Source organism: Paenibacillus graminis, assembly GCF_000758705.1.
GTDB classification, from domain to species: Bacteria; Bacillota; Bacilli; order Paenibacillales; family Paenibacillaceae; genus Paenibacillus_AQ; species Paenibacillus_AQ graminis.
On record NZ_CP009287.1, the window covers coordinates 6,849,979 to 6,907,649 of the forward strand.

Annotated in this window: 53 protein-coding genes and 1 riboswitch (2 of these 54 only partly in view); of the genes, 15 read left to right on the forward strand and 38 right to left on the reverse strand. The window is 51.9% G+C overall.

Features of this window, described 5'->3' with window-relative positions:
- Both hxlB and hxlA read right to left on the reverse strand, forming a co-directional pair.
- Positions 1-521, reverse strand: the 5' portion of a protein-coding gene (hxlB, locus tag PGRAT_RS29635; RefSeq protein ID WP_042267630.1) for a 6-phospho-3-hexuloisomerase. Its footprint begins 37 nt before the window's first position; 521 of the gene's 558 nt are visible here — the first part of the coding sequence; its start codon is at positions 519-521; the stop codon falls past the left edge of the window.
- 7 nt (positions 522-528) lie between these two features.
- On the reverse strand, positions 529-1,161 hold the full coding sequence (hxlA, locus tag PGRAT_RS29640) for a 3-hexulose-6-phosphate synthase (protein WP_020425935.1): 633 nt from the start codon (positions 1,159-1,161) through the stop codon (positions 529-531).
- 271 nt (positions 1,162-1,432) lie between these two features.
- Between hxlA and PGRAT_RS29645 the strand changes: the two genes are divergently transcribed.
- Together PGRAT_RS29645 and PGRAT_RS33590 are read left to right on the forward strand one after the other, a co-directional pair.
- Complete coding sequence (locus tag PGRAT_RS29645) at positions 1,433-2,818, forward strand: MATE family efflux transporter (RefSeq protein WP_025704291.1); 1,386 nt, start codon at positions 1,433-1,435, stop codon at positions 2,816-2,818.
- A gap of 107 nt (positions 2,819-2,925) precedes the next feature.
- The gene (locus tag PGRAT_RS33590) at positions 2,926-3,102 is read left to right on the forward strand and encodes a class I SAM-dependent methyltransferase (RefSeq protein ID WP_155990324.1); all 177 of its coding nucleotides are present in this window, start codon (positions 2,926-2,928) and stop codon (positions 3,100-3,102) included.
- A 123-nt stretch (positions 3,103-3,225) separates the two neighbouring features.
- On the opposite strand, the gene PGRAT_RS35030 is transcribed toward PGRAT_RS33590, so the two are convergent.
- Positions 3,226-3,384, reverse strand: coding sequence for a stalk domain-containing protein (locus PGRAT_RS35030; RefSeq protein ID WP_425311856.1), 159 nt, complete (start codon positions 3,382-3,384; stop codon positions 3,226-3,228).
- 450 nt (positions 3,385-3,834) lie between these two features.
- On the opposite strand from PGRAT_RS35030, the gene PGRAT_RS29650 reads away from it, so the two are divergent.
- Positions 3,835-5,232 carry a helix-turn-helix domain-containing protein gene (locus tag PGRAT_RS29650; protein ID WP_025704290.1) on the forward strand — a complete coding sequence of 466 codons (1,398 nt, stop codon included), beginning with the start codon at positions 3,835-3,837 and terminating at the stop codon, positions 5,230-5,232.
- Between the two features lie 448 nt (positions 5,233-5,680).
- Here the strand turns inward: PGRAT_RS29650 and PGRAT_RS29655 are convergent, their stop codons facing one another.
- The 8 genes from PGRAT_RS29655 to PGRAT_RS29690 form a co-directional block, all read right to left on the reverse strand.
- Positions 5,681-7,018, reverse strand: coding sequence for an extracellular solute-binding protein (locus PGRAT_RS29655; protein ID WP_025704289.1), 1,338 nt, complete (start codon positions 7,016-7,018; stop codon positions 5,681-5,683).
- 113 nt (positions 7,019-7,131) lie between these two features.
- Complete coding sequence (locus PGRAT_RS29660; RefSeq protein WP_025704288.1) at positions 7,132-7,929, reverse strand: response regulator transcription factor; 798 nt, start codon at positions 7,927-7,929, stop codon at positions 7,132-7,134.
- Positions 7,913-9,619, reverse strand: a complete 1,707-nt coding sequence (locus PGRAT_RS29665; protein WP_244884103.1) for a cache domain-containing sensor histidine kinase — start codon at positions 9,617-9,619, stop codon at positions 7,913-7,915. Before PGRAT_RS29665 ends, PGRAT_RS29660 begins: the two co-directional genes overlap by 17 nt.
- A gap of 437 nt (positions 9,620-10,056) precedes the next feature.
- Positions 10,057-10,287, reverse strand: a complete 231-nt coding sequence (locus PGRAT_RS29670) for a cold-shock protein (RefSeq protein ID WP_025708458.1) — start codon at positions 10,285-10,287, stop codon at positions 10,057-10,059.
- Positions 10,288-10,414: 127 nt separating this feature from the next.
- Positions 10,415-10,615, reverse strand: coding sequence for a cold-shock protein (locus PGRAT_RS29675; RefSeq protein WP_019914790.1), 201 nt, complete (start codon positions 10,613-10,615; stop codon positions 10,415-10,417).
- A gap of 258 nt (positions 10,616-10,873) precedes the next feature.
- On the reverse strand, positions 10,874-11,152 hold the full coding sequence (locus PGRAT_RS29680) for a hypothetical protein (RefSeq protein WP_025708457.1): 279 nt from the start codon (positions 11,150-11,152) through the stop codon (positions 10,874-10,876).
- A 196-nt stretch (positions 11,153-11,348) separates the two neighbouring features.
- Entirely contained in the window at positions 11,349-12,452 is a 1,104-nt protein-coding gene (locus PGRAT_RS29685; protein WP_025708456.1) for an MBL fold metallo-hydrolase, read from the reverse strand.
- A gap of 96 nt (positions 12,453-12,548) precedes the next feature.
- Entirely contained in the window at positions 12,549-13,262 is a 714-nt protein-coding gene (locus PGRAT_RS29690; RefSeq protein WP_025708455.1) for an HAD family hydrolase, read from the reverse strand.
- A gap of 143 nt (positions 13,263-13,405) precedes the next feature.
- On the opposite strand from PGRAT_RS29690, the gene PGRAT_RS29695 reads away from it, so the two are divergent.
- On the forward strand, positions 13,406-14,440 hold the full coding sequence (locus PGRAT_RS29695) for a copper amine oxidase N-terminal domain-containing protein (RefSeq protein WP_025708454.1): 1,035 nt from the start codon (positions 13,406-13,408) through the stop codon (positions 14,438-14,440).
- Between the two features lie 432 nt (positions 14,441-14,872).
- On the opposite strand, the gene PGRAT_RS29700 is transcribed toward PGRAT_RS29695, so the two are convergent.
- The 3 genes from PGRAT_RS29700 to PGRAT_RS29710 form a co-directional block, all read right to left on the reverse strand.
- Complete coding sequence (locus PGRAT_RS29700; protein ID WP_020425948.1) at positions 14,873-15,121, reverse strand: type B 50S ribosomal protein L31; 249 nt, start codon at positions 15,119-15,121, stop codon at positions 14,873-14,875.
- A 133-nt stretch (positions 15,122-15,254) separates the two neighbouring features.
- Positions 15,255-16,151 carry a GNAT family N-acetyltransferase gene (locus PGRAT_RS29705; RefSeq protein WP_025708453.1) on the reverse strand — a complete coding sequence of 299 codons (897 nt, stop codon included), beginning with the start codon at positions 16,149-16,151 and terminating at the stop codon, positions 15,255-15,257.
- Positions 16,151-16,939 (reverse strand): SDR family oxidoreductase, encoded by a 789-nt coding sequence (locus PGRAT_RS29710; RefSeq protein WP_025708452.1) that lies wholly within the window; start codon positions 16,937-16,939, stop codon positions 16,151-16,153. Before PGRAT_RS29710 ends, PGRAT_RS29705 begins: the two co-directional genes overlap by 1 nt.
- 253 nt (positions 16,940-17,192) lie before the next feature.
- On the opposite strand from PGRAT_RS29710, the gene PGRAT_RS29715 reads away from it, so the two are divergent.
- Complete coding sequence (locus PGRAT_RS29715; protein WP_156124087.1) at positions 17,193-17,513, forward strand: hypothetical protein; 321 nt, start codon at positions 17,193-17,195, stop codon at positions 17,511-17,513.
- 61 nt (positions 17,514-17,574) lie between these two features.
- Complete coding sequence (locus tag PGRAT_RS33600; RefSeq protein ID WP_156124088.1) at positions 17,575-17,745, forward strand: hypothetical protein; 171 nt, start codon at positions 17,575-17,577, stop codon at positions 17,743-17,745.
- Between the two features lie 89 nt (positions 17,746-17,834).
- Here the strand turns inward: PGRAT_RS33600 and PGRAT_RS33605 are convergent, their stop codons facing one another.
- The 7 genes from PGRAT_RS33605 to PGRAT_RS29745 form a co-directional block, all read right to left on the reverse strand.
- Positions 17,835-18,164, reverse strand: coding sequence for a hypothetical protein (locus PGRAT_RS33605; protein WP_156124089.1), 330 nt, complete (start codon positions 18,162-18,164; stop codon positions 17,835-17,837).
- A 51-nt stretch (positions 18,165-18,215) separates the two neighbouring features.
- Positions 18,216-19,070, reverse strand: coding sequence for a diguanylate cyclase domain-containing protein (locus PGRAT_RS29720; protein ID WP_025709466.1), 855 nt, complete (start codon positions 19,068-19,070; stop codon positions 18,216-18,218).
- Positions 19,060-21,156: a cellulose biosynthesis cyclic di-GMP-binding regulatory protein BcsB gene (locus tag PGRAT_RS29725; RefSeq protein WP_052415747.1), complete on the reverse strand. Its 2,097-nt coding sequence runs from the start codon at positions 21,154-21,156 to the stop codon at positions 19,060-19,062. The genes PGRAT_RS29720 and PGRAT_RS29725 overlap by 11 nt, the downstream gene beginning before the upstream one ends.
- Positions 21,157-21,199: 43 nt before the next feature.
- The gene (locus tag PGRAT_RS29730; RefSeq protein WP_025707822.1) at positions 21,200-22,450 is read right to left on the reverse strand and encodes a glycosyltransferase family 2 protein; all 1,251 of its coding nucleotides are present in this window, start codon (positions 22,448-22,450) and stop codon (positions 21,200-21,202) included.
- Positions 22,451-22,569: 119 nt separating this feature from the next.
- Positions 22,570-24,138 carry a hypothetical protein gene (locus PGRAT_RS29735; protein ID WP_025707823.1) on the reverse strand — a complete coding sequence of 523 codons (1,569 nt, stop codon included), beginning with the start codon at positions 24,136-24,138 and terminating at the stop codon, positions 22,570-22,572.
- The gene (gene wsfD / locus PGRAT_RS29740; RefSeq protein WP_042267639.1) at positions 24,135-25,673 is read right to left on the reverse strand and encodes a glycan biosynthesis hexose transferase WsfD; all 1,539 of its coding nucleotides are present in this window, start codon (positions 25,671-25,673) and stop codon (positions 24,135-24,137) included. Before wsfD ends, PGRAT_RS29735 begins: the two co-directional genes overlap by 4 nt.
- Positions 25,674-25,697: 24 nt before the next feature.
- The gene (locus PGRAT_RS29745; protein ID WP_025707825.1) at positions 25,698-26,849 is read right to left on the reverse strand and encodes a glycosyl hydrolase family 8; all 1,152 of its coding nucleotides are present in this window, start codon (positions 26,847-26,849) and stop codon (positions 25,698-25,700) included.
- Between the two features lie 570 nt (positions 26,850-27,419).
- Between PGRAT_RS29745 and PGRAT_RS29750 the strand changes: the two genes are divergently transcribed.
- Both PGRAT_RS29750 and PGRAT_RS29755 read left to right on the forward strand, forming a co-directional pair.
- Positions 27,420-28,586 carry a hypothetical protein gene (locus PGRAT_RS29750; RefSeq protein ID WP_025707826.1) on the forward strand — a complete coding sequence of 389 codons (1,167 nt, stop codon included), beginning with the start codon at positions 27,420-27,422 and terminating at the stop codon, positions 28,584-28,586.
- A gap of 114 nt (positions 28,587-28,700) precedes the next feature.
- Entirely contained in the window at positions 28,701-29,768 is a 1,068-nt protein-coding gene (locus PGRAT_RS29755; protein WP_025707827.1) for a hypothetical protein, read from the forward strand.
- A 116-nt stretch (positions 29,769-29,884) separates the two neighbouring features.
- Here PGRAT_RS29755 and PGRAT_RS29760 read toward each other — a convergent pair whose 3' ends face one another.
- From PGRAT_RS29760 to PGRAT_RS29810, 11 genes are all read right to left on the reverse strand, one after another.
- Positions 29,885-30,898 carry a potassium channel family protein gene (locus PGRAT_RS29760; RefSeq protein WP_025707828.1) on the reverse strand — a complete coding sequence of 338 codons (1,014 nt, stop codon included), beginning with the start codon at positions 30,896-30,898 and terminating at the stop codon, positions 29,885-29,887.
- 4 nt (positions 30,899-30,902) lie between these two features.
- Positions 30,903-31,295: a DUF350 domain-containing protein gene (locus tag PGRAT_RS29765; protein WP_025707829.1), complete on the reverse strand. Its 393-nt coding sequence runs from the start codon at positions 31,293-31,295 to the stop codon at positions 30,903-30,905.
- Complete coding sequence (locus tag PGRAT_RS29770; RefSeq protein ID WP_025707830.1) at positions 31,292-31,948, reverse strand: hypothetical protein; 657 nt, start codon at positions 31,946-31,948, stop codon at positions 31,292-31,294. Before PGRAT_RS29770 ends, PGRAT_RS29765 begins: the two co-directional genes overlap by 4 nt.
- Entirely contained in the window at positions 31,935-33,158 is a 1,224-nt protein-coding gene (locus PGRAT_RS29775) for a glutathionylspermidine synthase family protein (protein WP_025707831.1), read from the reverse strand. The genes PGRAT_RS29770 and PGRAT_RS29775 overlap by 14 nt, the downstream gene beginning before the upstream one ends.
- The gene (locus PGRAT_RS29780) at positions 33,155-33,880 is read right to left on the reverse strand and encodes a hypothetical protein (RefSeq protein WP_081954782.1); all 726 of its coding nucleotides are present in this window, start codon (positions 33,878-33,880) and stop codon (positions 33,155-33,157) included. The genes PGRAT_RS29775 and PGRAT_RS29780 overlap by 4 nt, the downstream gene beginning before the upstream one ends.
- 23 nt (positions 33,881-33,903) lie before the next feature.
- Complete coding sequence (locus tag PGRAT_RS29785; protein ID WP_036703581.1) at positions 33,904-34,110, reverse strand: hypothetical protein; 207 nt, start codon at positions 34,108-34,110, stop codon at positions 33,904-33,906.
- A gap of 38 nt (positions 34,111-34,148) precedes the next feature.
- Entirely contained in the window at positions 34,149-35,498 is a 1,350-nt protein-coding gene (locus PGRAT_RS29790; protein ID WP_052415748.1) for an MFS transporter, read from the reverse strand.
- A 79-nt stretch (positions 35,499-35,577) separates the two neighbouring features.
- On the reverse strand, positions 35,578-36,702 hold the full coding sequence (locus PGRAT_RS29795) for a response regulator (protein ID WP_025705266.1): 1,125 nt from the start codon (positions 36,700-36,702) through the stop codon (positions 35,578-35,580).
- A gap of 23 nt (positions 36,703-36,725) precedes the next feature.
- Positions 36,726-39,809 (reverse strand): ATP-binding protein, encoded by a 3,084-nt coding sequence (locus PGRAT_RS29800; RefSeq protein WP_042267645.1) that lies wholly within the window; start codon positions 39,807-39,809, stop codon positions 36,726-36,728.
- Between the two features lie 133 nt (positions 39,810-39,942).
- On the reverse strand, positions 39,943-41,247 hold the full coding sequence (locus PGRAT_RS29805; RefSeq protein ID WP_025703217.1) for a nucleobase:cation symporter-2 family protein: 1,305 nt from the start codon (positions 41,245-41,247) through the stop codon (positions 39,943-39,945).
- Entirely contained in the window at positions 41,241-41,855 is a 615-nt protein-coding gene (locus PGRAT_RS29810; protein WP_025703218.1) for a xanthine phosphoribosyltransferase, read from the reverse strand. Before PGRAT_RS29810 ends, PGRAT_RS29805 begins: the two co-directional genes overlap by 7 nt.
- A gap of 166 nt (positions 41,856-42,021) precedes the next feature.
- A riboswitch (purine riboswitch) is annotated at positions 42,022-42,125 on the reverse strand.
- Positions 42,126-42,348: 223 nt separating this feature from the next.
- Between PGRAT_RS29810 and PGRAT_RS29815 the strand changes: the two genes are divergently transcribed.
- A complete protein-coding gene (locus PGRAT_RS29815; RefSeq protein ID WP_042267647.1) occupies positions 42,349-45,711 on the forward strand; it encodes a response regulator in 3,363 nt (1,120 codons plus the stop codon).
- 53 nt (positions 45,712-45,764) lie between these two features.
- Positions 45,765-46,955: an ATP-binding response regulator gene (locus PGRAT_RS29820; protein WP_025705093.1), complete on the forward strand. Its 1,191-nt coding sequence runs from the start codon at positions 45,765-45,767 to the stop codon at positions 46,953-46,955.
- Positions 46,956-47,047: 92 nt separating this feature from the next.
- Here PGRAT_RS29820 and PGRAT_RS29825 read toward each other — a convergent pair whose 3' ends face one another.
- Positions 47,048-47,707 carry an S-layer homology domain-containing protein gene (locus PGRAT_RS29825; RefSeq protein WP_036704453.1) on the reverse strand — a complete coding sequence of 220 codons (660 nt, stop codon included), beginning with the start codon at positions 47,705-47,707 and terminating at the stop codon, positions 47,048-47,050.
- Between the two features lie 107 nt (positions 47,708-47,814).
- Positions 47,815-48,177: a winged helix-turn-helix transcriptional regulator gene (locus PGRAT_RS29830; protein WP_025705095.1), complete on the reverse strand. Its 363-nt coding sequence runs from the start codon at positions 48,175-48,177 to the stop codon at positions 47,815-47,817.
- Positions 48,178-48,310: 133 nt separating this feature from the next.
- Here PGRAT_RS29830 and PGRAT_RS29835 point away from each other — a divergent pair, with 133 nt between their 5' ends.
- Positions 48,311-49,516: an MFS transporter gene (locus tag PGRAT_RS29835; protein ID WP_025705096.1), complete on the forward strand. Its 1,206-nt coding sequence runs from the start codon at positions 48,311-48,313 to the stop codon at positions 49,514-49,516.
- Positions 49,517-50,196: 680 nt separating this feature from the next.
- On the opposite strand, the gene PGRAT_RS33910 is transcribed toward PGRAT_RS29835, so the two are convergent.
- Together PGRAT_RS33910 and PGRAT_RS29845 are read right to left on the reverse strand one after the other, a co-directional pair.
- Positions 50,197-50,988 (reverse strand): hypothetical protein, encoded by a 792-nt coding sequence (locus PGRAT_RS33910; protein WP_174469041.1) that lies wholly within the window; start codon positions 50,986-50,988, stop codon positions 50,197-50,199.
- A 275-nt stretch (positions 50,989-51,263) separates the two neighbouring features.
- Entirely contained in the window at positions 51,264-52,193 is a 930-nt protein-coding gene (locus tag PGRAT_RS29845) for an AEC family transporter (RefSeq protein WP_025707472.1), read from the reverse strand.
- A 177-nt stretch (positions 52,194-52,370) separates the two neighbouring features.
- Here PGRAT_RS29845 and PGRAT_RS29850 point away from each other — a divergent pair, with 177 nt between their 5' ends.
- Positions 52,371-52,709: a winged helix-turn-helix transcriptional regulator gene (locus tag PGRAT_RS29850; RefSeq protein WP_025707473.1), complete on the forward strand. Its 339-nt coding sequence runs from the start codon at positions 52,371-52,373 to the stop codon at positions 52,707-52,709.
- 156 nt (positions 52,710-52,865) lie between these two features.
- Positions 52,866-53,585, forward strand: coding sequence for an SDR family oxidoreductase (locus PGRAT_RS29855; protein ID WP_025707474.1), 720 nt, complete (start codon positions 52,866-52,868; stop codon positions 53,583-53,585).
- Between the two features lie 100 nt (positions 53,586-53,685).
- Here the strand turns inward: PGRAT_RS29855 and greA are convergent, their stop codons facing one another.
- Positions 53,686-54,165 (reverse strand): transcription elongation factor GreA, encoded by a 480-nt coding sequence (gene greA / locus PGRAT_RS29860; RefSeq protein ID WP_025707475.1) that lies wholly within the window; start codon positions 54,163-54,165, stop codon positions 53,686-53,688.
- A 210-nt stretch (positions 54,166-54,375) separates the two neighbouring features.
- Here greA and PGRAT_RS29865 point away from each other — a divergent pair, with 210 nt between their 5' ends.
- Positions 54,376-55,812, forward strand: a complete 1,437-nt coding sequence (locus tag PGRAT_RS29865; RefSeq protein WP_042267655.1) for an FAD-dependent oxidoreductase — start codon at positions 54,376-54,378, stop codon at positions 55,810-55,812.
- Positions 55,813-55,950: 138 nt separating this feature from the next.
- On the opposite strand, the gene PGRAT_RS29870 is transcribed toward PGRAT_RS29865, so the two are convergent.
- Positions 55,951-57,432, reverse strand: coding sequence for an MDR family MFS transporter (locus tag PGRAT_RS29870; protein ID WP_025706678.1), 1,482 nt, complete (start codon positions 57,430-57,432; stop codon positions 55,951-55,953).
- Positions 57,433-57,656: 224 nt separating this feature from the next.
- Here PGRAT_RS29870 and PGRAT_RS29875 point away from each other — a divergent pair, with 224 nt between their 5' ends.
- A protein-coding gene (locus PGRAT_RS29875) for a MarR family winged helix-turn-helix transcriptional regulator (RefSeq protein WP_025706679.1) crosses the window boundary here: on the forward strand, positions 57,657-57,671 show its 5' portion. The gene runs 468 nt beyond the window's last position; only the first 15 of its 483 coding nucleotides appear in the window; the start codon lies at positions 57,657-57,659; its stop codon lies beyond the right edge, outside the window.

Consider the following 57,671-nt stretch of genomic DNA (forward strand, 5'->3'; position numbering starts at 1 on the left):
GAGGTCTGGCCGGTCTCTTCCATCATCCGCAGAATCACGGCATCATAGAAGAGCAGCAGAGTCTGCTCAAACAGCGAGGCCATTGGCTGGATGGTAATCCGGCCTCCATCCGCCTGCTCCTTGGGCGCACCCGGCAGCTTGACGACATGATCGGCCAGCAGTCCGATGGACGACTCCGGGGAGAGGGTCACCGCCACTACGGCGGCTCCCACAGCCCGGGCCTTCACTGCCATAGACAGCAGGCTTGCCGTCTCGCCGGACCCGGTGCCCAGCACAAGCACATCGCCCGGCCCAATCCCCGGCGTTACCGTTTCGCCGACTACATAGGCATCCTTTCCGGCATGCATCAGCCGCATGGCGAAGGCCCGGCCCATGAGCCCGGAGCGGCCGGCGCCGGCGACAAAAACCCGGCCGGAGCGCAGCAGCAGCTCCGCCATCTGCTCAGCCTCCCCTGCTCCGAGCTGCGCAACCGACCGCTGCAGCTCATTCACAATTTCCTGCGCATAGCTGAATGTATTCATAAGCGGCTCAGGCTTGGCTGACCAGGCGCTTCATTTCCGCCGCCGCTGCCTTCTGATCGCTTTCGCCGGTAATCCCGCCGCCAACGATGACCAGATCAGGACCGGCTGCAATCACTTCAGGCAATGTGTTCAGCTTGATGCCGCCGGCAATCGCTGTTTTGGCCTGTTTCACTACACTTTTGATTGCCTGCAAATCAGCAAAAGAGTTTTTCCCCTCCGCCTGATGGTCATAACCGGAATGCACGCAGACATAATCCACACCGAGGGCGTCTACTTCGGCAGCTCTGGCCGCAATGTCCTTGACGTTGATCAGGTCCACCAGAATCTCCCGCCCGCTTTTCTTCGCTTCCTCAACGGCCCCTTTAATCGTCGAGTCATCGGACACACCGAGTACGGTTACGATGTCTGCGCCTGCTTCAGCCGCCTTCATCACCTCGTACCCGCCGGCATCCATTATTTTCAGGTCAGCCAGCACGGTCAGGGCCGGAAAGGCTTCCTTAATTGCCTTCACAGCATGCAGGCCTTCATTAATGACAATCGGTGTGCCGATCTCCACGATATCAATAAATCCGGCGACTTCCGAGACAATTTCCTTGGCTCCATCAATATTTACAAGGTCCAGCGCTAATTGCAGCTTCATCTATTCAAGCCCCTTTTCAATAGTTTTAAGTAAGTGCTTCACCTATTGTAGGTTCATAACTTTAGCAAGGGAAGTAGGCACTTTGCCGTATTGTAGTTACCTGAAGGATACTATTGTGCGGGTACAGGACTGCCTAAGGGGAAGGCATTCAGAAAATCATGTCGGTTTTTTTCGCAATTTTCGTAAAAATACTGCATTTTCATTAAAGCTATGCTAACATACACCTTGTTTACAGATTGGAACAACATGAAATCACTAAAAGAGGTGTGCAATGAACCAAACGGAACACCAGGAGTTTAATTTGGTTAGGCTGACCTGGCCTATTTTTCTAGAGCTGTTTCTGTTCATGCTAATGGGAAGTGTCGATACGTTCATGATCAGCTCCGTGTCTGATGATGCGGTGTCCGGCGTGGGGGCGGCCAATCAGATTATAACTATGGCTATACTCGTGCTCAGCGTGATCGGCAACGGGGCGGCCATTGTCGTTTCGCAATATCTCGGATCCAAGAAGCCCAAGGAGGCGGCGGAGGTCACGGGCAATGCCGTTACACTCAATCTGGCCGTAGGCATTATTCTTAGTACAGCCATGCTGATCTTCGGGGGAGCGCTGCTGGGGGCGCTGAATGTGACAGGGGATATTCTTGTACATGCCAAAATTTATATTCATATTGTCGGAGGCGGGATTTTCCTGCAGGCGCTGATCAATGCCTTGGCGACGACCATACGAACCTACGGTTTCACCAAACAGACCATGATGGTTTCCCTGCTGATGAACCTTATTCACGTAGCCGGCAACTATCTGCTGATTTTCGGACATTTCGGTTTGCCTGCGCTGGGTGTGCAGGGAGCGGCGATTTCTACTGTAGCCAGCCGTTTGATCTGCCTCGTTATTTTTTTCCTGCTGCTCTATAGAATTATGGAGGTGCGGGTGAAACTGACTTATTACATTCATCTTTCCAAAAAATATGTGCTGCAAATTCTCAAGATCGGCATCCCGTCGGCTTTTGAATCGGTGATCTATCAATCCTGCCAGCTGATTTTTACCTTATATATTACGTATCTGGGCGCAGAGGCCATGGCTACCCGCCAATACGCCCTGAATATCTCCAGCTATATTTTTTTGTTCAGCGTAGCCGTGTCGATGGGCACCTCGATTATTGTCGGACATCTCGTGGGTGCGAGACGGCCGGAGGAAGCCTACAAGCGGGTGTTCAGCAGTGTGAAATGGGCACTGCTTGTCACGGTCATCATTGATGCTGCCGTCATTTTCTTCCGCGTGCCGCTAATGGGACTATTCACGGATAACCTGGATATCGTCGCGATGGGCGCCCAGGTGATTCTGCTCAGTATTTTCCTGGAAACCGGGCGAACCTGCAACCTGGTCATTATCAACTCGCTGCGGGCCTCGGGCGATGCCAAGTTCCCTGTCTATATGGGCCTCATTTCGATGGTCTGCATCAGTCTTCCGCTTGGCTATGTCCTGGTATTCCAGCTTCATCTGGGCCTGGCCGGCGTCTGGCTGGCTACTGCTTTTGACGAATGGCTCAGGGCAGTAATTATGTATTTCCGCTGGAAGAGCCGGGCCTGGGAGAAGCATAGCCTGATTGAACACGAGACGGCTGAGCCTGCTGTCCCAGCCGCCGCAACGGCACATTGATCTGCGGGAACGAAAAAGCGGTTCAACCTGATCTCTTCAGATCCGGTGAACCGCTCTTCTTTTACATAGCAAGTTCCAATTGATAACAGAGAAGGGTGAAGGTCACGATGAGAATGGATGAATCGAAAGAAACACAGTCTGAGCGGTTCAATACCCTTGCTTCCGGCTGGAGCAACAGTGATGAAGCGATACGGCAGGCCGAAAAGGCAGTCAACGTCCTTGGTATACAAAGCGGACAGAGCCTCCTGGACGTAGCCTCCGGCACCGGTGTGATTCTCCACTAAGGCTCTTCCTCCAATACAGCTCCCAATAACGCAAGGGAACCATAACACGGCCTTGTTTTAGGGCCGAGACCACTCTCCAATTTTCTTCTTTATTTCCTACCTGTGCCGTTTTTTGACCAGCAACTAAGGTGATAGTTTCGCTTCCCGGGTAATGGTGACGGTTTTGGACAAGTTATTCCATTGTACCGAGATGCCAGGTATTTTTTGGACCACCTGCAAAGGAACCATGGTTACTCTATTGGTAAATATACGGGGCCATATACGTATCCATTGAATGGTTATTCATCCTAACTTCAATATTGAAGGGGCCGCTGAAGCTGTTCCGATGGTCAGGGCGCTTCCAGCGATCAGCAGGGATGCGGTGAGCCATCCAATGACGCCCGTTTTCAAACACTTTTCCATGTTCTATTACCCTCTTTTCTTATTCCATTTTTAGTCATTCACTCCTATAATTCAGACACACGAGAATCCAAAAAGTTATAAAATCAAACCGGGCGATCCTGGATTCCTGACCAGCATTCAGGAGAACCTAGCTACCGTAGTTCAGGTGCAGATTGGCCAGGGAACGACAGCTGTTTGATTTCTTCAATCAGCACAAGGAACAAGTTGCAATCCTTGCCCCAGTTCACTGTTTCTACTAATCTGAAATATTGACCATTGGAATATTATAGAATATTATTACATCAATATAACAAAATTATAGTTCTGGGAATACAGTTAGGTGGTTTTTACATGATTCCTACTACAGCCACGATTCGCGATGCCCTAGCGACGTATCTGTCGCAGCAGGGGATGTCCATTCATCAATTTGCCGGACAAGCCGGAATAAATTCAGGTACGCTCAGCCGGGTGCTTAAAGGTCAGCAGCCGATTGCCATGAGTCACCTGGAGCGGATTACCAAGGGGATGGAGCTTCCGGAGGACCATTTCTACACCTTATACGTGGACGAATGCTTCTATTATTCGTCACCAACTTGGCGGCGTCTGCGGCCATTTCTTTTACGTTCAGCAGAGTTGGGACGTCTCGATTGCATCGAACAGGTCGTTCAGAATTTGCTAGAGAATCTAACTTATGCCCCTATGCTGTTCGAAGTGGCGGAAGGGCTGTTTCTGGAGGGGCTGTGGCAGGCTGCAGAGTTATTATATAAGAATGTGAGCGCCAGCGAGAAATATCAGAATTCCGAACGGCTGGCGGTGTGTCAATTCCGTTTGTTTCGGATTGCCCTTGGCGACGATCAGACCCAGAATTTGCAGGCGGCTCTCCTCTTCGAATGTTACCTGGACCGGCTGGATGAAGCGGATCAATTGGATGGTTTGAAACATTTGGGCCATGTCTATGGTTCAATGCGTCGGTGGCATAAGGTGGATGAACTAGCGAAGGAGATGCTGCGATTAGCAACTATCCGTTATAATCTCCAGCGCCGGTCGGACCGTAGAGAGATTAACGAGAAAACCCCCGAGAAACCCCTCTACTTCTATATTCTGTACGCGCAGCTTATCCGTTCAACTGTATGTGAGGAATTTGGAGACTACAAATCAGCATTAGATTGGGTGTCCCTCTATATGGATGGAAGCTGGATACAAGAAGACAATGAAGAAGTGAAGCGAACTATAGCTCAGTTTCAGGAGTGGGGCACCGCGAACAGCCTGCTCTATCGAGTGTTGGCAGGACAATATGAGGCGCTCTCTGAATATGTCGAATATATCTCCCTCCGTACAGATGAGATATTTATTGCTTTATACAACATTATCTTATCGGCTAACCGCTATGATTGGAATGTTGATTACATTCTGGAGCGGTTTGCTGCCTATATCCCCTATCAGACATATTCTACAGAATTTGGCGAATACAATCAGCAGGTTATGTCAGATCAACACAACCGATTCCTCGTTGAACTGGCAGTTTATTATTTACATAATAAGTGCAAAGAAGGGATTAACTTCATCCTGCAAAGTTTGGAATCATCTGCTAGAATCAATAACGAAGGCACGGTCATCAAATGTGTCGATCTATTCGAACAGCATCGGCATCTCGCAGATGAAGAAGAGAAGGAGCAATACAAACTTCTGATTAGAAAGGTGCAGGACTCACATGAAAAGAAAACTCATTATTCTTCTAGCTTCCTTTAGTCTGGCTGTTGCAATTATTCTACCTGTCGGTACTATTGACTCCATAGCAATCAGTAGTAATCAAATGTTGGTTCAAACCATGGGGCACGGTTATGGTGGTGGCTAAAGTTTACTGTGCAGCAATGATTTGATTCCAGTTGTTTTCACTGCCCTTCGTTTTCACCAAAGTCCGCAGGCCTACCGATCGGCGTTCCCGGTACATCGGGAGCGTTGGTCTTTTTATACAGCCTTTATCCCCCAAATTATACACAACTTATCCACAATGAACGAAAATCATAATTTTCCTAAACAACAAGAACAAAATCACTTTAATAACAAATTTCTAACGAATACTGTAACGGCTCCGGCGTCCGAGCCAGCCCGGAAAGCAGACTATTTCGCAAACTAGCGTCTTCTCTGTCCGCTTTATTCAGTTGATGGAGCCCATAGAGCAATTCGCCTGAATCCCTCAGTTTCCTTTCTCTATCGCTTCTTTATGCTTGGCGGCGAACTGCTCCGGCGTTACCGCCTTACCAAACAGCGCCTGAATCATATCCAGGTGGATCTGTGCGGCGCCCGGCTTCATCTGCACATCCGCAAACAAGGTGAGGCTGCTGGCATGATTGAGCTCGTTAAGCAGATCCACGTAGAGGTGCGGCAGCTCTGAATTTGAAGTATCGACTTTTGTTGCCGGAATAACGCCTGCGGTGGTTACAGAATCCTGTCCCCACTTGGCTACAAAGTACTCGACAAATGCTTTGGCTTCTTCCTTGACCTTGGAGGATTCTGCTACGAACAGGCCCACACCGGGTCCGCCTACCCAACTGTTGATGTCCCCCTTGCCGCCGTCTACAGTAGGGAACTTGAAGAATTTAACCTTGTCCTTGAACTCCTGCCGGATATCCGGATTGGTGGTAAAGTTAGGCAGCTCCCAAGTTCCCGTCAGATACATGGCCGCTTGTTCATTCACGAACTCCGACTTGCCTTCATCGTTGGATAATCCGTTAAAGCCCTTATTGAAGGCGTTCAAATCCACCAGCGTCTGCACCTCCACCGCCGCCCGGATCAGCCCCGGATCGTCAAATGAGCCTGTCCCATTCGTCGCTTTCTTCAAGGTATTGCTTCCTGCGATCCGGTCAGCCAGATACATGTACCACAGCGAGCCGGTCCAGCGGTCTTTGTTGCCCAAGGCGATCGGGGCTATACCGTTATCGGAGAGCGTTTTCACAACATGCTTGAATTCATCATAGGTTGTCGGTACTTGCAGATTATATTTAGCAAAAATGTCTTTGTTATAATAAACCGGCGAGATATTCAGTTCAATGGGCAGAGCATAGGTTTTGCCATCCACCACGTAAGCTTCGGTAGTACCGGGAACGAATTTATCCTTAAGTGGTTCACCGCCCAGGACATCATCCAGCGGGGCGAACAATCCGCCTTTTACATAAGGCTCCATGAAGCCTGCCGCCCAGGTGATGCCTACATCCGGCAGCTCGTTGGAGGCCGACAGCACCTTCAGCTTGTTCTTGTACTGCTCGTTCTCTAAGACTTCCTGTTTGATCGTGACGTTCGGATAATCCTTTTGGTAATCGTCAATGATCTGTCCAACCAGTTTATTCTGCTGGGCCGAGATTCCCGCCGGCCATAGATGCATCATTGTGATGGTAACTTTCTGTGCCTGTGTACCAGTGGATGCCAAGGCATTGGCCGGGGAACCTGTGCTGATCCCGTTCCCGCCGCAGCCTGACAGAACGAGTCCCAGCATAGACGTCAATACCAGGTTTTTGGTTATCTTGTTCCTTGGCATTCCTACAACCTCCATATTTTTTTATACGGTTAATGTAAACGCCATCATTTACATTTTAGCATCGCGGCCGGAGGACGATAAGATCACGATTATTGGTTATAATTCCACTTTTATTAGATTTCGCTGCGCCCATTCTTCATTTGATGGCGGTAACGGCTGGGACTCATGTCTTCCAGGGACTTGAACACCTTGATGAAATATTTATCCGTACGGTAGCCCACCCGTTCACCGATCTCTACAATCGGCAGGCTTGTCTGCAGCAGCAGCTCCTTGGCCCGCTGAATTCTCAGGCGGGATAAATATTCGCTGAACGGCACTCCGGTCTGCTCCTTGAAAAGCACGCTGAAGTAGCTGGCATTTAAGTGAATCCTGCCGGCCACTTCAGCCATGGTCAGCTGCTCATGCAGATGCTGCTCCACATAAGCCAGGGCTTCTTTTACCGGCTCTCCCATACCCGCCGTATCCGGATCGATCTCCATCAGCTTGTGGTCCACCAGCTTTTCCAGCTTCTCGCGGCGCTGCTGCTCTTCTTCCTGCTTCAGAGCGGCTTCGACCACCTGCACCAGTTCCTCCTTGTCCAGCGGCTTCAGCAGATAATTGACCGCCCCCAGCCTGAGCGCCTGCTGCACATAATCGAATTCAGCATAACCGGAGATGACAATAATGACCGGCTTCCGCACTTGCCCCTCCAGCGAGCGGATCAGATCCAGTCCACTGACCTCAGGCATGCGGACATCCGTAATCAGCAGATGCACCCGCCCATGCAGCAGCCGCTCACGCGCATCGATTCCATTATCCGCCGTTTCGACGATATACCGGCCAGCCGCCCACACCTCCAGTGTCTGCCTGATGCCCTGCCGCGTTCTCGGCTCATCGTCCACAACCAGAATCGTCCTATTGCCCAGGTTCATAGGTATGCCCTCCATTGTCCGGAATTTCAAAAGTAATCACCGTGCCCTCGGAAAGTTTGCTCTCAATGTTCAAACCTTCCACGCCTGTTCCTTCCGCTTCATAATACAGCTTGAGCCGGCGCTGTACGTTCACAAGTCCTATTCCCGTTCCCTTAGCGGAGATGGATGGGCCGCCTTCAAGCGCACTGTACAGGGACTGCAGGGTATCTGCATCCATCCCTGGCCCGTTGTCCTGAACGGTGATTTGCGTCCAGCCTTTACGCTTGGCCGGGGCAACCCTGACACTAACCGTTCCGCTGCCTACCCGGCTCTCCACCCCATGGAGAATGGCGTTTTCGACAATGGGCTGAATAAGCAGCTTAGGCACCGGTACAGCAGCCTCCTCGGGACCAAGCTGAATATTCCAGGATAAGCGGTCCCCCATCCGCATCTCCATAATTTTCAGATACCGCTGTACTTGTTCCATTTCTTCCCCTAATGTAACCCACTCATCCTTGTTCGGGTTTCCGATAATGTACCGGAACAGTCTCGACATGACGACAACAAGCCCGGCCAGCTCCTCTTCGCCCTTCTCCTCAAGGGACCAGTTGAAGGCCTCCAGCGTATTGAACAGGAAATGGGGATTGATCTGCGCCTGGAGCGCCTTTAGCTCCGTCCGGCTCTGCAGCACTTCCTTTTCATACACGACCCGGATCAGATCATTCATATTGGCGATCATGCCGTTATAGGTATTATTCAGCTCTCTAAGCTCTATTGTGGATACCGACTCCGGGTTAGGCGTTAGCACCCCAAGCCTGGACTTGCGCATCGCCCGGATCAGCTGGATAATCGGCCTCGTGATCATGGTGGACAGCACAAAAGACATAATCAAAAAGAGCAGGGTTCCGAACCCCCCCGAGACGAGCAGTACAGTCCTCAGAACAGAGAGGCCTTTGGTAACATAACTTACCGGAGTGAGCACGAGCAGCGTCCAGTTAGTCTTGTCTGAGCGCAGCTTCACCTGCACGTATTCCTTGCCCCGGAAGCTGACCGTCTGGTCCTTGCTGGCAAGCAGCGGCAGCAGCTCCGCCTGCGGTTCCTCACTGCTGCCGAGCAGCTCGCCTTCGTTATTCACCAACAGCACAGACTCGCCCCCGTCGCTGCCGGACAGCGGATCATCAAGCTGGAAATAGCTGCGCTGGATACGGGCCATTAAATAGCCCCCCCGCGAGAACCAGCGGTCCATCAGGCTGACCTGGCGGATGGCCAGCAGGCTCTCTTCGTCGTTTGGGTCGACTCCAATCCACACCAGTCTGCCCTTTTGGGTATTGGCTGCGGTGATATAGGCATTATTGATCCTTGTCTCCAGGCTGCCGTCCTTGATAGGGAACAGCAGCCGGTAATCTGCTGTGTACAGCTCCAGAGAACCCACGCTTGGCATGTATGCCTGATAGCTGGAGATAATCTGCAGCAGAGACTGCCGCTGATTGAAGGTAACGGATTTGCCGTCAAGCTCTTCCGTCAGCAGCTGTTGAATGGTCGGATGATTCGCCACCTGCTCCATCAGGCTGTCGATTTGGCCGATCAATGCATCGAGTCTGCCGTTCGCCTGCACCGCAGTCTGCTGGATATGCCGTTCCGCATTATTTTTCAGCAAATAGGAGACCCTGTTGTACACGAATGCACCGGACACAGCAATAATAATCAGCATGACAAGCAGGAAGCCAATGAATATTTGATTGCGCAGCGTATTCAATTCTTTAATTTTCCCATACACTTCGGATACCCCCTTCCCCATGGCAGCGTTTCCAACCTTATTCTCCAAAAGTTCAGCCGATGGTCAAGACGAATTAGCTTCCCTTAGCCAGGCACGGTAAAAAGCCCCCAAGCATCCCTTGAATGGGTTACGTTAAGGGCCATCGCTTGGATCAGATGAACAGGAACGGTGTGATCCGCCCTTTATCCAGAGCCACGGTGAATTCCTAGTTTATGTATATAAATTATCATGAATATAATATCTGCTTCTTCAAGATATTTGTCAATCCGCAAAGCACAAAAAAATAGCCCGCTCCGTAAAAGAAGCCGACTGCTAAAGGATATTCGCTGGTGCAAGCCCAGATTTATAAGGTGGCTGTCAGAAACGGCGGATTACGTAATGGTGATCCCCTTCTTAATTGCCTTCATGTCCGAATTCGTGTTCACAAGCATAGGCAGTATCTTCATGCTTCTAGTCATCGGAGAGTTGCATTGCCAGCAGGTAGGCACATATTGAAAGGCAAAATTATCGCGCATCCATCCTGTGCAACCCTCTTTGGTGCAAGACCAAATGGCTGTGTCTTCCTGGGGAAGATCCTCCAGTGCTTTTTTACGAAAATACATAAGTACCCCTCCTTGGTTCGAATTGAGAAGATTTCCGCCCCCCTGAAGAGGCGTTGTGGCGGGCCAGCGGCTGAGGTTAAAAAAAAAGCTGCCCTCAACTTGTGTTAAGGGCAGCTTTGATTTCACATTACAGTTTTACAACGTTTTCGGCTTGGGGTCCACGAGCGCCTTGAGTTACGTTGAACTCAACGCGTTGGCCTTCGTCCAAAGACTTGAAACCGTCGCCAGTGATTGCGGAGAAGTGTACGAATACGTCGCTTCCGCCTTCAACCTCGATAAAACCGAAACCTTTGTCTGCGTTGAACCATTTAACTGTACCTGTTTGCATGATATTACCTCCAAAATTTTATTTAACACATGTCCTTTTATTCCTACGTATTGTACGAACAAATAAAAATTCACACATTGTAAAAGGATTCATAAGCACAAATGATAACCCTTTACAATATGTGAATTAAGGTTTAACTTTATGTTTAAATTCATTGTAGCACACTAATTCTTCAAAAGCAAAGAAATAACTAAAAATAAAAATATTCTGCCCGGTCGCTGAACCTCCACTATGGCCTAAACCGGGCAGCTGCAAGGATTAGTCGATATATCCAGCCAGCCCTTTATCCATTAAATAATCCATTTCCGCATCGAGAATGCTCTCCACGGTCAGTTCATCCAGCTTTACATCACGCTGGGCGACGACATAGTCCACCAGATCATCATTGTCGATGTCCACCTCGCCTTTGGCATTTGCCTTGGCCTTATTAATAAAGGTCTGTTCATGCTTGAGCACTAGCCGGATCAGCTTGGGGTCCACGTTCGTCTGTGCAGCCAATACATCCACCAATTCCTGCTCATTTACTTGATCACTCATACTATTTCTTCAGCTCCTCGGCATTTATGCTGCTAACCCGAAATAACGATCTCCGATTCTTACGACATTGTCATGGAAGCCGCAAGTTTGGCGAAACCAAACTTAAGCCCCTTCTGGAAAATCCCATCATCGATGATGCCGACGAAAGAGCGGCATGGATGTTATTGTACCCTAACTCCCGGCTCAGCCGCATCTCTCACTTCCACCACGCAAGTGAGGGAACCTCTGCCGAACCGGCATAGACCGGCTCGCCGATGCGCGGTGTCGCCAGTCGAACGCCGTGTGCCTTAGCCGCTGAGAAGACCCGCTCCACCGGATCGGTCCAGTCATGCATCGACAGGGTAAATGCCGCCCAGTGAATGGGGATCATCAGTGCCCCGCGAACATCCAGATGCGCCTGAACCGTCTGCTCCGGAAGCATATGAATATCCGCCCATCGGGGATCATATTGGCCGCATTCCATCAGTGTCAGATCGAAAGGGCCATATTTCTCGCCAATTTCGGCAAAATGGGGGCCATAACCGCTGTCGCCGCTAAAAAAGATCTTCGTCTCTGCTCCCCGGATAATCCAGGAGCACCAGAGCGTGGAGTTGCGGTCCAGGAGGCTGCGTCCGGAAAAGTGCCGTGCCGGAGCACTGGTCAGAGTAAGCCCCGCATACTGGATCTCATCCCACCAGTCCTGTTCACGGATCTTCTCCCGGCTCACTCCCCAGCGCTGCAGATGGGCGCCGACGCCAAGCGGTACAATGAACATGCCTACCTTGTCCTTTAACTGCTTGATCGAGCCATAATCGAGGTGGTCATAATGGTCATGGGAGAGCAGCACAGCATCTATGCGGGGAAGCTCCGAAATCTCAACCGGCAGCTGCTTGCTGTAACGCCTGCCGCCAACGAACGGAAATGGGGAAGGCGAGCGGCCGAGCATAGGGTCCAGGAACAAGGTCACTCCGTCCATCTCCAGCAGCACCGCGGAATGCCCGAACCAGGTCACACGGGTATCCCCGCTCTCCTGAATTGAACCGGGCAGCAGCTTCTCAGGAATCAGGGGCTGCGGAGGCCGTGAGCGGGGGTTGCCTTTGATGAAATCCTTGAGAATGGAAAAGCTGCTTCCCGCGCTGTTCTCCATCATCGCAGTTGCAGCCGGATAGACAAATTTGCCATCCTTATAGTTCAGCGAGCGGCTTATGATTTGCTTTTCCTTTCTGGAAGCCCGTCGTCCAAAAGCGGGATAAAAGGTCATTACAATGTAAGCCGCTGCGGCCAGCACCACAAGGGATACAGCGATCATAATTAAGGTCATGGTCCAGCCTTCTCTCCGGCATAGTAAGATCATGGACATATTATAAAGCGGTCCAGGCCGGCGGGGCAAATGTTGCGCGCTAACTCACTGTGAAGGCTACAAATTCCAGCCGGGAATTTTGCGCAGATCGCCGTCCCAGATCTGGACGGTGCTCTGTACCGGCACATCAGCCGGAGAGGAGGCTGTGCGGATATAACAGGAGTCTATCCCCACCGCCGCCGCACCGGCCATATCCGTACGCGGATCGTTGCCGATCATGATCGCAGAGCTTAGATCCGCCCCATATTTCTCCGTCAGGTAGCGGTAGAACAGCGGGTCCGGCTTGCTGATCCCTGCCTCTGACGAAATCGCCACACCGTCGAATAAATGCAGGATGCCCAGCATGGTGAGTTCGGCTTCAATGAAGGTTTTCTGGCCGTTGGAGAGGAGAAATACCTTTTTGCCGCTTGATCTTAAGCGCCGAAGAATTCCCTCCACCCCGCTATATAGGGAGATCTTAATCATCGACAAGGTGCGCAGCCATCTTACAGTTTCATGCAGCCAGGCCTGTCCCGGATTACCGCCCAAATCGCGGGCCACCGCACGGAACACCTCTTCCATCACGAAGTCCGGATACGCACAGTGCTGTGCAGCTGCAGCCAACTGCCGGTCCCGCTCCTGCAGAAAACGCTGCTGCAGCTCCACTCCGGAAATATTCAGCCCATGATAACTGAAATGGAGCGACAGCCGCTCCCAGATTTCCGGCCGCTCCTCATCCGTTTCAATATCAATCAGTGTGCCATACAGATCAAAAATGTAAGTCTGATACATACTTTCCCTCCTGACCGTTTCTGAAGCTGTTGCCAATATTTTCATTGTAAACCGATCCATGGTTTATGCAACAATTTCGCGATTCATGACGTTTAGAAGTTAATAGAATCGGTACCCGAGAATTAAATCAAAGGAGTATACCTATGAACGCTGCCCTGAAAACAAGTGCAATCCTGCTAACCCTTTCACTTGCTCTTACAACTGGAGGAGTCTCGGCAGCCCCTAGCGCTGCATCGGCATCTAATCACGGCACCGTACAGTCACCCTCTGCTGCGGCTGCAAAACTCTCCATATCCGTAAATGGTTCTGCTCTTTCCGAGCCCGGCTTCCAGTCTCCCGGCAGCAAAGAGCCGCTGCTTCCTCTGCGCGCCGTTGCCGATGCACTCGGCTTCACCGTGGCCTGGAATGCGCAGACGAAAGCCGTTGACCTGCATAAAGGCAGCATTTTCACCAGCGTACAAAGCGGCAAGGACCGCTATGCCGTCAATAAGATGTATATCCAGCTCGGAACTGCTCCGCAAACGAAGCAGAACAAGCTGTATGTCCCCGCCTCTTTTGTAAGCAAAGTGCTGCGTCAATCGATTAGCATGGAGGGACAGCAGATCGTGGTCAACCCGGCAGCAGAGCATATCAGTGAGACCGGTGTCATCACAGCCATTACCGATGCCGGCAGCTACCAGTCGGTACGTATCCGGGGTATCGGCACCGAAGGAATGATTCTGAACGTGGGGAAGGATACCAAGCTTACCCGCCAAGACGGTTCTGAGCTGGCCTTCAGCGAGCTTCATATCGGCATGACTATAGAAGCGCAGCACTCTCTGATTTCCACCCGCAGCCTCCCCCCGCAAACACCGGCCTACCAGATCACTGTACTGGACGGGGAGACAGGGGAAGAGCTGCTTGGCACGGCAGGCACGGTCCAGCAAGTCACTACAGCGGAGGATGGCACGGCCAGCATTCGCATCCGCGGCAGTGCACTGAGCGAGAAGTCGCAAAACGAGGTTGTTCTTCGCCTGGCGAAGGACACGGTCATCATTAATGAGAATGGTGAGGCAGCGTCCTCCGCCGATGTGATCCAGGGAGCCGAAGTGATCAGCTTCTACAGCCCCTTGCTGACCCGCAGCCTGCCTCCATCAGGCACAGCTTTGAAGGTGGTTCTGAAGGCCGATAAGCTTTAAGAAAGGCTCCAGATTTTTATTAATAAAACAGCCGCGGCCCTGCAAAATCGGGGGCGCGGCTGTTTTACTGTGTTGAACCGCACTTGGCCCGGCTCCGACACAGCGAAGACCCTGCAGGCAGCCCGCAGAGTCTTCAAAAGGTGAGAAGTGAATATTTAGTTATGCCAGGTTCCACAGGCTAGGGTACTTTTCCGGTAAACAATCGACGCCATCTCGATTTGTTTTTGCCTTTCAGATAGTACATGGGTGAAATCAACTACCTTTCGGAATACACATTACATGCCGTTCCAATCGCTATAATTGACACCTTCCACTTCCCACCTGTTTATTATTACCCTTTATCCGTGCGAAGTAAGCAGCCTGTACAAAAAAAAAGAGGACTTCCCGATACCATCTGCATGGCTGCGGAATATCCTCTGTGCGGTAAAACTATTATTTCTTCTGCGCCAACCGTTGTTTGAACTTATCCACACGGCCGCCAGTTTCGGTATCTCTTTGTTTACCAGTGTAGAACGGGTGGGATGCGGAGCTGGAGTCCACACGGATCACTGGATAAGTGTTGCCGTCTTCCCATTCCATAGTTTCATTGGACGATTTGGTGGACGAGCTCAGGAATTTGAAACCTACGCTGGCATCCAGAAAAATCACCTGGTTGAATTTAGGGTGTATGCCTTCTTTCATTGTAGTAACCTCCTTCCCGTACATATACAATCTCTATGGCAAAATGAAGCGATCTCTTGGGAGATAACTAAATCCACAGATTTACACGCCATACTATCATACGCTATCGGGAGCGCTGAGTCAATCACCTAAATTAATCCAATATCCGCTGCATGTGTAAAAGCTCACTCCGCACGCTGAACCCGGCAGCTTCCAGCCAGCTGCGTGTTCTATCGTCTGAAGACGGGGTATGCACCGTGCTCAGGCTGACCCCGCTTCCGCTATAGCTGAAGATACGGCTAAGCAGCAGATGGATAAGCCTCCCCCCGGCAGGGAGATCCTCGCGCAGCTTGCCTGGATACAGCTGAATCCCGCTGAGCTGCCCCGTCCCCGAATATACCCGCCGGAACTGGACGTACCCCAGTGCGGCTCCGTTCTGCTCAGCAATCAGACAGCGTCCGTCCTTGAGGCTGGGCCAGTGGGTCTGCCAGGGACCGGAATAGTCGTAGAAGGGCAGCGCTGCCGCCTCTGCAGCTGCACCCTCACGAATCTGCAGACCGGATTCATTATAATCCCCGGAAGCTTGTTCAGGCTCCGCTGGAACGGCAAACCCACCGTCCAATGCGTAGAACAGCGTCGTTCCTTGCCCTCGGTAGCCATACTTTTCATATAAGGCAATCGCAGGCTCGTTCTGCACAAAGGCTTCCAGCGTTGCTGTCTTCGCTCCGGCGAGCCTGTATCTGCGTATGTTCTCTTCCAGCAGATGTCTGCCCATTCCCTGGCCCCTGTGGGCCGGAAGGACGGCAGTCCCTCCATTCCAGGCCATTATCTCCCCGTTTACCGTACGGAGCCCGTTCAGGGTGAAGCCTACCGCCTGCCCGTCCGCATAGAGCATGATGGATTCTTCCGGCAGCAGATCCTCCCGGTGAAACCTGCCCAGGAACGTCCGGCAGTCCATCTGCAAATTCGCATAGTAATCCTGGAACCCTGCATTCCAGGCAGCGAGCGTGTCCTGCAGAGGAATTTCGCCCAATGTTCTAAACGTAACCATTACAGGGACTTCACCATCCCGCCGTCGATCAGCAGAGACTGGCCGGTAATATAGGTATTGGCAAAAGAGCCCAGGAACACGGCTGCTTTGCCGAACTCCTCCGGCGTTCCGCTTCGTCCGGCCGGAATCTGGGCCAGCGCCTCCTGCTCGACCTGCTCGCGGGAGATGCCGCGGGCATCCGCCCGCTTGCCGTCCAGCTGCAGAATCCGGTCGGTGCTGATGCGGCCGGGTGCAAGCGAGTTAATCAGGATGCCCTCCGGAGCAAGCTCGGCCGCAAGCGTCTTGAACAGCGCGCTCACCCCCGCCCGGAAAACATTGGAGAGGATCAGGCCGCCAATCGGCTGCTTGATCGAGACCGAGCTGACGCCCACGATGCGGCCCCCGCCGCTTGAGCGCAAGTAAGGCAGCGCCTCCCGGATCATGCGCACCGTGCCCATCAGCGTAAGCTCATAGCCGCCGTTCCAGTCCGCGTCGATCATCTCCTCAAAGCCTCCACCCGGAGGGCCTCCGGCATTGGTGACCAGCACATCCAGCCCGCCCCCATATTCGGCGGCGGCTTCAATCGCCCGCCCGATCTCCTCCGGGCGGTTCACATCCATCTGCACCGCGGCTACCTCATGCCCGGTTGCCTCTGCAATGGTCCGCCGGGCCGCTTCAAGCTGCTCCAGATTCCGGCTGGCGATGGTCACCTTCGCGCCTTCGCGTGCGAATTCCAGCGCGGTCGCTAGTCCCAGCCCCTTGCTGGCTGCTGCGACAAATACCGATTTCCCTGTAAGACCCAAATCCATTCTCTACGCCTCCTTGTTCCGGCACCCCGGGCCCGGTTGCCTGAATGAAGCTTACCGCAGCCGAAGCTCAGGTTTCCGTACTGTAGTTCCGGTAGTGTTAGTACCCATGCTGCCAATAATCAGCAGCGGATAGACTAATTTTAGTACAGCCCGGGCCCCGGGTCCAGACTCCCGGCCTTATCTGGAGCATGGCAATGGGGCGGTATATTGGGACGTAGCGGGATGCAGCGGCAATGTATCGGGACGCAGCGGGATGCTCTGGCAATGTATCGGAACGCGGCGGGATGCTGTGGCAATGTATCGGGACGCAGCGGGATGCTGTGGCAATGTATCGGGACGCGGCGGGATGCTGTGGCAATGTATCGGGACGCAGCGGGATGCTGTGGCAATGTATCGGAACGCGGCGGGATGCTCTGGCAATGTATCGGGACGCAGCGGGATGCTGTGGCAATGTATCGGAACGCGGCGGGATGCTCTGGCAATGTATCGGGACGCAGCGGGATGCTCTGGCAATGTATCGGAACGCGGCGGGATGCTCTGGCAATGTATCGGACGCAGCGGGATGCTGTGGTAATGTATCGGGACGCAGCGGGATGCTCTGGCAATGTATCAGGACGTAGCGGGATGCTGTGGCAATGTATCGGGACGTAGCGGGATGCTGTGGCAATGTATCGGGACGCGGCGGGATGCTGTGGCAATGTATCGGGACGCGGCGGGATGCTGTGGCAATGTATCGGGACGCAGCGGGATGCTGTGGTAATGTATCGGGACGCAGCGGGATGCTGTGGCAATGTATCGGGACGTAGCGGGATGCTGTGGCAATGCTATGACACATTCAGGCAGAGTCTGGATGAGCATTCTCTCCCCCGTCAAGGACAGACCGGCCCACAGACCCTCAACAACGGCATTTCTGCCGTTGTTTCCCCGCCAACCGGCCGACGGACCTCCAACAACGACGTTTCTGCCGTTGTTTCCGTACCAACCGGCCCACGACCCTCAACAACGGCATTTCCGCTGTTGTTTCCCCGCCAACCGGCCGACGGACCTCTAACAACGGCACTTCTGCCGTTGTTTCCCCGCCAACCGGCCCGCGAACCTCAAACAACGGCGTTTCTGCCGTTGTTTCCCCGCCAACCGCCCCGCGAACCTCCAACAACGGCATTTCTGCCGTTGTTTCCCCGCCAACCGGCCCGACGGGCGTCCCAAGCCAAACAGCGATGAGCACGCAAGCGCGCCCATCGCTATCTATAGTTACAGACGGCCCTCCATGGGAAGGCTACACGTCGTATTCCAACTGCTTCTTGGCCTGCAAAATAAAATCAAACGGATTCTCCACCGTTTCCGCCTCATATTGTACAGCGCCGATTTTGAGGCCCAGATTCACCTTATATTTAGCCGAGAATTCCGTATCATTCAATTCCTGCAGCTTGAGTTTGATCCGCTCGATGACAATCTTGGCCCCCTCCCGGTCCGTGAACAGCAGCAGCCCCCAAGTGGCATCCTCCTTATCCAGCAAATACAGCGCATCGTTGGTGCGGATACTGGATTGGCTAAGCTGGGACACATCATAGATCGCCTCAGACAGCTGCTCCTCCGGGATCAGACGGCGGATTTCACTCCAGTATTTCACCTTGACCACCAGCAGCGTAAGCGGAATGCTGTAGCGTGTGGAGATTCCCGTGAACAAACTGGCATCCTTCTGAAAAGAAATGATGTTCCGCAGATCGGTGTTCTCGTCGACAGTGGCGAGGGTTGCCGTTTTTTTCTCCAGCAGCTCATTCTCGATCTGAAGCTCCCGGGTTCTGGATGTAAACACCCAGATTACTACTGTGAGCAGCGGGGTCATAATCAGCCAAAAATACGTATTGACGCCGATAGTCCCGCCCTCGGACACTGTCTGGTAGAGGACGAAGAAGCCGTAACCGAAGATAAAAGCCAGATTCAGCACCAGCCCAGCAGTCACGGTAGTGAAATAGGTAACCAGCGCCAGCAGAAAAGCAATATTCAAAATAATTATGTTCTGGATGTAATGATCGGGCGAACCTGCGATAAAGACGATACATATGAAGTTCAGCACCAGGAATACCAGAAAAGCGAGATCGGAAAAAAGGCTGCTGCGGTTACGTCTCACGCTTATCCCCCCGTTTCTTCATATGTTTGCGGAACAGCAGAAGCAGCGAGACAATCACCAGCGTAACTGCAAGCACAACCGCCACCACGAAGCCCAGCACATCGCTGCGTTCCGTGATTTGCCCGATCACAGAGTCCTTGTCGGCTCCTGCAATTTTTTTGAAGCGGTACGCACTGACGTTGCCGTCCTTGTCGGCGGTCACCCCGTCGCCATATACCTTCCATTTGTCCTTATCGCTCGCAATCAGCTTGGAGACCAGATACATATCCTCTGTGCTGACTCCAGTCACTGCCATGAAGCCCCGCCCGCTCTCATACGGGGAATCCAGCAGCTGCAGCGTGCCGATCTCCGCCCCATACTGTTCATCGATGCTGACCTTCTCATTGGAGAGGATCGTGTCCCCATCTTTATTGTACCGGAAGTACAGCTTGTCATTGTTGTCACGGATCACCTTGTTATCCTTATAGGAACCAATGGCGATGATATTGTTGTTCTTCAGATTCTCTGGACTGACAGCATCAGTGTAGTAGTGGATATCCCCTGTATTGCCGCCTGCATATTGACCCAACAAGTTGAAAATATTCGCCAGGCTCTGGTATGTGTAGTTGTCCATTTTTTGCGGAAGCACTACCGCCACATGGTTGTAGATTTCATCCCGAAGGAACGGATACGGATAATTGTTGAACAGCAAATCCGTGCGGTCCTTGGTGTTCAATTGCATCGCTGTTTCTTTACTGATATAAGCCCAGGGCATTTGCCCCGTATTCGGGGTACAGATGGCATTGTTCATTTCCAGATCGAATGCCACGGTCACCGAGAAGTTGCCGGAGATATTCAGGCTCTGCGGAATCGCCAGGTTGAGTATATCGCCGTTTGCCAGCTCCTTGGTCAGCCTCTTGCTGCCGATTGGTGTATCGTTGATGCTTACCGTCACCAGCGAGCGGCCAAAGTCCAGATTCTCCGCATAGCGGAAATCCAGGCTGATTTTGCCGGAATCGGCAATCGAACGGTTCGAAGGCAGTGTGACGAAGTAGGTCTGTTCCTGATGGTTCGGACCAGTCAGCTTATCTCCGGTTTCTGTAAAGGTCACATTGGAGCTGATCGCAAAAGCCGGTGATGACACATCGGTGGCATCATCGATGACCTTCTTGCCGCTGCTGATCTGGCTGACCAGCTGGCGGCTGGCGAGCAGCCGTCCGGCCTTGATCAGCAGGCTCTCATCTTTGGAAGTGACAACCAGCGTAGGCTGGCTGTCCTTGTTCACCAGCTGGAGGAGAGCCTGCCCGTTCAGGTCCACGGAAGCATCAAGCAGCGGCTTAAGCTCGCCCGGCACATGGTCCGCCAGGGCGACCAAAACTACAAGCTCCTTGTCCTTGACAGCTTCTTCACTGTAGGGCAGCAGGGGAAGCGTTGTGCCGGCCAAGGTATTGGCCTTGGCGAAGCCCGATAAAGCATAGGTGGCCGCCTCCAGTTCAGAACCGCTGGCATGTTCCGGCACACTCAGGAGGCTTTGACCTCTTTTCACATAATCCATCCCGGAGAAGCGCTCGCTGAAATCGCTGATGCCGCCGCTCAAAGCCTTCGGCGTATAGGCTACCGCCACACTGGAGGTGTTGAACAGATGCAGCCAATTATCAGGTGTGTTGTCCACATAGCAGACCTGGTTATTCTCCCCGGCTGTCCGCAGATAGCCCTGAATGCTCAGCGTATTTACTCCTTGCTTCAAAAAGCCCTTTGGTGCCGGAATGGTCACACTTTGCTCCCCGTTGTTCTGCAAAGAAGGCCTGAAGGAGTAGAAAGGGCTCCCATTCAGGGAGAGGGTGACACTGGAAATCTGATCCTCAGTGATTTGCGAAATCTGAAAATGCAGATTGACCTGAAGGTCCTGCACATTCCAGTAATCCATCACCGTAAAATACTGCTGCTGCGAGCTTGTTCCCGTAAGTGAACTGTCGCTGCCGGTAAATGTTGTCTCGTACGTCTTCCTTCCGTCACCCGGAACCGCCGCTGCCGCAGAAGCCGCCTGGAGCGGGATCAGGAAAAGGGAGAGGCAGAGCGCCCACATCATGATCTGTTTTTTGTTCATTGTCCGTGTCTCCTGTTTCACTGATTTCTTGGCCTACAGCGGCCTAATAGCGTTCCGTCTTGTACCATTTGGCTTCCCGTTTGAAGATGACGTCTTTGAGATAGTTAAACAGCCCGTAAGCGGCAACGACCATCCACAGCTGGCAATAGGATACATACATCAGCAGAATGATCCAGAGATTGGACAGGCTCATCTCGCCCTTCTCCGTCGTCAGTGTGACGAAGATGCCCACTACAAACAGGATGATAGCAAGCAGCCACAAGAAGCTGCTTAGTCCGGCAATGGTGGTATGCACATAGCCCATCGCATGCAGCACGAGCAGCAGGTCGGAGGTGACCAGCGATATCAGCAGCAGGAAGTAGATGGACAGATAGTACAGGATATCAAAGCGGATTTTGGCCGCCGAGCGGTCGAACAGCAGCGGAATGTTTTTGACAATGACATAGATATTCCCCTTGGCCCAGCGCGTTCGCTGCTTGAACCAGACCTTCACCGTCTGCGGCTCCTGCTCCCAGGTGACGGATTTCGGCTGGAACTTGAGCCGGTAGCCCATCATGTAAATGCGGAAGCTGATCTCCGTATCCTCGGCGATCGCTTTGACGTCCCAGCCGCCGATGCTCTCTACAATCGACCTGCGCATAATGAAGTTGGTGCCGGGAATCGTGCACAGCTTGAACAGCTTCCAGCGCCCGGCCTGGGCCATCCATTGAAACGACAGCGTCTCAATATTAATAAACCGGGTGAGCAGGCTCGCATCACGGTTGCGGGTCCGGAATTTACCGATCACCGCACCAAGCGTGGCATCATTCATAATCTCGGCGACCAGATACCTCAGCGCGGTCCGCTCCGGCGTATTGTCCGCATCATAGATTGCAATCAATTCGCCTCTGCTGCGGGTGAAGCCGATGTTCAGCGCATTGGACTTTCCTTTGCCTCCCGTGAACGCATCCGTGTTGATGATAATCAGATTGCGCTCCGGCTGGCGGCTCTGAATACGGCTCAGCAGCTCAGTGCTGTTGTCGGAGGAGTTGTCATTGATCACAATAATCTCGTACCGGTCATGCGGGTAATCCAGCGCCAGCAGGGATTCGACGGTTTTGCTGATGACAACGCCCTCGTTGTGCGCAGGCACCATGATCGTAACGAAAGGATATTCGCCCTTAATCTCCGGAACGTCCTCATTTTCGGTTTTAATATAATACAGATAGCCCGCTATAATTAGAGCCACATTGACCAGCAGCAGGGACCAGATGCAGATCACCGCAATTACCATCAGCACATCTGAGATCGTCATGTTGTTCTCCTACATAAACTGAATTTGAGATCTTTATATTTTGGTTATGGTCGTCACTACAGGGGGTCACTTCATCCTTCATATTCCTTATTCAATTTCGCATTATTTGGATCTACTTTTCATGATTTCAAATACTTCTTCCGGTACAGCCTGTACCCGACAGTCATCAGGGCTCCAAACAGCAGCAGGGCCACTATAATCACTATGATAAAAAATTTGCTCTGCACACTGAACAGCTTCGTGAAGCTGCGGACCTGCTCTTCTTTGTATTGGTAATCACTGCTTACGGCCTCCGGGGCATAACCGACATTCAGGGGAGCACCGTTCACCAGGACCACTCCATCCTCCGAGACCACCGTATTCTCATCCGTAACGGTCTTGTGCAGCCCCTGCTTATAATCGGCAAAAGAGACCCACTGCCGTTCCAGCGTCTCCAGCAGGGCATCCAGGCCGGCTTCATCTTCCGGGAGCTCTGCAGTTATTGCTGTATTCAGCGGCAGCTGCGGCATGGCATGGGAAGAGTAATGCAGTTCCTGGAGGAACTCCGGTGTCAGACTGTAGAGAGAGGAAGGGAATGCCTTGGAGACATTCGAAGGTTCCATGTGCAGGACGGTCTTGTCCGGGAACAGCACAGCAGAGTCGAAAAAGTCCATTCCCGCTTCCGCATACTCCCTGTCATACGACCAGTATAGGTTCGCACCGATGCCAAGCGGCGCAATGCCGTTTTTCACCAGCAGATTCACAAATCCGCCCATCTTCTGCCCAAGCGTATGGTCATTGCTGTTAATGGACGGCATCACCTCCGGTGCATTCACCAGGATGCTGCCATTCCGCGACTGAACCACCTTCAGGGCGTCCAGGTAGCGCTGCATCGCCGGAAAACCGGTATTGCTGAACACCGGACGGACGCTGGCGATAAACGGAATGCCCGCCTTGTACAGACGGTCCGCGGTTTCTTCCAGCAGGTCAAGGTCGGAGAACGGATAGATCTCTTTCAGGACAAGAAAGGTCTGTGGTACAGTCTTGCCTCCCAGCCATTCCCTAAGCACATAGGACATGCCCACTACACTGGCATTGTCTCGCTCCAGATAAGGGACATACGTATAGCTTCCGGCCGACGCCGCGAAAGGCAGCTTCCGGCCGCTGCTCTTCAGGGTAAAGCTGCCGTAGGTGCGTTCCGCCTTCACGGCGGCAATATAAGCCATATCCCTTACCTGAAGATTAGAAGCAGTGAACTCACCAACCGTGAGATCGGCAAGGTCTTCATCTGCAGTTCCCGTAGTCAGCTGCATGTCCTTCAACAGCCTGGCGGGAGGATGATAGCCCACATACAGTGCCTGCCCCGTATAGCGCTCCGTATCCTCAAGATAACTCCGGTTCGCAGGAGCAAGATCTGCAGCATTCATTACGGTGATGACCCGGGCAAAAGAATCCATGGTCCCCGGCTCGTAATGATCCAGGCTTAGAAGTGTTACCTGGCTGCCCATGGCTGACAGCAGCCGCTGCAGCTCACTTACATTGCCTTCGCGGACAGTGCCTTTGGCCAGGCTGTCGTACAGAAGCAGCACCCTCTGTGGAGCGGAGGCGTCCTGCCCAGCCTGGGCCTGTACCGGCGGAGCGGCAGACAGCAATACAAGAACAGTAATGATCAGCGGCAGCAGCAGACTGGTAGCCCTCCGTTGGTTCAAGCGCTCACACCCTTCTGCACCTCAGGATATTGTCCTGCCTTGCTCGCAGCGGGCTGGCGTCTGACGAACATCCTGCGGCCAATCACGTCAGCCGCCAGCATGAAGGTGACCAAATCGAAGCATAAGGTGAACAGGAATTCATGCTTCGAAATGTCGGCGTCCCCCGCTCCGATAATCGAGACAAAAATCCCCGACAGGCCGACTCCCATGCTGGCCAGAATCAGCACCATCCGCTGTAAAGCCCGCATATTGCGGGCTTTGACCGCCTCCACGCAGGATGGCATGTAGAGACCGATAACCAGCGCCATCCAGAGCAGGATGAAACCAAAGGTTTTGGGGGCGAGCTGTTGCTTAAGCAGACTGTAGGCCGTAAAAAAATGGCTTTGGGCCCGGAAAGCCTTGCCTGCCGACTCTTCATAATTGCCCATCGCCGCAGGCTTGATCGAAAAAGCGCTGCGGGCCGCCACATTCAGGATGGAACCAAGCTGGTCGGGATTCGTCACATAGTGTTTGAGAATAGAGCCAAAGCCGTAGCGGCTGTAGAAATCCTTTTCCAGAATCGGCGAATTCACATCTACCGTCCCGTATTGCTCGTAATAAATGCTGTCCTTTAGAATGGCGTACTGCTCATTGATTCCGAATGATTTCAGCGTTGTTTCCGGATTGGAGGATTCTTTCAGCACACCCCGGGTCATGGCATGGTACTGGTTGATATTCACAAATTCTTTGGAGATGTTCAGGTAGGTAGCTATTCCGGCCAACATCAGCAGCGCCATGGAGACAAGCGTCAGGCTGCGGAACAGACGGTCCCGCCGGATCCAGACGAGCGATACTCCGAGCACAGCGATAATCATCCCCACCGGGGCATTCTGCTGCTTCGAGGTCGTCAGAATGATGCTGCTGAGGACGAACAGGCCGAGAAGGGCATAGTCGTTGTATTTTTTGCGGTAGAGCAGCAGCCAGGAGGCGAAAACGAAGATCATCATGATCATAACGACACTTTCACTGTAAAAAGAGTTGAAATAGGCGGTGTATCCCGTATCTCCGAACACCAAAATGGCAATAACGGCAATAATCATGCCTTGCTTGCGTGACATTTTGCAGGTGACCGCCTCGATTAAAAGATAGATGGCGGCAACATAAAGAACCGTGTAAATGGCTGCCTGAAAACGGATATCGAACACGGTGCTGCTGAAGATCAGCTTATTCAGACCCATAGCCAGCTTGATGAACAAGGACTGGGAGGAATCCAGGGTCGCGCCATTCTCGTTATAGTACTGATAGATTCCAAAATGCTTCACGAAATAGCCAAAATACTTGCTGTCATAGTCAGGCAGGTTGAAATAAAGGCCATTGCTGTATATGTTGCGGAAAAAGTCGCCGTTGTCGGCCATTCCTATGTAAGGAGCCGTAAACAAAGCAATCACCGTAACCAGCAGTACACCGAAGGCTGCTGCAAAAGCGGGCGTAACCCGCAGTCCGGCGGGCATCAAATGCTGCCGCAGCGTTGTTTTTACCATGTTGTCGTCGATCATGCGGGTCACCTTCGTTACTGTGGTTTAGTGTAAATAAGAATAGGCCAACAAAGCCATAAGATTGTCAAAAGAATACGCCTGTCCGGTATCCGTATTGCCGAATCCCCCGAATAGCGGACTGCCCGCATCCCGGATCTGGAATTCGTTCATTCTCGCAATAGCTGCTTGATAGAGTGAATCGTCTCCCGCCTCAGCACCGATCATGGCTGCCAGGGCGTAGATCGCTGTAGAACGGATATCGTTCAGCGGCTTCCCGTCACGGGAATATTGCCCGTACAGGGTTCCGGCTGTGACCTGTTCTTTGATGTAGCGGATGCTCGCAGGCTTATGCTCACCCGTCTCCGCCAAATGCAGAATGCTGAGCAGCGACTCCACCGTATTGATATTTTCGGAGCTGTAGGCTCCCGCATGATAATCGTATCTTGTCTCATAGAAAGGGAACGAATCCGAGAGGTAGCCTTCCTTCACAATTCCATCCATGTTATGCAATAATATACCGCGTAATTCGCTGGATATCGATAGTTTTCGCAATGTGCCCAAATCAATATAACACAAAGTTACGAAGTTGTTCGTAGTTTTGTAACTATTGTCGTAAAAATCATACATATATCCTTTTTTTACATTATTCTCATAAAAACGCTGACCGTACTTTTCTGCCTGCTTCGTATAAGCCGGTTCATCAAAAACCTCTCCCGCCTCATACAGGGCGCCAATCAGCCGCAGGTCATCCACCGCAGCATTCACGGGATACCGCTTCTGTTGCTTAGGGCTGTAGCGGTAGCTGAAGCCGCCTTCCATGTCAAAGGTTTGCTGCGCCAACGCCCACTGGCCGGCAAACTGCTCCTTATCGCCGGCAAGCACAGCTGCGCTCATCAGGAGCGAGGCAGACTCGCTCAGCACCTCATGACCGGTGGCTGCTTCCCCGGATTCATCTGTCTCCAGCAGATTGGTATACACGCCGTAGGGACCGGTAAGCCGTTTCGCAATAAATGTGCTTAGCTCCTGCCGCTCTTTCCGGTTATCCATACTTCGGCCGGTAATGGCCGATGGAGATGGCGGTGCAGTTACCGTCTCACCCGCTGTAGCGGTGGGGCCGGTAGCTGCTTCTTTGCCGCTGCAGGAAACCAGCAGCAGAGAGAGTACAAGTAGGGTTACTGCGCTGCGTTTGCTTGTCAATCCATCACATCCTCAAGAAAAACCATGTGTCATCTATAATAATATAACGGTAATATAAGTCACATAATTAACCATACAATTGATCATTATGTGTCAAATTTAAAAGGAAAGTGTTTATCCTATTAATATGATTGAGGTTTGACATACATAAAAAGCTTATATGTATTACAACTTGGCAGTCGGGTTAATTGTCTTGATCATGGAGAAACTTCTATATTCGGGATGCTAGGCTTGCTAAAATTGCGATTGCATACAAAGAAAAAGTATATTTATTGGTTCTGAGAAGGGGATTAGGTAGTTCCGCAATTCTGCAAATTCCTCTTACCGGAAATGTCGTAATATTTCTAATCTCTGAAGTTAGTTCAATTTCCAAAGTTAAAATGATATGAACGTTTGGTGAATTTTTAATAATAAACTACAAAGTTCTACATAATATATCTTTTTAATCTACTTTTCTTCGTTATTTCTCATTTTACAACAAAAAAGACTAAGTAAGTGCTTATATGAAATAAAGCCCATATATGGTATAAAAATTTATGTAACTAAAAACCATATAAGGAGTTATTTATCTTGTTTAAGAAAATTTTAAAGATTTCTGTGGCAGCAGCATTACTAGTATCTGTATCCCCTGTCAGTGTGTTTGCAACTGAGAGAGTTTCTAACGAGTTTGATGCTTACAGATCTGATGCTATTAATCAAGAATTAATTCAACATGGTTATTCTGCTCTAAATGCTGCACGATCTTCACTGCCAAATACAATCGATGAAGTTACTAGTCAACATATTGAACAACTAAAAAATGCCGAAATAGTAATTATGAACTTTAATGATTTAGGATCACTTGCATCTGCAGAAAGCTCAGAGAGTGGTGACGCCATTAACCGCTTTGTAAAAGAAACACGGGAAAATGATGGCGATGCACAAGAATTACAACTCGAAGCAGAGGCGATAACTAGTAAAAACTTCGGGGAAACATCATTGGCTACCAGATCTAATGTTTCGATTCAATCTATACTAGGCGATACTGTTCCAACACCAGCAGGGGCAGATACAGGCGCATTTCATAGATTAACAACTCCAACGAGTACTAGTTCCCTGAATTATACAGGTGGGGTAGCGGACGATGTTACTTTACCTGGCTATAGTGTAACTAACGCTGATGGAGAGTCCGCATATATGTATACTGGGATTGATCAGAACGGTGTAGGAATAGCTGAAGTTGGTTTTGGTACATACAACGGGTCAAAGGGGCAAGGATGGTTCCCACTTTTTCATGCTAGGGCTGCTCATTCTGTAATCACACAACCAGGGACTGTAGGTAATGATGCAGAATATTATTTCGATTATACTAAAAACTATGGAACTGGGAACAGAAGCATTACTGGCTACAAGGTTTACTACAAAACTACCGATAGCACTCTAACCATCACTTACCAATTGGGCTATAGCACAATATATGTCGTTCGGTTTGATGGGTACAATTCAGCTAATAAAGCTGTAAAGCGTGTAACAGCTATAGCTATGCCAAAAGGGGCTTCGGGGAAATTTAGAAATGGATTCACATCTTATGCTAATTGGGGGAACTATAGATTCTTAAAACAAAATGGATCCTCTTTCGATTACCCGGGTCTTATTAGTGGTCTGGTTGAAAATACATGGAGCCATGGAGGTGTAATAGATTACATTAAAAATGTTATAAGTGATAATGATAGAGACGAGCAATACAGAATCTATTGATTTCAGTTTCTATATAGAGTAGATAGTTGCAGAAAAGTTTAACTTTTCTGCAACTTTTTCTTTATAGCAACGTCTTATAAAAGATTGAAAAATTGTATAAAAGGGGAAAAATCTATGATGAAGAAGTTAATCATTATTTTCGCTATAGTTATGGGATTAGTGGTATCAGATGATCAGATATATGCAAATCAAACTAATATAATACCAAGTATTGATCAAACGGATGTGGTCTATGTTAGCGATAGTGTAATGGCATTGGTTGACCATATTAATAATAAAGTAGATTTAGTCGATCTAATAACAAATAGGGTCACAAATATTTCAAATGATACAAATACTATTTTAGATGTGAGCATTATGAAAAGCCCTCAAAAAATAATCCTGCTAAAAAAGGTGACTGAACAAAAAATATCAAAAACAGTGCTTGCTTATAATGGAAACCCTATTAGTAAGACTGAAATAGCTCTCCAAAATACGGGGGGTAAAATTAAATGGGTTGCTCCTACTGGTAAAGTTAACGAACGAATAATGGTTCAATCAAATAATTCCTTTAAACTCTACCAATATCCTTGGATTAAACCAAGTGTAAGTTATAATGCTAAGATTGTTGATAAAGGATATGAAAGTATATCTGTGATGGATTGGGCTTTTGAAGGATATCCTAATTTAGCTATAAAGTATCAGGCACAAGGTATTATGAGTGATGATTTTTTTGTGAAAACAGTCAATCTATATACAAAGAATGAAACTTTATTCAAGGACTTTAATACTGACCTTAAACTTAAATATACTGGGAATAATTTGGCTATATTTACATCCTACACCTATCAAGCAGTTCCAGGAAATGCAGTTCGCCCTTTAACCAATGATTCCCAAAAAATATTTCGGTTAATAGATAATTCAACCGGCAAGGAAACATTTTCAATAAAAGATGTTTTTAAAGAAGAGGGTGACCTTTCCGGGTGGAGAACAGAGTTAATTAATGGTCAATTGTTTGTGGGGAATTTATTAGAACATACTTGGTCCTTGTTTTCTCAAAATGGAAATAAAATTTTAATTAATCAGGATTGGCCTGAAAATGGTAGTACGAAATTTTTATTTTATAATTTAAAAACACAAACCGCTTATTTTCTGGGTTATTCTTCCGGTGAAATTTCAATAATTACAAGTGCAACTAAGTAACTATTCTTGGACATTTAAAGATAATTTGTAATAAAAAGAGCTGCACAACGGTCCTGAACGACCCGTGCAGCTCTTTAATCTTTAATTGATAAGATACGGATATGAAGGCCTATCTCCTAGCCCTTAATCTGCCGGTAAGTCTCCTCATCCGACACGATATAGAGCCTGGCGTCCTGCGGGATCGGCTGGTCCAGCTTGCGGTTGATGCCGAGATCTCCCCGGTCTGACAGCAGCGTCGCCCCCCGGCGCAGCAGTGCCTGAAAGGCATCGCCATAGGTATGCCAGGCGGCATCCCGCGGAATTTCATAGATGTCATCCCCATGCTCCCGGCTGAGGAGCTGGGTAATGACCTCGGAGTTCCCTTCCTGCAGCGCGGAACGGACAGCCAGTCTTGAAATGGCATCATGCGACAGCACGAACTCATTGACATGGACATGGCGGAAGTTTTGGATGTTCTTTTCCTGCATAATCTCAACAGTGGTATGTACCTGCGGGGCAATACGCTCAATACTGGAGGCGATCAGCAGGGTTTTGCCATCCGTCAGGGAAGCTTCGTCGATTCGCGTATCCCCGAATACTATGGCAGCCTTGGCTCCTTGAATATTTGCCTTCAGCAGGATGTCGTCGCTGGAAGGGTCGCCGCTGATGAAGTGGACATGCTCCAGCTGCTGCAGCGGATGCTGGCCGCTCTCGTCAATAATGACAATCCGGCAGTCCGGCGTATAGCAGAGAATCTCGTCAACAGCGGCTTGCGTTTTGCGGTTCCAATTGATCAGTACCACATGGTCTTTCCCGTGAAAGCTCAACGTCCCGGCTCCTCTCCTTCTTTGCAGTTCCCCCATGGCATCAATAACTTTCCCGATAACCAAACTGAGCAGTCCTATGCCAAAAACATACAGGAACATGGTAAACAGCTTACCTGCCACCGTGGCGGCAAAAAAGTCGCCGTAGCCCACGGTGGACATCGTTGTCATGACCCAGTAAAAAGCATTAAACCAGTTACTGAAGGTTCCCGGCTCCAATACAAAGGCAATAGTTGCGCTAATCACAACAAAAGCCAGGATGATCAGCCCAATGGACCTTTTCCTCAGACGCATCAGCTTGCCGGACAAACGCAGTAGAAAATGCATCGGCTTAAATGATCAGACTGCTAACGGCAAACGCCGTGCCGACGAACACCAGGCAGAGCATCACGCCTACAGCGACGTTCCCCTGCTTCAGATGATCAGAGATCTTGAACCCCGGCGTGAACAGCTCGAAGATCCAGTAGGCGGCAATCAGGCAGACATAACCCACCGCGAACCAGAGCATCATGAACCAGATCGAGGTATTTGTATATGCCGCCACACCAAGGATAATCGCCGTAGCCAGAAACTTGCCGCCAAGAGCCAGCGCTACAGCCACATTGCCTTTCTTCAACTCTTCCATGTCCTTGAATGGAGTCATCAGGGTAAATACAACCATCCCGAGCACCTGCAGCAGAATAATCGTCAACACACTCACTACCAGATTAATAACAATCGTCAATTTGCCCACCCCCGGAATTTTGCGTAGGCCGAATCATAATCGGCGAAATCATGCACTTCCTCCAGCACCACGGAGGCTTTCTTTTGTTTCTCCAGCGCCTTATACCGCTTATCGTCGATCGGCTGCTTGATCCGGTTGCCGGAAGGCAGCTCAACCACGGCAAAATTTCTGGTTTTGTTCTTGTACTCTGTCTTGTATACGCCGACAAGATCCACATCGGTCGTAATGGATACCTTCAGACGGGCCAAATCTTCGGCAGCCGCCTTCTGGTCGGCATACGATTTGATCGTGGCCCAGGAGGACAGGCGGATATCGTTCTTCTGATCCGCATCCGTTACCAATTCGGCATCCATAAACTGCAGGGTCCATATCTTGTCGCCTGTAGCATAATTGCCGTCGTTCGGAAGCAGCTCATTGTCCGGAAGTACCGTCATGTCGCTGCCGATAAGATCACCCACCGTACCTTCCACCACCCGGTAGTCCCACGGTACGCGCGATACGCTGTCGGTCGTCTCCGTATCCGTATGAAATACACTGTCCGTGTTGCCGGAACACGCGCCAAGCAGCAGCACTGCCATCAACAGCATCCCAAGCACGGCTCCGGCACGAACCTTGCTGTACCTCCCGCTCCAGCGGTTTCTATCCTTGTTCATCTTCAAGCTCCCTCACTCCTAGCGCGATAAAATGGCTGGCGTTGCCTGTAATCGGTCCGCCTGCACGGCCCAAAAGCCCGCAAGGCACGCCGTTGATCACGAACATGCCGGTCAGCAGGTGAAGCTCCCCTTCCGGGGTTTGGATACGGGCCAGCTCAGCCCGCTTCTGATATACCGTCGGGAACAGCACGCTGCTGTCGAAGCCGTCCTCATCGGCAAGCTCCAGCGACCCGCTGTCATCGAAGATCCGCACCGAACCGCCTTCACGTCCGAAGACGGACTTGGACACGAAGCTGCCGGAGAATACCGGCTTGTTGTAGGTTGGAAGAATGTAGCTGGCTATCGCCAGGCGTTCCTCCTCGCTGAAAAGCAGCCCCAGCTCATACATCCCCCATACGGCGGCAATCAGCCCCTTGGACTGCAGCAGGATGCTGTGCGGACCGTTGAACAGCTGAAGCTGTCCGCTCTCAATAGCATAGGCAAGCGCCTCTCCGCCATCGTCCACTGCCATCCATTCCTTCGGATAGAGGGCGAACATCCGCTTGATGATCCGGTCCTCCGCATCTCTGACCGTTCCTTCGTCGATCCACAGATCCAGACAGTCGACGCAGCGGATATCCAGTCCGCTGTGCGCCACCAGCGCCTCAATCGTTCCGGAATCCTCCTGATGGGTTCCGTAAGCGACACAAGCTGCCGTATCCGGCCTTTCGATGCTCCAGGCAGCGGCCAACCGTTCCTTCATCCCGTTATTCCGGCTTGGAATACCGGCTTGCCCGCAAATCCACGGCGTAGCAATCGATGCTTCCACATAGCCGGTTGGTGTATCCGCATTCAGCTCCAGCAGCTTGATCGTGCCGTCGCCGGCTACGGCGAAATCGAATCTGGCGTACCGGCTGATCAGCCCCGGCTCCGGCAGCGGAGTGTCGTCCAGCATCTGCCACAGTACCGGAGGAATGCCCAGTAAATCATACAAATCATGCCGCCGGTGCAGATAGCGGACGGCCTTATCGAGAATGCCCCAGAGCTTAACGGAAGCATCTTCCAGCTCCTTATAAGTCTCGCCGCGCATCACGGCAACCGCATCGAGCCAGTACTCCTCATCTTCCAGGTCAGCCCAGGTAAATCCAAGCTTATGCAGCTGTTCTACACGGGGTGCCCGTTCCAGCCCCGACTGGTCAAGGTATTCAAAGACGCTGTCTGCAGGGCTCATCCGCCAAAACCGCTTTTGCCGGAGCCTGATCTTGAGACAGAGCCTGATTTGCCGCTGGAACTGCCGCTCTTGGACGAGCCCAGACCGCTGGATTTGCCGCCAACTCCGCCTGCCTTGCTCGAAGTGTTCCTTCTGGTGATCGACCCGGTGGACGAGGTGGAGGTACGGGGCTTAACCACTGAACCGGCTACAGGCTTGTTCTGAAAGCTGCCGCTGTTATAGCTTGGTGCCTTGTACTTAGTCCGTGTGCCGCCATAATAAGTGGGGCGGTCGTTGTACCAGCCTCTTGATGAGTAAAATGAGCCGCTGTTGAACAGCATGTGATACAGCAGCAGATCGTCCCAGCCGAAGCCGGAATTATAGCCGCCATAATTGTTAATAACCGTTGTTCCGCCTGAGGTGACTACCCCTTGTCCTTCCTGCAGCACCTCTTTGGCATTTTCTTCCGGGTAAGGGATATTCCAGTCCACATTTTTGTCAAAATAAGCCTTAACTTCTTCGGTGGACCAGGATACCAGTGTCGGTTCCTCAGAACTGCCGCTTGCGGCGCCGGCTCCCCCCGGAATAAATAAGGCATTGGCCAGCAGGGCAATGCCCAGCGACGTAGACAATACCCGGATCGGTTTGCCGTCCGGGGTGAATAGTCTGGATGCCGCTGATTCTTTCACTGGTTCTTTCACAGGTCCTTTCACTGGTTCTTTTGCCTGTTCATCTTGTGCCAATTTGAGATCCTCCTCTCCTGACATTATTCTTCTGTTCGCATAGGGACGAGCAGGAGCTCAAGCTTTCCCGCATCCACATTCAGCCGCCCTTCCACGGCTTCGTACTCCCGGCTGCCGACCACGATATAATTGACATGCTCCAGAGCCGCAATCATGTTCATGCTCCAGGTGCGCTCCTCAATGACACGCAGTTCGCCTTCCGGCATCTTTTCAAACAGAATGACATTCATCCCATTATCCACTTTCTCCTCATCCTTCCTGATCACTATTATGCTTCTGATACGCTCTTAGCGCCATTTCGTTTCAACTCCATCCCCCGGGAGCGCCGGTATAAAAGCACCAGGCTCAAGGAACACAGACTTACCGCAAGCAGGAGTCCATAGACATTCCGGTAAGCGCTCGATGGTGCCAGTGTCCGCTGGGCGTGCAGCAGCAATCCGCATACGGCAACAGAGACCGACCCGCCGAAGAACTGGATCAGCTGCAGCAGCCCCATCCCTGACCCGATCCAGTTGCGCGGCAATATGCCAGAGGCCTCATTATTCAGGGAAGCCATGGTTGCCGAAAAAGCCGGCGAGAAGCACAGATACCCGAACAAGAGCACGAGCGGGGATAGCTGCAGCCCCAGTGCAAAGACAGCCATCACAGCGGCCAGCACCCCGTGGCCAATCAGCAGAAAACGCAAATTTCCGTACCGGTCAATCCAGCGGCCGACAAAACGGGTCAGAAATGCCGATAAAATGGCACCGGGCGCAATAAACAGGCCGATCATCAGCGCAGATTGATGGAACAGATTGGACAGTGCAAGCGGCATCAGGAATAAATTACCCAGATTCAGCACCAAAATACTGAAGCCAATGGCTGTCAGCTTCAGATACCCGGGCATCTGGAGCAGCTTGGGATTAATAAAGGAGTCCCGGGCTTTGCGGAGATGGATGGCATGAATCGCAAAGGACACGACACTCACCGCAAGCCATATGTAGGATTGGCTGGTTACAGCCACAAGCAGGCTCCCGGCATTGATAACCGTCAGCGCTGCTCCGTACAGATCAAAGGCCGCCGCCTTGGCCTGCTCCTTGGGCAGCAAATACAGCAGCACAGGCAGAACCAGCAGAACCAGACACGTAATGCCAAACAACCCGTTCCAGCCAAAATATTGGCTGATGAGACCGCCTGCGATCGGTCCCAGACCGAAAGCCATAGCACTTCCGACAGAGATCATGGCGATGGCGGCACCGCGTCTGGCCACGGGCACATACCGGCTCGCGAGCACCAGTCCAAGGCCAGCCATCACTCCGGCGCCGGCGGATTGCAGAATCCGCGTGATGAGCAGAACATTGAAGCTGTGCGCAAACAGCCCGGTTACTGAGGCCAGACCCAGCGTAGTCAGGCCAACCGTCAGCAGCCTGCGGAGGGGCACCAGATCGGACAGTCTGCTGTAGATCACGGTAGACAAGGCATAACCGATAGAATAGCTGGAGATCACCCACGATCCCAGATCGGCGGAAATATGCAGGTCTTGAATAATTGTGGGCAGCGAGACATTGAACATAGTGGTGTTCATCACAACGATAAAGAGGCAGAAGGTCCATAGCGGCATTACGACTTTGTCATTCATTCTTACTCCGTTCCTATCTATATTATCTGTCATGGCTCCACTAAATTCTATGCTCTTGCAATATTATTGGCAATATATTCTACAACACTTTCTGGACCCAGCTGTCTATAAGGCTGCCGGGATGGACGCCAAGCTCGCTATGCAGCAGGGCCTTATATTTCTCGTAGTGTTTCCTGAATCCGATAAAATCACCCAGGTCGGCATAACTCCGCAGAACCAGCCGGCAAATATCCTCCGAATACGGATCAATCTCCTGCAGGGAAATCAGGCGGGCCAATGCCTCACGCGGCCGGGCCGAACCCAGTTCATATTCGGCAGACCGAAGAGCCATCTGCACATAGGCGGTCTGCAGCTCCTTGCGCTTTGGCTCAGCCCAGTCGTAGTGATGCTCGGCCAGATAATCCCCCCGGTACAGGGATAGTACCTTGTCCCGGCTGGCCCATTCCTGATCGGTCTCCACAGGAGTTCCGCGCCAGCCCCGCACGAATTCCTCCACATCAAAAGACACATTCTTATAGGTTAGACGGTAACGTTCCTGCGAGAACTCGACAAGCACGTCCATGCCCCAAGTCTTCAGCAGTTTACGGATATGATAGACTGTCGTATGCAGATTGGTTACCGCCTTCTCCGGCCTGAAGTCGGGCCAGACCAGATCCACAATGGTATCCTTGAGCATCCATTGTCCGCGATTATGGAGCAGCAGGGCAAATACCTGCTGCGCTTTGCTGGTCCGCCACTGCAGCTTCTTTCCGGGTTCGCTGGTGTCCAGAAATTCCAGCCGCTTGAAGCCGAGAATGGAGAGGGCCCGCTCTTCTGTAGCGGACTCTGCCTCCCTCGCGGACTGCTTCTCACGGCTCTCCAGCCGCTCCAAAGTTTTGCCTAACCGCTGGGAGGTGACCGGCTTCAGCAGATAATCAATCGCGTTCAGTTCAAAAGCCTCAATAGCATACTCGCTGTAGGCTGTAATGTAGACGACACGGATGCTGCGGTCCAGAACCGCGATATGCTCCGCAGCCTCAAGCCCGTTCATCTCCGGCATGCCAATATCGAGAAAGACAATGTCGGCCCGCTCTTGCTGCAAGTGCTGCAGGCCCAGCCGTGCCGAAGTATACTTTCCGCTGATCTCCAGCCGTCCATCCTTGGCCAGCAGACGTTCAAGGTGCTGAAGCGCAGGCTTCTCATCATCGATCAATATTGCCTTCATGGACCAGACTCACCTCTTGTTTCCTATTCTCGGATTGCTCCCGCTCTCGGTATGGTATAAGAAATCGTCGTTCCCTGGCCCGGCTCGCTTATGACAGACAGACCTGCTCCGTACATTTTAAGCAGCCGGCGCTGTATGTTGCGGAGGCCGATGCCGCCTTCGGTCCGCTCTTCCGACAGTATCTCAGCGATCCGCTCCTGCGGCATGCCGATGCCATCATCCGTTACGGCAACAGCCAGATGCAGGGGAAGCTCCCTGATCGACAGGGTTACGGTACCGCCGGATTCCTTCTGCATCAGGCCGTGGTTCACGGCATTCTCTACAATCGGTTGAATGGAGAGCGGCGGCACCAGCGCCATCGTATCCTGCGGCAGATCAAATACAATGTTGAGACGGTCATCAAAACGTGCCTTTTCCAGGGCCAGGTACGATCTTACCAGCTCCAGCTCTTTCTCGATCGGCACGGTCTGTCCGCGGTTCTGAAAGTCGAAGCTGCTGCGCAGATACTGGCTCAGATCCAAGAGCAGCTCCGTTGCCATATCAGGATCATCGGGGCACACCGAGATAATGGCATTGAGCGCATTGTACAGAAAATGCGGTTTGATCTGGGCCTGCAAAAAGGCGATTTCCGTCTGTACCGAGGTGCGGATGGATTTGCGCATATCCAGCAGCGTACGCACACGCGCCCTGAATTCACGAAGCTCTACCGGTGTACTCAGGTAATCATTCGCGCCCGCCTCAAAGGCAGCCTGGATGTCTTCCGGCCGGTTGCTGGCTGTAAGCACCAGAATGGGCAGCTCCGAGAGGACAAACCGTTCACGAATCGCCTTGCATAATACAAAGCCGGACATACCGGGCATGACCCAACCGGTAATAATCAGATCCAGCTCAGGAAAGTCCCGCATTTGCAAAAGAGCATCGGGACCGCTCTCCGCTGTGATGACCGTATGATTCTCCAGCCGCAGCGCATTGGCCAGCACCTGGCGGTTGACGGGATCGTTATCCACGATCAGGATGAAGCAGCATTCTTCTCTGCTACGGAGATCGGGCAGCCCGCCTGCCATTTCCATAGCCGCAGCAGATTCCCATCCCGTAGGCCCCAGAACCTCCTGCTCCGCAAAGGCTGCCTTTTCCTGTAATATCGGCAGTGTAAAGGTAAATTCCGAACCTTTCCCGGGGGTAGACTGCACTTCAATGCTTCCGCCGTTCAGCTCCACCAGCTTCTGGGTAATGCCGAGGCCCAGACCGAGCTCATGATAGGTTTTTTTGGCATCCGTGGCCTTTGGATCATAGGCATCAAAGATCGTTCCCAGGCGCTCAGGCGCAATTCCCTGTCCGGTATCCGCCACGATGACGGCCACATACTCTTCTTTAACCTTGGCACAGAGTGTTATCACACCTTCATGGGTATGGTTCACAGCATTTGCCAACAAGTTGAACAGAATCTGCGATAGTCGTTCCTCGTCCGTCTCCAACAGCGGCAGAAGCTCCGGCAGCTCCAGCCTGAACTCCAGGCCCCTTCTTGCAGATATATGGCTGGTTACCTCCATAACAGAGGACGCAACCATACGCAAATCCACTGCCTGCCGCTTTAGAAACAAATCCCCGTGGTTCAGCTTGGCGAAATCCGACATGTCGCTGATTAACGAGCCCAGGCGTTTCCCCGTCGAAACCATCATGGACAACTGTTCTTTCTGCCGGTCGTTCATGGCTCCCGAGGCGCCGTCAGCCAGTGTCTGGGCCATATTCACAATGCCCTGCAGCGGCTTGCGCAGCTCATATGAGGTATCCGCCATGAAATCGTCCTTCAGGCCATCCAGGGTAACCAAACGGCGGGACAACTGCTCTACCTCAAGAAACGAGGCCTTGTATTTGCGGGTCATCACAATGGCCTGAACAAACCCGAACAGGATGATTTCATAAGAAATCACATTATAGCTGAGGTGCATACTGGATAAGCTAATCAGATAATACAGGATCACCACGCTCAGACTCTCAATACTGACCATCATGAGAAACATATTTTTGGGATGATGCATGGTGCCCTTGACCATGACATAGAGCACGAAGCCGATGGTAACAGAACCCCAGGTGAGCAGCATAACCTCCAGGAAGCTGAAATAATAGGCGGGAACGAAGGCGGCGATTGCCAGCAGCAGGAAAGTAATGAACTTGGAAGCCCTCATCACAGCCTGGGGCATTGGATAATTAATAGAGTTGGCCACATACCGGAGCAGATAATAATAAACCAGTGTTGAAGAGACCAGCTGCAGCTTTAGTACGATTTCATAAGGCAGACCCGGCAGGCCGCTTGCAATCAGCTTTTCTCCGTGGGTCAAAATATACACGAATGCCGACATGCAGAACAGGCCCAGATAGAGTGTAATTCCCCGGCCTTCCCTGACTCTGGAGAACATCAGCAGAAAGACGGATAGAATGAAAAAGCCGCACAGCGCCGCTCCATCCGCAATCAAAGCAAACTCCCGGTGCTTCAGAATGGCGGCCTGATCTCCAATAATGACCGGCTGGATAATCCCGCCCGAAGAGTAGCTGTAATTGGACACTTGCACTATAATCTCCAGCCTGTCCCCCGTGACAGCGGCAAAGCCCGTATAAGGAATGTTATTCTGCTTGCCAGCGGAAGCAGACTTGGACGGAATACCGCTGTTTCCAATTTCCTGACCGTTCATAAACACTTTGCTTGCTGTACGGATATTGCTTGTTCTAAGGCCGTAAACGACGGTTTCTCCCGGCTTGATCAAGGCCTGCATCCGGTATGTGGCGTAGCCTTTAGCCGTACTTTTGCCGCTTGCAGAAATATAATCATTCCATTTATCCGGTACATTGATCATCGCGGAGGCAGCAGGCGGAGGCCCATCCCCCGGCTGAAAATCCCCGGGGCCAAGCAGCATATTGCGGTAAAGCTCCCACTCCCCGTTAAGCTTGACCAGACCATCCGATCCAAAGTTCCAATCGCGTAAATCCATGAGTCCATGCCGCAAAACCGGCTTATTCTGTGCATCCGTTATCATTTGAATGGTCGAGAACAGCGGAAGAATGAGAACCAGCAGCAGGCTGCCTGCAATACTTAGCCAATATTTCTTCATCCTCTCTCCCCTCCCATCCGCGATTAGCAAATTATACCGTGGAACACTTTAATAGATAAAGCAAAAAAAGCCGATTCCAATTATATTTCGGAATCGGCAGATGGACTTTTTAGCGTTCAGGACTTGCAATATTTTACTTCGCTTGGACTTCGGGTACTGCGGCAGCCGGGGCTGCATTCTCCTGTGTTCTGGAGAGGAAGATATTCAGGATAATGGCAGTCAGCGAGCCGGAGACGATTCCATTCTGGAGCAGCATTCTGGCGAATTCAGGCAGCTGGTCGAACATGGAGGGCAGCACTGCCGACCCCAGCCCCACAGCGATACTGCAAGCCGCAATCAGCAGGTTGCCGTCCTTGCGCAGGTCGACCTCAGAGAGAATCGACATCCCGGACGCAGCCACCGAACCGAACATAACAATCATCGCGCCGCCAAGTACGGCATTTGGCACTACGGTCGTCAGCGCCGCCAGCTTGGGCAGCAGCCCAAGCACGACCATAATTCCGCCTGCCGCAAAAATAACATTACGTGTCTTGACGCGGGTCAGCGACAGCAGGCCGACATTCTGGGAGAACGCCGTATACGGGAAAGCGTTGAACAGACCGCCCAGCATGATCGCAAGCCCTTCAGAGCGCAGGCCGTTCACGACTTGTTTCTGCTCCACCTGCTGGTCCGTAGCCTTGCCTACAGCAAAATACACACCCGTTGATTCCACCATAGAGACGATGTTGACGATAATCATGGTGAAGATGGCGGTAATGCTGAATTCAGGCCACCCGAAATAGAACGGCCGGGCAATGCTGACCCATGAGGCGCTGCCCACGGTAGAGAAATGGACGATACCCATTGCATAACCGATCACAGTTCCGGCCACAAGTCCGACCAGGACCGATACCGAGCGCAGGAAGCCGGTTGTGAACCGGTTCACGGCCAGAATCACAAGCAGCGTGATGAGGCCCAGCAGCAGATTGCGCGGTGCTCCGAAATCGGCGCTGCCCTGGCCTCCGGCCACATTGTTCATGGCTACCGGAATCAATGACAAGCCGATGATCGTAACAACAGAGCCGGTAACGATTGTAGGGAAGAACTTCAGCAGCTTCCCGTAAACCGGGGCTGCCAGAACGACGAACAGGCCGGAGATAATGATCGCGCCGTAGGCTGTGGCCAGATTAGAGCCCGAAGCGATGGCGATGATCGGGCTGACTGCAGTAAACGTACAGCCCAGCACAACCGGCAGCCCGCTGCCGAAATGCTTGCTGCTGATAATCTGCAGCAGGGTAGCAAGGCCGCAGGTGAACAGATCCGCCGCGATCAGGTAAGCCATTTGCGTTCCGCTTAGATTCAGCGCCCCTCCGACAACAAGCGGCACAATGACCGCTCCGGCATACATCGCCAGCACATGCTGCAGCCCGAGAGCAAATATTTTCTGTTTGCTTAACATTCCACACTCTCCTTAATTATTTCTGCTGTATCTGGATTTCCGATGAAATGGACTTCTCCCGGCGACATCGACGCAATTCTGGCCAGCGCATGGACAGCAATGCCTCTGGCTTCAAGCAGGCTCCGGCCTTCCTGAAAGCTTTTCTCGATCACACAGCCCACGCCCAGCAGCTCCGCTCCCGATTCGTTCACAATATCCGCCAGTCCTACCAGCGCTGCCCCCGTAGCCAGAAAGTCATCGACAATCAGCACTTTATCCCCCGGACCCAGGTACTTCTGCGAGATGCTGATCCGGTAATCCTCCTGACGGGTGAAGGAATGAACCGGTGCCGAATAGACGTCTTCGGCCTGGGTAACGGCTTTCTTTTTCTTGGCATAAATGAACGGGACTCCCAGCGCAATTCCGGCTGCCATCGCGAACTGGATGCCGCTGGCTTCAACGGTCAGTACCTTGGTAACTGGCAGATGACCGAAGATGCGCCCGAACTCCTCCCCAATTTTCAGCACAAGCTGCGTATCCACCTGATGATTCAAAAAAGAGTCTACCTTAAGCACCGTATCCGACAGAATGAGACCCTCTTCCCTTATGCGTTCCTCTAGAACTTTCATGCTGCAAATACCCTCCCTTTTCAACAAAAAAGACAGATCCCCTTGAGCGCTTCTCTCAAGTGAATCTGTCCTTCTGGGTTTTTGTCCCTTAGTGGTGTAACACATACCTGTGTCCGCATCGCTTGGACCAGCCTCTCTTATGCCATGGCATAAAAAAACGGAACCCTAGACGCGCTATTTCACTCATAGTCGGATAATTGCAATGGTTATCCGGTAGAAACTTATGGGCCTTATTCCCAAGATTATATGAGTTATATGATAGTCTTTATTAAAAACCTTCGTATATCTTACACGCTCGGTACGATCCATACAAGCAAAATTTTAAATATTTTCAGGAGTTTTCCCTTCCTTTCATAGGAGTTTCATAAACAACACTAAAAAATTCTGTTAAACGAGCAATTTTTAGGTGCTTTTCCGGTGTTGTGCTTTCTTCGCCCCTCTATTAAAAGTATACTTAGTTTCTATTGACAATAACTGAACAAAGGCGGTAGACATGAAAATAAAACATCAGGTTTGGTTAGCGGCATTGCTTTCGATACTGCTGTTTGGCTGCATGACTACTATATCCATCATGTATTTAGAAGGAATCCCGCAGGTTGTTGCGTTAGGGCTCGGCTTGGCTGGAATTGGATTATCTATTGTTCTGATCATCAGCGTACTCCGGAATATTACCCGCGGCATGGGCCGGATCCTGCAGATTTCCAGTAACATCTCTCAAGGCACCGTGGATACTTCTGTACAGACCCATGTAGCGCAGGATGAATTCGGACAGCTGGCCGCTTCCTTTCACGCTGTAGCGGTGGATCTGCACGACAAAACTGCAGAAGAGCGCCGCCTGAGACTGATGGCTGAAGAGCAGGCCTGGATCAATGACCAGGTTTCCGCAATGACCCTGCTGCTTCAAGGCTCTTTGCAGATGCAGACTGCAGCACGCATCTTCATCAGCAGACTGGCGGAAGCGGTACGCGGCAGCTATGGCGCCTTTTATTTGAGACGCCAAGACAAGCTGGTCTTTACTGCCGGTTACGCCTTCGATGAGGCAGCAAGCCAGCGTGAACCTTTGATCCTCGGCAGCGGACTCGTTGGTCAATGCGCGCTCGATCAGAAAGTCATCCTGCTGCAGGATCTGCCTCAGAATTATATTAAAGTGCACTCCGGGTTAGGTGATTCCCCGCCCTCCATGCTGATTTTGGTGCCTATCCTCTATGAGAATGACGTTGTCGCGGTAGTGGAGCTGGCGACGATGAATGAATTTTCGGCCAAAGAGCGCCAGCTGATTGAACGTACCGGCCAGAACATGGGCATCTTGATTAATACCCTGGCCAATGTGGCCAGGATCGAAGAGCTGCTGGGTGAAACCCAGCTGCAGAAGGAAGAGTTGGAGGCTCAGACCGAGGAACTCCTTGCACAGACTCAAGAGCTCGAAGCACAAACCGAAGAGCTGCGTTCGCATACCGAGCAACTGCAGGAACAGCGTGAAGAGCTGCATATGCAGGCGGATAACCTGCTGAGCTCCAACGCACAGCTCCAGCAGCAAATGGATCTCACCGAACAGCAGAAAGCAGAGATTGAGGCTCAGGCGGATGAACTGAAATTGCAGGCTGACGAACTGCTCGCCCAGACGAATGAGCTTCAGCAGCAGAAGGAGGAGCTTCTGGCACAGACTGAAGAGCTGGAAGTTCAAACCGAAGAGCTGTCCACCTCCAATGAGCAGCTCCAGCTGCAGATCGAGCTGACCGAGCAACAGAAGATAGAGATCAAGGCCCAGGCCGAAGAGATCTTTAGGGCTGCCCAGTACAAATCCGAATTTCTCGCCAATGTGTCCCATGAGCTGCGCACACCGCTGAACAGCCTGCTGATTCTGTCACAGATTCTCGCGGAGAACAAGGAAGGCAATCTGGGCACGAAGCAGCTCGAATATGTGCATACCATCTTCTCGGCAGGCAAGGACCTGCTGCAGCTGATCGATGAGATTCTGGATTTGGCCAAGCTTGAAGTCGGTAAAATGACACCGGTGCTCGAATTGGTGTCATTGACTGACCTCAGCAGCCATCTGTACCGCCATTTCGAGCAGCAGGCCAAAAAGAAAGAGATCCGCTTCGAGGTCCACTGCGACAGCCGACTGCCGGAGCAGCTCCTGACCGATGGCCACAGGCTTCAGCAGATTATGAATAATCTGTTGTCCAATGCGGTCAAATTCACAGCGGAGCACGGCTCTGTCTCCCTCTCGATCCGCACCAAGGGAGAAGACGTTATCCTGGCTGTCAGCGATACCGGAATCGGCATTCCCGCCGCCAAGCTGGAGAGCATATTCGAAGCTTTCCAGCAGGCCGACGGCACAACCAGCCGCAAATATGGGGGAACCGGCCTCGGCCTGACCATCTGCCGCGAGCTGGCGTCCTTGCTGAAAGGCCGGATCGAGGTGGATTCCGCGGAAGGCAAAGGCAGCACCTTCTCCCTGATTCTGCCGGTGGTGGAGCCGGGAGAAGATGCCCCCGCCCTGCCAAGCGCATCCTTTGAGGCAGCGGCAGGCGAAGAAACTGCCGCATCCAGCAATGCGGGAGCCGCTGTGGTCCCGGGTCCGGCCTTCCGTGAATCCTTCGTACCCGATATTTCCATCTCGAATCCCAAGCTGCTGCAATACGCGGAAATGGAGGATGACCGCGATAATCTGCAGAATGGAGATACCCTGCTCCTCATTATTGAAGAGGATGCCGAGTTCGCAGGAATACTGCTGCGGCTGGCCCGAAGCAGAGGCTTCAAAGCCATTGTCGCCTTCAAAGGTGACCAGGGTCTGGCCTTGGCTCATGCTTACAAGCCGGATGCCATCCTGCTGGATCTGCATTTGCCTGTGCTCGACGGCTGGGCGATCATCAGCCGCTTGAAAAGCCGCCCGGAGCTGCGGCATATTCCGGTGCATGTCATCTCTGCTACCGACCAGAACCAGCAGAGCCTTGCTATAGGAGCGCTCGCATTCTGGAAGAAACCAGGCGACCAGGCTGAACTGGAGGCCGCATTTCTGCAGATCGAGAGCTATATCCGGCGTCCGGTAAAAAGTCTGCTGATCGTCGAGGACGACCAGACCCTGCGAAGCAGCCTCGTAGAGTTCATTGCGCATCCGGATGTACACATTGTGGCCGTAGAGACTGGCAGGGAGGCCTTGGAACAGCTGTCCAGCCATTATTTTGACTGCATGGTGCTGGATCTGGGCTTGTCGGATATCTCTGGCTTCGGCTTGCTGGAGCAGATCAAAACCAACCGCAAGCTGCAGACTCTGCCGGTCATCATCTACACGGGCAAGGATCTCAGTAAAAATGACGAGCAGCGGTTGCAGCATTACGCGCAAAGCATTGTAATCAAGAATGTGCGCTCAATGGAACGTCTGTACGACGAGACTGCGCTGTACCTGCACCGCAAGCATGCTGATCTGCCGCCGGACAAGCAGCGGCTGATTGAGAAACTGCATAATCCGGAGGCAGCCTTTGCCGGGAAAAGCATTCTTCTTGTAGATGATGATATGCGTAATATTTTTGCATTATCCAGTGTTTTGGAAGGCTATAATATGGATATCAGCTTTGCCCAGAACGGCCGGGAAGCCTTGGAGCATTTAGAAAGTCACCCCGGGGTAGAGCTTGTCTTTATGGATATTATGATGCCGGAAATGGACGGATACGAGACGATGGAACGGATTCGCGCCATGCCGCAGTATGATCAGGTGGTCATCATTGCCCTGACGGCACGCGCCTTGGAGGAAGACCGGATTAAATGCCTTCAGGCTGGCGCTTCAGACTATATTTCCAAACCGATTAATACTACACAGCTGGTCACGGTGCTCAAGATATGGTTAATTAAATAATAGAACAGCAACGATGCAATCATCAGGTTAATCTACTCGCCGTGGGAGGAACTATGGAATACCCTGTTCATATTTTAATTGTCGATGACCGTCCGGATGAGTTTCTGTCCATACAGGCACTTCTGGCCGGCTCATCTTATAAGCTAATCCACGCGAGTTCAGGCATGGAAGCTCTGAGATACCTGCTGGAGAATGAGTACGCGCTAATTATTATGGATGTGCTTATGCCCGAAATGGACGGCTTTGAAACGGCAAAGCGTATCAAGATGCGCCGGAAGTCACGGGATATCCCGATCATTTTCTTAACGGCTCTCACCTCCGAACTGGAGAATCACATGATGGCCTATTCGGCTGGAGCGATTGACTACCTGACCAAACCGTATCACCCCCTTATTCTCAAGAGTAAGATCGACGGGTTTGTCCGCCTCTATCAGACTAATAAAGAGCTGCAGATCAAGTCACAGGAACTGGAGACGGCTAACAGAATTCTGACCGAGCTTAAAGATACTGCCGAGGTGGCTCTGCGCATCAAAGGCGGCTTTCTGGCGATGATGAGCCACGAAATCCGCACACCGCTGAATGGCATCATTGCCATGTCCGATCTGCTGAGAACCTCGGACCTCAGCAAGGATGACCAGGAAATGGCCGAGATTATCCATACCAGCGGACATGCTCTGGTATCTGTCATTAATCACATTCTGGACTTCACCAAAATCGAATCCGGCAAAATGGAGCTGGACTATGAGCTGTTCAACCTCCACTCCTGCCTTAAGGAAACGATTGATCTCTTCCGTGCGCTGGCCATGGAACGAGATCTGACTCTGGAAACCTATATGGATCCTGCGGTGCCGGTGCTGCTTGTAGGTGATCCCAACCGGCTGCGCCAGGTTTTGAACAACCTGATTGGCAATGCTATCAAGTTCACCTCCACCGGAGGCGTAAAAATTAAGGTTCGGCTCAAAGCAGCCGTTGATCGCATGCTCACGCTGGAATTCATCGTCGAGGATACAGGCATTGGTATTCCGCAGGATAAAATGGGTTATTTATTTCAGCCCTTCACCCAGATTGGCAGCACCATCAGCCGCAAATTCGGCGGTACCGGACTTGGCCTGTCGATCTGCAAAATGCTGGTGGACCTCATGGGAGGCGAAATCTACGCCAAACCTGATGTCGGGCGAGGAGCCGTATTTGTCTTTACGGTTCAGGTTAGCGAGGGACACCCGGACTTACACGTTACCGGATGAGAATATCTGTGATCGGCAGCAAAAACCGCAAGCTCCCTTGGATGGGGCTTGCGGTTTTTGCTGTGCTGTCCTGAAAGGCTAAAAAAGCAGGCTTATTCTTGCAGGCCGCCGGCAGGAGCCGGATGTGCAGCGATGTACTCCAGCGCGTTATAGATCATTTCCGCCGCTTCGGCGCGGGTAATATCGGCAGCCGGATGGAATTTGCCCGCACTGTCCAGACCGGCAATATGGAGCACCAGCGCCCGCTGAATGGAGCCGTCGTAGCCTTTGGTGAAGTCAGCATTGTCAGCAATGTCCACCGGCATGATTTTGATCATCGGAAGATTGCTGTGCTTTTCGATCGTCAGCATAAGCTGATGGGTAAACTCCTCACGGGTCCAGTTCTTCGCAGGGTCAAGATCGGGTGATATACCAAGGTCGTTGTTAGCTGCTATAATCAGTGCATTTGCATACCAGGCACCGTTATCGGCATTGGCAAAATAGTCGGTAGCCTGCGGTGCCTTGACGAACTGGAGCAGATCAATATTCAAATCAAAGGCATTAACAAACAGCTGAATACCCTGGGCTGCTGTAACCGCCGCATTTGGCATGAATTGCGTCTCGCTGACTCCGTGAACAATGCCGCGCTCCTGCAATTGTGCGATTTTATCCCTGGCCGGCGTGCCGGAGAGATCCTGAAACGCTGCGGGTGCGGCGAAGCTCTGTCCGGCAAAAGCCAACGTTAGCAGTACTGCTGCGGCAGTTGATGACATTTTCTTCAATGCATTCGTCTTAATTGGGGTCACCCCTCAGCAGATTTATAAGTATAGATTGGCCTCTCCTTCCTTCCAGACGAATAAATTGCTAAAAGGTTGCAGCCCTAACGGTTCAATACATTGTCCTCCAGAACGGCGAATTTATCCCCATACTCCTTGATGATATGCTGCTCTCCCCAGGCACATAAGGAATCGAGAATCGACTGCAGCGTCCGCCCGTAATCGCTCAGCTCATATTCCACCTTCGGCGGTACCTGATTGTAGCTGATCCGGTTCACAATCCCGTCCTGCTCCAGCTCTCTCAGCTGCTGGGTCAGCATTTTCTGGGTGATGTTCGGCATATGGCGCTTCAAATCGCTGGTCCGCATTTTACCATGCGTAAGATGGCAGAGGATCACACACTTCCATTTCCCTCCAATTACTTCAAGCGTAGCTTCAACCGATATATTATATTTTTTGGCCATGATCAGCCCTCCTGATTGGTTATAGTTACTTTTTAGAACCTATAGCACTAAAAAGTGCGTACTATTCTTTGGCGCTGCAATAATCCATAATAGCACTTACCGGCCGGTGATTACTATAGTGTAGGAGTGAGAAATCATGTCTTTGGATCGTAAAAGAAGTACTCTGGCGCTGTTGGCTCTAGCCATTAGCGCCTTCGCGATAGGAACAACCGAGTTTATCAGTGTCGGGCTGCTGCCGCTGATCTCTGATGACCTGCATATATCCCTGACGACAGCCGGATTAACCGTAACGCTATATGCGCTTGGCGTCACCTTCGGCGCACCGGTGCTGACCTCGCTGACCACAGCTGTCTCGCGAAAAACCCTGCTGCTGGCGTTAATGCTGCTCTTCATCGCCGGCAATAGCCTGGCGGCGGCGGCGGGCGGGATTTCCATACTGCTCGTGGCCCGCATCATTTCCGCGCTCGCTCATGGCCTGTTCATGTCCATCGCTTCTACCATCGCCGCGGATCTGGTAACCGAGGACCGGCGGGCAAGCGCCATCTCCATTATGTTCACCGGTCTTACGGTAGCCACTGTGACAGGGGTGCCCCTTGGCACGTTTCTCGGGCAGCAGCTTGGCTGGCGGGCTGCTTTTATCGCCATTGCCGCTGTCGGTCTTATCGCACTGGCCGCCAACCTGCTCCTCATCCCTGCTGCCCTGCGCAAAGGTACACGTACCCCGCTGCGCGATCAGGTCAAGCTGGTGACGAACGGACGCCTGCTGCTCGCTTTTGCCATTACCGCTCTGGGCTACGGGGGGACCTTTGTCGTATTCACGTACCTCTCCCCTCTGCTGCATGAGATCAGCGGTTTTCAGGAACAGACGGTTGCTGTGATTCTCCTGGTCTACGGCATAGCCATTGCCATCGGCAATGTCATTGGAGGGAAAGCGGCCAACCGCAAGCCGCTGAACGCTTTGTTCTATATGTTTGCCTTCCAGGCAGTGGTCCTGCTGGTGCTTACCTTTACCGCTCCCTTTAAAGCCGCTGCCCTGACCACCATTTTCTTCATGGGTCTGCTCGCCTTCATGAATGTGCCCGGCCTGCAGGTCTACGTGGTGATGCTGGCCGACCGGTTCGCACCCAGTGCGAGAGATATTGCTTCGGCGGTGAATATAGCTGCCTTTAATGCAGGCATCGCCATCGGTGCCTATCTTGGAGGCCTGGTGACCGATCATCTGGGACTGATCCATACTCCATGGATCGGCTCCATCATGGTACTGGGGGCAGTGATTCTTACCGCCTGGAGCCGGGCGCTCGAAAAAAGAGACGGGCGCAAGCTCCAGAGCCAGGCAGCCTGATCCTTAACAACCTTGAAGAATTAAGAATAAAGGGAAAAGTGGCGGAGGAGAAGTCTGGATACTCAGAAGCCGTAGCGTCCGCCTTTGTGTGTGATTTCAACCGCGAACAGCGGTACACAATCAAATTCATTCTCATACTATACCCATTTTGGATGTTTTTTCATTTGGCATTGCATTACAGGACACGGCCCGCTTGCTTTTGATTTCTAAGCCAGCTCTGATCCAGCGCTTGAAGCCTTAACAACGGCCTAAGTGAAAGTACCTTTGTTTGGGCCGGATGCGGGCGACGGAGTCAAATGTAAGGTATAAGTACCTTTGATTCAGCCAGATGTAGGTGACAGAGTCATATTTGAGGTACATGTACCTCTGTTTGGGCCAGAAGTAGGCGACGGAGTCAATTGTGAGGTATAAGTACCTCTGTTTGGGCCAGATGTGGGCGGCGGAGTCAATTGTGAGGTATAAGTACCTCTGTTTGGGCCAGATGTGGGCGACGGAGTCAACTGTGAGGTATAAGTACCTTTGTTGGGCCGGATGTGGGCGACAGAGTCACATGTGAGGTATAAGTACCTCTGTTTGGGCCAGAAGTAGGCGACGGAGTCACATGTGAGGTATAAGTACCTCTGTTTGGGCCAGATGTGGGCGACGGAGTCACATGTGAGGTATAAGTACCTTTGATTGGGTCAGATGTGGGCGACGGAGTTGTTTCCCGGCAAACTGGCCTGACCCGCTTCAACAACAGCATTTCTGCCGTTGTTTCCCGGCAAACTGGCCTGACCTGCTCTAACAACAGCATTTCTGCCGTTGTTTCCCGGCAAACCGGCCTGCCTCGCTCTAACAACGGCATTTTCGCCGTTGTTTCCCGGCAAACTGGCCTGCCTCGCTTCAACAACAGCATTTCTGCCGTTGTTTCCCGGCAAACCGGCCTGCCTCGCTCTAACAACGGCATTTTCGCCGTTGTTTCCGGGCAAACCCGCCTGCCTCGCTTCAACAACAGCATTTCTGCCGTTGTTTCCCGGCAAACTGGCCTGACCTGCTCTAACAACAGCATTTCTGCCGTTGTTTCCCGGCAAACTGGCCTGCCTCGCTTCAACAACAGCATTTCTGCCGTTGTTTCCCGGCAAACCGGCCTGCCTCGCTCTAACAACAGCATTTCCTCCGTTGTTTTCCGGCAAACTGGCCTGCCTCGCTCTAACAACGGCATTTTCGCCGTTGTTTCCTGAAAAACTGGCCTGCCTCGCTTCAACAACAGCATTTCTGCCGTTGTTTCCCGGCAAACTGGCCTGACCCGCTCTAACAACGGCATTTCTGCCGTTGTTTCCGGGAATGTTTGGAATTTGGGCGGCTGTCCATCTGCGGATTTCTTGGATTTGTACCGCTATCTGCGGTGGAAATCCACAGACAAAAGCGGAAGCTAACGCTCCATTAGCTCCAAACTTCCCCTCCATCAATTTATCCCTTTTTCTAATTTTCAAGTCCAATCCTCTATAGAACAAAACGGCTGCACCGTCCCTCACAGGGTAGTGCAGCCGTTTTAGCTATAAGGAATAGCTTTCCTGAAGATCCTGTAATCCGCTCCTGCCGCGTGAAATGCCCCTTCCCAGTCTCCCTGTCTGGATTGGTGGCGACACCAAGTGGAAAAAGTGAACTTAAATCTCCCCTCTCCCCCTTCCGTTTACTTCATTCCTCCCCGGCCCCTCCTGGACAGAGAAAAAATCCACAGCCCAGTACGAACCGCAGCGCAACAAAATCACACGCTGCCTACAATAGAGATCAGGAGCGGCAGCATCAGGAAGGACGCGAGTGTTGTCCACAAAATGCACCGTGACACAAGCGCAGGTGAGCTGCCGAAGCGTTCAGCCAGCACCACGGAGTTGACCGCTACCGGCATGGAGGCCAGAATAAGCAGAACGGCGAACAGCGTACCCGAAATGTTCAGCAGGAACAGCAGCAGTGCTGCGGTTAATGGCGCCAGCACCAGGCGGACCGACATGCCCGTCCAGAACGCCAGCTGCACATTGCGTGCAGCCTGTGCGGTCTGCACCCTGACCATCTGCACCCCCAGTATAGCCAACACCACCGGGGAATACGCTCCAGCGACCATTGATACGCCCGAGGCAACCTCCTGCGGCATATGCAGGCCGAGCGCCCGCAGAAGCAGCGCCAGAATGGCTGCGTAGATCGCCGGCAATGAGAATACCGAGCGGACGGCACTGCCGGCAGAGAACTGGGATCTTGCCGCAAAATACACCCCAACGGTGTTGACAATGACCATCTGGGCAATGACATAGACTGAAGCTTTGTCCAGCCCCAGCTGTCCAAAGGCCAGCAGCACCAGCGGCAGACCATAGTTGACACTGTTCGTGAAAGTGGAGACTAGGGTCAGGCCTGCTGCCTCGGCCGGAGCCAGCTTCAGCACTCTGCCGATCAGCTTCGCCAGCGCCCACAGCACCAGCAGGTTCAGCAGGGAGAAGGCCAATGTTTTGTACACGTCATCGAAGGAAATCTCCGCCGTCGCGAGTGTATCCAGAATAATCGCCGGACTCAGGAAATACAGGTACAGCGTTAACAGCGGTTTGGTATCCAGGTTTTTGTACCGTCCCAGCAGCGCCCCCGATATGACCGGAATGGACAACGGCACAATCACCTCGACCATAGTGGACAATACCTTGTCAATCAATAGCGAGGACTCCTCTATCCGAATATTACTTTTACTATAAGCCCCACGGCCGGGCCCGTCTAAGATATGGAAGCAATATGCTTAATAGCGAACGCCTATGAACGATATAACTTCCCAAAAGATAGTATTGTGGTATGATTAGCACAAATCGTTATGATCACAAGGAGGTTGACTGAAATGGATATTACGGAGCCAGTCATTCTGACCAAAGGAACCCCCGGCGAGGCCTGTCCCATTGCCAAGACGCTGGATGTCATCGGAACCAAATGGACGTTCCTGATTATCCGCGATCTGCTGATCGAAGGCACTATGCGCTTCAGTGATCTGCTGCGCTCTCTGGAAGGCATCAGTCCGAAGACACTCGCCTTGCGGCTGCGTGAGCTTGAGAACCATGGGATTCTTATGCGCACTGTATATCCCGAGGTGCCGCCGCGCGTGGAATACACGCTGACGAAGAAAGGGGAACAGCTGGAGGGTATTTTTATTGAACTCAAGAGATACGGCCTTGCGCTCTGAGAAGACGTTATTAAAAAAAGTTCATACCTGCAAGCTCAGACCCGGCACAAAACTTCCTTTATGGTAACTGTATGTATAGAATGTAACTACTTCCCTTAAGGAAGTATAGGGACTATACTCTCTTCATAAAGCAGTTCATTTTGAGGAGGAATCGACATGTTAACAGGACAGAAAATAGTAATTATCGGCGGAAGCTCGGGCATCGGCCTGGCAACTGCAAAACTTGCCGCCGCAGAAGGGGCGGAAGTCGTTCTTGCCAGCCGTGCAGCACAGAAGCTGGAGCAGGCCAAAGCGACGTTGGGACCTGATGCAAACGTGTCAACCTATACGCTGGATATTACGTCCGAGGATCAAGTGCGGTCCTTATTCGCAGAGCTGGGAGCCTTCGACCATCTGGTGGTCACCGCAGCCGAGACCAGCGGGGGCCCCTTTCTTACCACAGCCACCAGCGCTGCGCGCCAGCTGATGGACAATAAGTTCTGGGGCCAATATTATGCGGCCAAATACGCCGCACCGCACCTGCCCCCCCACGGCTCCATCACCCTGTTCTCCGGGGTTGTAGCCTTCAAGGCCATGACCGGGTCATCTGTACTGGGGGCAGTGAATGCAGCCGTAGCCAATCTGGGCCAGACCCTGGCTCTGGAACTGGCCCCGCTGCGGGTGAACACTGTATCGCCGGGTATCATCGACACCCCCTCCCGCGCGGGAATGGCCGAAGAGGCCCGCAGTGCTTTTTACAGCAGCGTGGCGGCGAAGCTGCCCGTGCAGCGCGTAGGTACAGCCTCGGACGTTGCCGAAGGCGTGCTCTATCTGATCCGTAACGGCTTCGTAACAGGCACAGTGCTTCATGTAGAGGGCGGACACACCCTGATTTGACCGGGCCGCCCGGAGAAAGCTTAGCCTTGGCAGTTTCCTCAAAAAAACCCTGCCTCCTAATGATACAGGAGGCAGGGTTACGTCTTGCCGGGGCCGCTTCTTACAGCATTTTGATCTCCAGCAGCTCATATTGGATAATACCCATGGGTGCATTTACGCTGATGATATCGCCGACTCTTTTGCCGAGCAGCTCTTTGCCCAGCGGACTTTCATACGAAATCTTGTTGTCCAGCACATCAGCCTCAGCCGGTCCGACGACTCTATATTCAATCTTCTCGGAGTACTCCACATCATTCAGGGTGACAATAGAGCCGACACTGACCTTGCTCAGATCCATGCTGCTCTCATCCACAATCTGTGCTTTGGTCAGCATTTTCTCCAGAATCATGATGCGTGTCTCCATAAACGACTGATCTTCCTTCGCCGAATGGTACTCGCTGTTCTCCTTAAGGTCCCCGTAGCTGATCGCCAGCTTAAGCCGGGCCGCAAGCTCCTTACGCTTCACAGTCTTCAGGTCCCTCAGCTCTTCCTCTAGCTTGGCCAGACCCTCTTTTGTCAGAAACACTTCTTCATTCGACATGTATACAACTCCTACTTTCGCTCGCTTTACTATATATTCTACCCCATAATCGGCTAACATGCGAAGAGAAAGCGCCGCCGCCGCAAATTGCCACAAATCCAGCACAGGTAAAATGACCCAAAATCGTTTAGAATATTAACAGGTACTTTTCAAATTCTTAAGTACAAGTATGGTACCCAATCCCACAATAGTCAGGAGTACAAGAAGTCCATGTTCATGCAATTCCGGAAATCCCACCGTATTAAAAGCTGTCTGGCTGCACTGGTTCTTCTGTCGGCAACAGTCCTGCCTACCGCCGCAGCGGTGAAGCCTGCCGCCACCTCCACTGCGCTTGCGAGCTACGATGTCGTTGTCATCGGAAGCGAAATTCAAGGTGCACTGCTCGCCAAGGAAGCCGTCAGAGCCGGTCTGAAAGTGCTGATGCTTGATCCCCGCAGCAAACCGGGCGGCGAATTGATTCAAGGGCAGATGTTTTTTCTCGATGATGTAAATGACAACAAGCAGAGAAGCCTCGTACAGGGCGAAATCAAAAACCTCTTTAACGGCTACAAAGCCGGAACGATCCGCAAGGCCGCCGATTTCCAAAAGTATTATGCGAAAGTCATCCAAGGGATTCCGCTGAAGAGCGGGATTGTTCTGGACCGGGTGGACACAAAGGACACAAGCAGCGGGAAGATGCTGAGTGCTCTCACCTATCACGGCAAAGACGGCGCCAAGGTCACGATTCAGTCCCGGTACTGGGTGGAGAACACCGATTACAATGCCCTGAGCGGGAAATTGAAGGAAGCCCGGATTCCCGGAATGGAAACGATCTATAACAGTACAGTGCCCGATTATATGGCGGCAACCTATATGCTTAATTTCAGGAATGTGGACTGGAACCTGCTGCATCAGCGCATTCTGGAGGATTATCCGCTCACCAATGTCCGTAAGAAATATGGCCCCAACACCTATGTGGACTGGCATTTTGCAACAGGATTCAGCAACATTACCAATAGGTACTCCACCAAGGATAAACAGCTCCGGCTGCGCGGATTAAATGCTTCCTACCAAAAAAATGGCCAGGTAATCATCAACGGCCTGCTGATTTATGATGTCAATCCTGCAGACCCTATTTCTGTGGCGTCTGCGGTACGGAAAGGGAAGGCCGAAGCTCCTCACATTCTGAGCTTTTTGCGCAAGAATATCCCCGGGTTCGCCAAAGCCGAACTGAACGGATTTCCCGAGTACCTCTATATCCGCGACTATAACCGCTATGAGACCAAATACGTTCTGGAGTACACGGACTTAATGTCCAGCCGGATGTTCTGGGACAATGTGAGCATTGGCGGGTATTCCATTGATTTGCAGGGAACCCGGGCGATTCCTACCGGAATCGGCTTCGGCAAGCCGGACCGTTACGGGCTGCCGCTGCGTTCCTTCGAGCTGAAATCCTATGACAATGTGCTCGTAACCGGAAAAAATGTGGGCGCCAGAATCAAAGCCTATGGCAGCGCAAGAATCATGCCCACCACCGCCTTAGCGGCTCAGACGATCGGCATCATCCTGGGGCGGGAGCGGAGCAAACGGCTGGACGATCTGAATGTGGAAGATTTCAAGAGAATCCGTGCCTATCTGAAAAAGGATTATCAGATCAGCCTGCAGTAGGCTGATCACCGTCTATACAAGAAACAGCCCCTGCAGTTCCGTCGAGAACCTGCAGGGGCTGTTTGCTTATCAACAAGCAGTCCGGCTGAAGCGGAGACTGTCCTTGATCAGGACTCCCCGGTGCTTACCGGCAGCCCATTAACTGTTTGCCTCCCGCTTGACAGCCGCTACATTCAGTACAGCCGCCTGGGGTTTGGCTGTTCCGGTTCTGAGCAGGAAGGTCAAAGGAATGGCAACAATCCCGATCACTGTGGCGATCAGGAACACATCCTGAACCCCCATTGTCATGCCCTGCGCCTTAATCAGCGCCCCTGCGGCCGAAGCGCCGCCGCTAAGCTCCTTCTGATGCGTCAAGGCTCTCGATGCCAGCAGCGAGCTGAAGACAGCAATCGACAGCGCTCCGGTCGCCTGACGTACCCAGTTGGTGACGGAAGAAGCATGGCCGGTGATCTGCTTCGGCACGGAAGACATTCCGGCGTTCGTAACCGGCATAAAGGCCAAGGCAATCCCAACATTACGCAACGCCATCAGCCAAGCGAGCTGAACGTGGGTAGCAGCGACTGTGATATGGCTAAGCTCCCAGGTTGAAGCCACCAGCAGCAGGATACCGCCAAGGATAAGCCAGAATGGCCCAATTCTGCTGTAGAGCTTGCCGACAACCGGGGACATGACGGCCATGGCGATGGAGCTCGGCAGCAGAACCAGCGCTGTTGTGAGCGGAGTAGACTGCTGGATATCCTGCAGAAACACCGGAATCAGGAACGTCCCGGAATATAGGGCAACGGTGATGATGCAGTTAATAATCAGACTGTAAGTGAAACGGTTTTGCCGGAATACCTGCAGATTCAGGAGCGGCTCCTTCAAGGAGAGCTCCCTGCGGACAAAATATATCAGTGCAATGGCTCCGATGATCAACAGGGCCAGTGTTTTATAGGAGGCCCAGCCCCAGCTGTTTCCTTTGTTGAAGGCCAGGATAATAAACGCGCTGCTGAGAATAACCGTGACAAAACCCGGCAGATCAAAGCTTTTGGTCTCTCCGGCGTTACGCTGGAACGGCAGGCACTTCAGCGCGACGGCAATCGCCACGATTCCAATCGGGAGATTAATCATGAACAGCGATTTCCAGCCAAAATATCCGGTCAGCCATCCCCCGAGTGTCGGTCCAAGAGCAGGCGCCAGCATGGAGGATAAGCTCCAGAGACTCATTGCGAATGCCTGCTTTTCCTTCTCAATAAATTGATAAATCATGGTCATTGTGGTGGGAATGATCAATCCGCCGAATACCCCCTGCAGAATGCGGAAGATCACCAGCGAATGAATGCTCCAGGCGATCATGCTTAATCCTGAGAACAGCGTAAAACCCGATAGCGCGAACACATAAAGGTATTTATAGCTCCATTTATCACCAAAATAACCCACAACCGGCGCGATCACGCCTGTAGCGAGCAGGTATCCGGTAATCATCCACTGGACGGTCCCGATCTCCGCATGAAAATCCTTCATAAACACCGGAAACGCCACGTTAATGGTCGTCGTACTCAGGATCGCCATGAAATTTCCGAAAAAAATAGCTAAAATAATCAGCCAAAACGATGAATTGCGAGCCGTTTGATTATTCAATCCGTTCTCTCCTCCGTTAAAAAACAAGGAACTCATATCAGCTCCCTCTTAATTTAGGTGTATAATACAATAATATTATTATATGTGTATTATACAACCACATTCTTGAAAGTCAATATGACTTGTTTCATACCCTTTCATGGCGGGAGCGATTTTTGCTTGTTGTTCGGTATGTTCACTATAATAATGGAGAAGAGTACTCAGTAGAGGAAGGAAACTATACCATGGATGATAAAAAA

Excerpts from the sequence above, each read along its gene's own strand:
- PGRAT_RS29775 (WP_025707831.1), bottom strand. The coding sequence starts at position 33,158 with ATGAGCCCTGCAGACAGCGTCTTTGAATACCTTGACCAGTCGGGGCTG.
- PGRAT_RS29700 (WP_020425948.1), bottom strand. The coding sequence starts at position 15,121 with ATGAAAGAAGGCATACACCCTAAATTCAACCAGGTGATTTTTCTGGAT.
- PGRAT_RS29660 (WP_025704288.1), bottom strand. The coding sequence starts at position 7,929 with ATGAACCTGGGCAATAGGACGATTCTGGTTGTGGACGATGAGCCGAGA.
- PGRAT_RS29835 (WP_025705096.1), top strand. The coding sequence starts at position 48,311 with ATGTCTTTGGATCGTAAAAGAAGTACTCTGGCGCTGTTGGCTCTAGCC.
- PGRAT_RS29730 (WP_025707822.1), bottom strand. The coding sequence starts at position 22,450 with ATGACGATCTCAGATGTGCTGATGGTAATTGCGGTGATCTGCATCTGG.
- PGRAT_RS33600 (WP_156124088.1), top strand. The coding sequence starts at position 17,575 with ATGTATCGGGACGTAGCGGGATGCTGTGGCAATGTATCGGGACGCGGC.
- PGRAT_RS29855 (WP_025707474.1), top strand. The coding sequence starts at position 52,866 with ATGTTAACAGGACAGAAAATAGTAATTATCGGCGGAAGCTCGGGCATC.
- PGRAT_RS29650 (WP_025704290.1), top strand. The coding sequence starts at position 3,835 with ATGATTCCTACTACAGCCACGATTCGCGATGCCCTAGCGACGTATCTG.
- PGRAT_RS29795 (WP_025705266.1), bottom strand. The coding sequence starts at position 36,702 with ATGAAGGCAATATTGATCGATGATGAGAAGCCTGCGCTTCAGCACCTT.
- PGRAT_RS33590 (WP_155990324.1), top strand. The coding sequence starts at position 2,926 with ATGAGAATGGATGAATCGAAAGAAACACAGTCTGAGCGGTTCAATACC.
- PGRAT_RS29670 (WP_025708458.1), bottom strand. The coding sequence starts at position 10,287 with ATGTATTTTCGTAAAAAAGCACTGGAGGATCTTCCCCAGGAAGACACA.
- PGRAT_RS29815 (WP_042267647.1), top strand. The coding sequence starts at position 42,349 with ATGAAAATAAAACATCAGGTTTGGTTAGCGGCATTGCTTTCGATACTG.
- PGRAT_RS29690 (WP_025708455.1), bottom strand. The coding sequence starts at position 13,262 with ATGTATCAGACTTACATTTTTGATCTGTATGGCACACTGATTGATATT.
- PGRAT_RS29705 (WP_025708453.1), bottom strand. The coding sequence starts at position 16,151 with ATGGTTACGTTTAGAACATTGGGCGAAATTCCTCTGCAGGACACGCTC.
- PGRAT_RS29800 (WP_042267645.1), bottom strand. The coding sequence starts at position 39,809 with ATGAAGAAATATTGGCTAAGTATTGCAGGCAGCCTGCTGCTGGTTCTC.
- PGRAT_RS29785 (WP_036703581.1), bottom strand. The coding sequence starts at position 34,110 with ATGAATGTCATTCTGTTTGAAAAGATGCCGGAAGGCGAACTGCGTGTC.
- PGRAT_RS29645 (WP_025704291.1), top strand. The coding sequence starts at position 1,433 with ATGAACCAAACGGAACACCAGGAGTTTAATTTGGTTAGGCTGACCTGG.
- PGRAT_RS29725 (WP_052415747.1), bottom strand. The coding sequence starts at position 21,156 with ATGAACAAAAAACAGATCATGATGTGGGCGCTCTGCCTCTCCCTTTTC.
- greA (WP_025707475.1), bottom strand. The coding sequence starts at position 54,165 with ATGTCGAATGAAGAAGTGTTTCTGACAAAAGAGGGTCTGGCCAAGCTA.
- PGRAT_RS29825 (WP_036704453.1), bottom strand. The coding sequence starts at position 47,707 with ATGTCATCAACTGCCGCAGCAGTACTGCTAACGTTGGCTTTTGCCGGA.
- PGRAT_RS29680 (WP_025708457.1), bottom strand. The coding sequence starts at position 11,152 with ATGAGTGATCAAGTAAATGAGCAGGAATTGGTGGATGTATTGGCTGCA.
- PGRAT_RS29805 (WP_025703217.1), bottom strand. The coding sequence starts at position 41,247 with ATGTTAAGCAAACAGAAAATATTTGCTCTCGGGCTGCAGCATGTGCTG.
- PGRAT_RS29665 (WP_244884103.1), bottom strand. The coding sequence starts at position 9,619 with ATGCTGATTATTATTGCTGTGTCCGGTGCATTCGTGTACAACAGGGTC.
- PGRAT_RS29865 (WP_042267655.1), top strand. The coding sequence starts at position 54,376 with ATGTTCATGCAATTCCGGAAATCCCACCGTATTAAAAGCTGTCTGGCT.
- PGRAT_RS29820 (WP_025705093.1), top strand. The coding sequence starts at position 45,765 with ATGGAATACCCTGTTCATATTTTAATTGTCGATGACCGTCCGGATGAG.
- PGRAT_RS29655 (WP_025704289.1), bottom strand. The coding sequence starts at position 7,018 with ATGCCAAGGAACAAGATAACCAAAAACCTGGTATTGACGTCTATGCTG.
- PGRAT_RS29710 (WP_025708452.1), bottom strand. The coding sequence starts at position 16,939 with ATGGATTTGGGTCTTACAGGGAAATCGGTATTTGTCGCAGCAGCCAGC.
- PGRAT_RS29850 (WP_025707473.1), top strand. The coding sequence starts at position 52,371 with ATGGATATTACGGAGCCAGTCATTCTGACCAAAGGAACCCCCGGCGAG.
- PGRAT_RS29755 (WP_025707827.1), top strand. The coding sequence starts at position 28,701 with ATGATGAAGAAGTTAATCATTATTTTCGCTATAGTTATGGGATTAGTG.
- PGRAT_RS29790 (WP_052415748.1), bottom strand. The coding sequence starts at position 35,498 with ATGAATGACAAAGTCGTAATGCCGCTATGGACCTTCTGCCTCTTTATC.
- PGRAT_RS29685 (WP_025708456.1), bottom strand. The coding sequence starts at position 12,452 with ATGACCTTAATTATGATCGCTGTATCCCTTGTGGTGCTGGCCGCAGCG.
- PGRAT_RS29715 (WP_156124087.1), top strand. The coding sequence starts at position 17,193 with ATGCTCTGGCAATGTATCGGAACGCGGCGGGATGCTGTGGCAATGTAT.
- wsfD (WP_042267639.1), bottom strand. The coding sequence starts at position 25,673 with ATGATCGACGACAACATGGTAAAAACAACGCTGCGGCAGCATTTGATG.
- PGRAT_RS29695 (WP_025708454.1), top strand. The coding sequence starts at position 13,406 with ATGAACGCTGCCCTGAAAACAAGTGCAATCCTGCTAACCCTTTCACTT.
- PGRAT_RS29810 (WP_025703218.1), bottom strand. The coding sequence starts at position 41,855 with ATGAAAGTTCTAGAGGAACGCATAAGGGAAGAGGGTCTCATTCTGTCG.
- PGRAT_RS29675 (WP_019914790.1), bottom strand. The coding sequence starts at position 10,615 with ATGCAAACAGGTACAGTTAAATGGTTCAACGCAGACAAAGGTTTCGGT.
- PGRAT_RS29770 (WP_025707830.1), bottom strand. The coding sequence starts at position 31,948 with ATGAACAAGGATAGAAACCGCTGGAGCGGGAGGTACAGCAAGGTTCGT.
- hxlA (WP_020425935.1), bottom strand. The coding sequence starts at position 1,161 with ATGAAGCTGCAATTAGCGCTGGACCTTGTAAATATTGATGGAGCCAAG.
- PGRAT_RS29760 (WP_025707828.1), bottom strand. The coding sequence starts at position 30,898 with ATGCATTTTCTACTGCGTTTGTCCGGCAAGCTGATGCGTCTGAGGAAA.